This is a genomic window from Streptomyces yangpuensis (assembly GCF_001005295.1).
GTDB lineage: Bacteria > Actinomycetota > Actinomycetes > Streptomycetales > Streptomycetaceae > Streptomyces > Streptomyces yangpuensis.
The window spans coordinates 321,497-377,365 of the sequence record NZ_LBMK01000003.1; the positions used below are offsets into that span (position 1 = coordinate 321,497).

The 55,869-nt window shown below is 73.0% G+C and carries 53 protein-coding genes and 1 pseudogene (1 of these 54 running past the window's edge); 28 read left to right on the forward strand and 26 right to left on the reverse strand.

The window, feature by feature from the left end; genetic code table 11:
• Positions 1–32: 32 nt before the first annotated feature.
• From AAT21_RS16750 to AAT21_RS16760, 3 genes are all read left to right on the forward strand, one after another.
• Positions 33–1,541 carry a 3-hydroxyacyl-CoA dehydrogenase gene (locus AAT21_RS16750; protein WP_046778398.1) on the forward strand — a complete coding sequence of 503 codons (1,509 nt, stop codon included), beginning with the start codon at positions 33–35 and terminating at the stop codon, positions 1,539–1,541.
• Positions 1,538–2,125, forward strand: a complete 588-nt coding sequence (locus AAT21_RS16755) for a TetR/AcrR family transcriptional regulator (RefSeq protein WP_046777681.1) — start codon at positions 1,538–1,540, stop codon at positions 2,123–2,125. The genes AAT21_RS16750 and AAT21_RS16755 overlap by 4 nt, the downstream gene beginning before the upstream one ends.
• A 122-nt stretch (positions 2,126–2,247) precedes the next feature.
• The gene (locus AAT21_RS16760; RefSeq protein ID WP_046777682.1) at positions 2,248–3,930 is read left to right on the forward strand and encodes a PKD domain-containing protein; all 1,683 of its coding nucleotides are present in this window, start codon (positions 2,248–2,250) and stop codon (positions 3,928–3,930) included.
• 77 nt (positions 3,931–4,007) lie between these two features.
• Here the strand turns inward: AAT21_RS16760 and AAT21_RS16765 are convergent, their stop codons facing one another.
• A complete protein-coding gene (locus AAT21_RS16765) occupies positions 4,008–4,583 on the reverse strand; it encodes an Lrp/AsnC family transcriptional regulator (protein WP_079025755.1) in 576 nt (191 codons plus the stop codon).
• Between the two features lie 178 nt (positions 4,584–4,761).
• Between AAT21_RS16765 and pdhA (AAT21_RS16770) the strand changes: the two genes are divergently transcribed.
• From pdhA (AAT21_RS16770) to AAT21_RS16780, 3 genes are read left to right on the forward strand one after another with little or no spacing between them, the layout of a single operon-like run.
• On the forward strand, positions 4,762–5,898 hold the full coding sequence (gene pdhA, locus AAT21_RS16770; protein WP_046778399.1) for a pyruvate dehydrogenase (acetyl-transferring) E1 component subunit alpha: 1,137 nt from the start codon (positions 4,762–4,764) through the stop codon (positions 5,896–5,898).
• 47 nt (positions 5,899–5,945) lie between these two features.
• Positions 5,946–6,914 (forward strand): alpha-ketoacid dehydrogenase subunit beta, encoded by a 969-nt coding sequence (locus tag AAT21_RS16775; RefSeq protein ID WP_200904434.1) that lies wholly within the window; start codon positions 5,946–5,948, stop codon positions 6,912–6,914.
• Complete coding sequence (locus AAT21_RS16780; RefSeq protein ID WP_046777685.1) at positions 6,914–8,254, forward strand: dihydrolipoamide acetyltransferase family protein; 1,341 nt, start codon at positions 6,914–6,916, stop codon at positions 8,252–8,254. Before AAT21_RS16775 ends, AAT21_RS16780 begins: the two co-directional genes overlap by 1 nt.
• A 68-nt stretch (positions 8,255–8,322) precedes the next feature.
• On the opposite strand, the gene AAT21_RS16785 is transcribed toward AAT21_RS16780, so the two are convergent.
• The 10 genes from AAT21_RS16785 to AAT21_RS16830 all read right to left on the reverse strand — a co-directional run bounded on the left by AAT21_RS16785 (position 8,323) and on the right by AAT21_RS16830 (position 20,255).
• Positions 8,323–9,300 carry an NAD(P)H-quinone oxidoreductase gene (locus AAT21_RS16785; protein ID WP_046777686.1) on the reverse strand — a complete coding sequence of 326 codons (978 nt, stop codon included), beginning with the start codon at positions 9,298–9,300 and terminating at the stop codon, positions 8,323–8,325.
• Between the two features lie 26 nt (positions 9,301–9,326).
• The gene (locus AAT21_RS16790) at positions 9,327–10,427 is read right to left on the reverse strand and encodes a potassium channel family protein (protein WP_046778400.1); all 1,101 of its coding nucleotides are present in this window, start codon (positions 10,425–10,427) and stop codon (positions 9,327–9,329) included.
• Positions 10,415–11,710, reverse strand: coding sequence for a molybdopterin molybdotransferase MoeA (locus AAT21_RS16795; protein WP_046777687.1), 1,296 nt, complete (start codon positions 11,708–11,710; stop codon positions 10,415–10,417). The genes AAT21_RS16790 and AAT21_RS16795 overlap by 13 nt, the downstream gene beginning before the upstream one ends.
• Positions 11,707–12,582 (reverse strand): NTP transferase domain-containing protein, encoded by an 876-nt coding sequence (locus AAT21_RS16800; protein WP_046778401.1) that lies wholly within the window; start codon positions 12,580–12,582, stop codon positions 11,707–11,709. Before AAT21_RS16800 ends, AAT21_RS16795 begins: the two co-directional genes overlap by 4 nt.
• A 274-nt stretch (positions 12,583–12,856) precedes the next feature.
• Complete coding sequence (locus tag AAT21_RS16805) at positions 12,857–13,396, reverse strand: bacterial proteasome activator family protein (RefSeq protein ID WP_046777688.1); 540 nt, start codon at positions 13,394–13,396, stop codon at positions 12,857–12,859.
• Between the two features lie 89 nt (positions 13,397–13,485).
• Positions 13,486–16,245, reverse strand: coding sequence for an ABC transporter permease (locus AAT21_RS16810; RefSeq protein WP_235439015.1), 2,760 nt, complete (start codon positions 16,243–16,245; stop codon positions 13,486–13,488).
• Between the two features lie 101 nt (positions 16,246–16,346).
• On the reverse strand, positions 16,347–17,093 hold the full coding sequence (locus AAT21_RS16815) for an ABC transporter ATP-binding protein (RefSeq protein WP_046777690.1): 747 nt from the start codon (positions 17,091–17,093) through the stop codon (positions 16,347–16,349).
• 24 nt (positions 17,094–17,117) lie between these two features.
• Positions 17,118–17,771, reverse strand: a complete 654-nt coding sequence (locus tag AAT21_RS16820) for a PadR family transcriptional regulator (RefSeq protein ID WP_046777691.1) — start codon at positions 17,769–17,771, stop codon at positions 17,118–17,120.
• A 72-nt stretch (positions 17,772–17,843) separates the two neighbouring features.
• The gene (locus AAT21_RS34515) at positions 17,844–18,404 is read right to left on the reverse strand and encodes a hypothetical protein (protein WP_052757839.1); all 561 of its coding nucleotides are present in this window, start codon (positions 18,402–18,404) and stop codon (positions 17,844–17,846) included.
• 180 nt (positions 18,405–18,584) lie between these two features.
• A complete protein-coding gene (locus AAT21_RS16830) occupies positions 18,585–20,255 on the reverse strand; it encodes a protein kinase domain-containing protein (protein ID WP_046777692.1) in 1,671 nt (556 codons plus the stop codon).
• A 230-nt stretch (positions 20,256–20,485) separates the two neighbouring features.
• On the opposite strand from AAT21_RS16830, the gene AAT21_RS16835 reads away from it, so the two are divergent.
• Positions 20,486–22,087 (forward strand): protein kinase domain-containing protein, encoded by a 1,602-nt coding sequence (locus AAT21_RS16835; protein ID WP_046777693.1) that lies wholly within the window; start codon positions 20,486–20,488, stop codon positions 22,085–22,087.
• 173 nt (positions 22,088–22,260) lie between these two features.
• Here the strand turns inward: AAT21_RS16835 and AAT21_RS16840 are convergent, their stop codons facing one another.
• The gene (locus AAT21_RS16840; protein WP_046777694.1) at positions 22,261–22,920 is read right to left on the reverse strand and encodes a response regulator; all 660 of its coding nucleotides are present in this window, start codon (positions 22,918–22,920) and stop codon (positions 22,261–22,263) included.
• A gap of 326 nt (positions 22,921–23,246) precedes the next feature.
• Here AAT21_RS16840 and pdhA (AAT21_RS16845) point away from each other — a divergent pair, with 326 nt between their 5' ends.
• The 6 genes from pdhA (AAT21_RS16845) (at position 23,247) to AAT21_RS16865 (ending at position 28,964) form a co-directional block, all read left to right on the forward strand.
• A complete protein-coding gene (gene pdhA, locus AAT21_RS16845; RefSeq protein WP_030956672.1) occupies positions 23,247–24,446 on the forward strand; it encodes a pyruvate dehydrogenase (acetyl-transferring) E1 component subunit alpha in 1,200 nt (399 codons plus the stop codon).
• Between the two features lie 5 nt (positions 24,447–24,451).
• Positions 24,452–25,432, forward strand: coding sequence for an alpha-ketoacid dehydrogenase subunit beta (locus tag AAT21_RS16850; protein ID WP_046778403.1), 981 nt, complete (start codon positions 24,452–24,454; stop codon positions 25,430–25,432).
• Between the two features lie 13 nt (positions 25,433–25,445).
• Positions 25,446–26,885: a dihydrolipoamide acetyltransferase family protein gene (locus AAT21_RS16855; RefSeq protein WP_046777695.1), complete on the forward strand. Its 1,440-nt coding sequence runs from the start codon at positions 25,446–25,448 to the stop codon at positions 26,883–26,885.
• A 117-nt stretch (positions 26,886–27,002) separates the two neighbouring features.
• Positions 27,003–27,938 (forward strand): GNAT family N-acetyltransferase, encoded by a 936-nt coding sequence (locus AAT21_RS16860; RefSeq protein WP_079025756.1) that lies wholly within the window; start codon positions 27,003–27,005, stop codon positions 27,936–27,938.
• Positions 27,939–27,975: 37 nt separating this feature from the next.
• A complete protein-coding gene (locus AAT21_RS37600) occupies positions 27,976–28,146 on the forward strand; it encodes a hypothetical protein (RefSeq protein ID WP_157879727.1) in 171 nt (56 codons plus the stop codon).
• 53 nt (positions 28,147–28,199) lie between these two features.
• Complete coding sequence (locus tag AAT21_RS16865) at positions 28,200–28,964, forward strand: hypothetical protein (RefSeq protein WP_046777696.1); 765 nt, start codon at positions 28,200–28,202, stop codon at positions 28,962–28,964.
• 20 nt (positions 28,965–28,984) lie between these two features.
• Here AAT21_RS16865 and AAT21_RS16870 read toward each other — a convergent pair whose 3' ends face one another.
• Positions 28,985–29,401 (reverse strand): PPOX class F420-dependent oxidoreductase, encoded by a 417-nt coding sequence (locus AAT21_RS16870; RefSeq protein WP_046777697.1) that lies wholly within the window; start codon positions 29,399–29,401, stop codon positions 28,985–28,987.
• Between the two features lie 75 nt (positions 29,402–29,476).
• Positions 29,477–30,682 carry a DUF1266 domain-containing protein gene (locus AAT21_RS16875; RefSeq protein WP_046777698.1) on the reverse strand — a complete coding sequence of 402 codons (1,206 nt, stop codon included), beginning with the start codon at positions 30,680–30,682 and terminating at the stop codon, positions 29,477–29,479.
• Between the two features lie 218 nt (positions 30,683–30,900).
• Here AAT21_RS16875 and AAT21_RS16880 point away from each other — a divergent pair, with 218 nt between their 5' ends.
• Both AAT21_RS16880 and AAT21_RS16885 read left to right on the forward strand, forming a co-directional pair.
• A complete protein-coding gene (locus AAT21_RS16880; protein ID WP_235438895.1) occupies positions 30,901–32,772 on the forward strand; it encodes a C1 family peptidase in 1,872 nt (623 codons plus the stop codon).
• A 15-nt stretch (positions 32,773–32,787) separates the two neighbouring features.
• Entirely contained in the window at positions 32,788–33,147 is a 360-nt protein-coding gene (locus tag AAT21_RS16885; protein ID WP_046777700.1) for a protease inhibitor I42 family protein, read from the forward strand.
• Here the strand turns inward: AAT21_RS16885 and AAT21_RS16890 are convergent.
• On the reverse strand, positions 33,119–34,309 hold the full coding sequence (locus AAT21_RS16890) for a DUF418 domain-containing protein (RefSeq protein ID WP_107081336.1): 1,191 nt from the start codon (positions 34,307–34,309) through the stop codon (positions 33,119–33,121). The two genes, AAT21_RS16885 and AAT21_RS16890, sit on opposite strands and share 29 nt — an antisense overlap.
• A 244-nt stretch (positions 34,310–34,553) precedes the next feature.
• On the opposite strand from AAT21_RS16890, the gene AAT21_RS16895 reads away from it, so the two are divergent.
• Together AAT21_RS16895 and AAT21_RS16900 are read left to right on the forward strand one after the other, a co-directional pair.
• Complete coding sequence (locus tag AAT21_RS16895) at positions 34,554–35,204, forward strand: GntR family transcriptional regulator (RefSeq protein WP_046778406.1); 651 nt, start codon at positions 34,554–34,556, stop codon at positions 35,202–35,204.
• Between the two features lie 104 nt (positions 35,205–35,308).
• A complete protein-coding gene (locus AAT21_RS16900; RefSeq protein WP_235439018.1) occupies positions 35,309–36,643 on the forward strand; it encodes an MFS transporter in 1,335 nt (444 codons plus the stop codon).
• A gap of 134 nt (positions 36,644–36,777) precedes the next feature.
• Here AAT21_RS16900 and AAT21_RS16905 read toward each other — a convergent pair whose 3' ends face one another.
• Positions 36,778–37,608, reverse strand: a complete 831-nt coding sequence (locus tag AAT21_RS16905; RefSeq protein WP_046777701.1) for a maleylpyruvate isomerase family mycothiol-dependent enzyme — start codon at positions 37,606–37,608, stop codon at positions 36,778–36,780.
• Positions 37,609–37,771: 163 nt separating this feature from the next.
• Here AAT21_RS16905 and AAT21_RS16910 point away from each other — a divergent pair, with 163 nt between their 5' ends.
• A complete protein-coding gene (locus AAT21_RS16910; protein WP_046777702.1) occupies positions 37,772–38,551 on the forward strand; it encodes a carbon-nitrogen family hydrolase in 780 nt (259 codons plus the stop codon).
• 25 nt (positions 38,552–38,576) lie between these two features.
• Here the strand turns inward: AAT21_RS16910 and AAT21_RS16915 are convergent, their stop codons facing one another.
• Positions 38,577–38,948 (reverse strand): hypothetical protein, encoded by a 372-nt coding sequence (locus AAT21_RS16915; RefSeq protein ID WP_046777703.1) that lies wholly within the window; start codon positions 38,946–38,948, stop codon positions 38,577–38,579.
• 246 nt (positions 38,949–39,194) lie between these two features.
• On the opposite strand from AAT21_RS16915, the gene AAT21_RS16920 reads away from it, so the two are divergent.
• Entirely contained in the window at positions 39,195–39,995 is an 801-nt protein-coding gene (locus tag AAT21_RS16920; protein ID WP_046777704.1) for an ATP-grasp domain-containing protein, read from the forward strand.
• Positions 39,996–40,023: 28 nt separating this feature from the next.
• Positions 40,024–40,593, forward strand: coding sequence for a DUF4240 domain-containing protein (locus AAT21_RS16925; protein WP_046777705.1), 570 nt, complete (start codon positions 40,024–40,026; stop codon positions 40,591–40,593).
• Between the two features lie 58 nt (positions 40,594–40,651).
• Here the strand turns inward: AAT21_RS16925 and AAT21_RS16930 are convergent, their stop codons facing one another.
• Both AAT21_RS16930 and AAT21_RS16935 read right to left on the reverse strand, forming a co-directional pair.
• Positions 40,652–41,317: an MSMEG_1061 family FMN-dependent PPOX-type flavoprotein gene (locus AAT21_RS16930; RefSeq protein ID WP_046777706.1), complete on the reverse strand. Its 666-nt coding sequence runs from the start codon at positions 41,315–41,317 to the stop codon at positions 40,652–40,654.
• 28 nt (positions 41,318–41,345) lie between these two features.
• Positions 41,346–41,951 (reverse strand): TetR/AcrR family transcriptional regulator, encoded by a 606-nt coding sequence (locus tag AAT21_RS16935; RefSeq protein WP_046777707.1) that lies wholly within the window; start codon positions 41,949–41,951, stop codon positions 41,346–41,348.
• A gap of 87 nt (positions 41,952–42,038) precedes the next feature.
• Here AAT21_RS16935 and AAT21_RS16940 point away from each other — a divergent pair.
• The 3 genes and pseudogenes from AAT21_RS16940 to AAT21_RS16950 form a co-directional block, all read left to right on the forward strand.
• Positions 42,039–43,646 (forward strand): annotated as a pseudogene (locus tag AAT21_RS16940) (ABC-F family ATP-binding cassette domain-containing protein); the annotation flags it as partial.
• Complete coding sequence (locus AAT21_RS16945) at positions 43,643–44,545, forward strand: Vgb family protein (RefSeq protein WP_046777708.1); 903 nt, start codon at positions 43,643–43,645, stop codon at positions 44,543–44,545. The pseudogene AAT21_RS16940 and the gene AAT21_RS16945, both read left to right, overlap by 4 nt.
• Positions 44,546–44,649: 104 nt before the next feature.
• A complete protein-coding gene (locus tag AAT21_RS16950; protein ID WP_046777709.1) occupies positions 44,650–45,279 on the forward strand; it encodes a hypothetical protein in 630 nt (209 codons plus the stop codon).
• A 7-nt stretch (positions 45,280–45,286) separates the two neighbouring features.
• Here AAT21_RS16950 and AAT21_RS16955 read toward each other — a convergent pair whose 3' ends face one another.
• Positions 45,287–45,841 carry a Uma2 family endonuclease gene (locus tag AAT21_RS16955; protein ID WP_046777710.1) on the reverse strand — a complete coding sequence of 185 codons (555 nt, stop codon included), beginning with the start codon at positions 45,839–45,841 and terminating at the stop codon, positions 45,287–45,289.
• 35 nt (positions 45,842–45,876) lie between these two features.
• Positions 45,877–46,044 carry a hypothetical protein gene (locus tag AAT21_RS37605; protein ID WP_157879728.1) on the reverse strand — a complete coding sequence of 56 codons (168 nt, stop codon included), beginning with the start codon at positions 46,042–46,044 and terminating at the stop codon, positions 45,877–45,879.
• A 129-nt stretch (positions 46,045–46,173) separates the two neighbouring features.
• On the opposite strand from AAT21_RS37605, the gene AAT21_RS16960 reads away from it, so the two are divergent.
• Positions 46,174–48,015 (forward strand): NHL domain-containing thioredoxin family protein, encoded by a 1,842-nt coding sequence (locus AAT21_RS16960; RefSeq protein ID WP_046777711.1) that lies wholly within the window; start codon positions 46,174–46,176, stop codon positions 48,013–48,015.
• 48 nt (positions 48,016–48,063) lie between these two features.
• Here the strand turns inward: AAT21_RS16960 and AAT21_RS16965 are convergent, their stop codons facing one another.
• From AAT21_RS16965 to AAT21_RS16985, 5 genes are all read right to left on the reverse strand, one after another.
• Complete coding sequence (locus AAT21_RS16965; protein WP_046777712.1) at positions 48,064–49,356, reverse strand: M18 family aminopeptidase; 1,293 nt, start codon at positions 49,354–49,356, stop codon at positions 48,064–48,066.
• 590 nt (positions 49,357–49,946) lie between these two features.
• Entirely contained in the window at positions 49,947–50,681 is a 735-nt protein-coding gene (locus tag AAT21_RS16970) for a hypothetical protein (RefSeq protein ID WP_046777713.1), read from the reverse strand.
• 160 nt (positions 50,682–50,841) lie between these two features.
• The gene (locus AAT21_RS16975) at positions 50,842–52,668 is read right to left on the reverse strand and encodes an acyl-CoA dehydrogenase (protein ID WP_046777714.1); all 1,827 of its coding nucleotides are present in this window, start codon (positions 52,666–52,668) and stop codon (positions 50,842–50,844) included.
• 67 nt (positions 52,669–52,735) lie between these two features.
• On the reverse strand, positions 52,736–53,140 hold the full coding sequence (locus AAT21_RS16980) for an ATP-binding protein (protein WP_046777715.1): 405 nt from the start codon (positions 53,138–53,140) through the stop codon (positions 52,736–52,738).
• Complete coding sequence (locus tag AAT21_RS16985) at positions 53,137–53,343, reverse strand: hypothetical protein (protein WP_046777716.1); 207 nt, start codon at positions 53,341–53,343, stop codon at positions 53,137–53,139. Before AAT21_RS16985 ends, AAT21_RS16980 begins: the two co-directional genes overlap by 4 nt.
• 115 nt (positions 53,344–53,458) lie before the next feature.
• Here AAT21_RS16985 and AAT21_RS16990 point away from each other — a divergent pair, with 115 nt between their 5' ends.
• From AAT21_RS16990 to AAT21_RS17005, 4 genes are all read left to right on the forward strand, one after another.
• Entirely contained in the window at positions 53,459–54,310 is an 852-nt protein-coding gene (locus AAT21_RS16990; RefSeq protein ID WP_046777717.1) for a helix-turn-helix domain-containing protein, read from the forward strand.
• The gene (locus tag AAT21_RS16995; RefSeq protein WP_046777718.1) at positions 54,291–54,572 is read left to right on the forward strand and encodes a DUF397 domain-containing protein; all 282 of its coding nucleotides are present in this window, start codon (positions 54,291–54,293) and stop codon (positions 54,570–54,572) included. Before AAT21_RS16990 ends, AAT21_RS16995 begins: the two co-directional genes overlap by 20 nt.
• 70 nt (positions 54,573–54,642) lie before the next feature.
• Positions 54,643–55,101 (forward strand): SseB family protein, encoded by a 459-nt coding sequence (locus tag AAT21_RS17000; protein WP_046777719.1) that lies wholly within the window; start codon positions 54,643–54,645, stop codon positions 55,099–55,101.
• 37 nt (positions 55,102–55,138) lie between these two features.
• Positions 55,139–55,869: the 5' portion of an ArsR/SmtB family transcription factor gene (locus tag AAT21_RS17005; RefSeq protein WP_079025758.1), read on the forward strand. 220 nt of this gene lie beyond the right edge of the window; the window shows 731 of its 951 coding nt (coding positions 1–731); its start codon is at positions 55,139–55,141; its stop codon lies off the right edge, out of view.

The following is a 55,869-nucleotide window of genomic DNA, read 5'->3' on the forward strand; positions in this document are numbered from 1 at the left end:
CTGTGGACAAGTCGGTGCGGGAGGATCAGGACATGACAGCAATCGAGCGGTCCCGCACTGTGGCGGTCGTCGGCGCGGGCACCATGGGCCAGGGCATCGCCCAGGTCGCCCTTCTCGCAGGTCACCGGGTGCTGATCTACGACATCGACGCCGCCCTCGCTGCCGACGGCGTCGGCATCGTGCAGGACCGTGTCGAGCGGATGGCCGCGAAGGGCCGTCTGGACCGGGCCGAGGCCGAGGAGGCGATCGGCCGGATCGCCCCCGCCCGGGCCCTCGCGGACCTCGCGGGGGCCGCCCTCGTCATCGAGGCGGTCGTCGAGAACGTCCAGATCAAGCAGACCCTCTTCGCGGCCCTCGAAGAGGTGGTGGAGCCGGACGCGCTGCTCGCCACAAACACCTCCTCCCTCTCCGTCACCGAGCTCGCCGCCGGCCTCGCGCACCCCGGCCGCTTCCTCGGCCTGCACTTCTTCAACCCGGCCCCGCTGCTCCCGCTCGTCGAGGTGGTCAGCGGCTCCGCGAGCGACCCTGCCGCCGTCGAGCGCGCGTACCGCACGGTCCTGGGCTGGGGGAAGACGCCGGTCCGCTGCGCCGACACCCCCGGCTTCATCGTCAACCGGATCGCCCGCCCCTTCTACGCCGAGGCCTTCGCGGTGTACGAGGAGCAGGGCGCCGACCCGGCCACCATCGACGCCGTGCTCCGCGAGAGCGGTGGCTTCAAGATGGGCCCCTTCGCGCTGACCGACCTGATCGGCCAGGACGTCAACGAGGCCGTGACCCGCTCCGTGTGGGAGTCCTTCTTCCGCAGCCCCAAGTTCACCCCGTCCCTGGCGCAGCGCCGGCTGGTCCAGTCGGGCCGCCTGGGCCGCAAGTCGGGGCACGGCTGGTTCCCCTACGGCCCCGACGCGGCCGCCGAGCCGCACACCGCCGGACCCGAGGAGGCCCCGGCGAAGGTGACCGTCGTCGGTGACCTCGGCCCGGCCGCCGCTCTGGCCGACCTGCTGGAGGAGGCCGGGATCGCGGTCACGGCCACCGAGCACGGGGGCCCGTACATCCAGCTGCCCGGCGAGGGCCAGCTGGTCCTCGCGGACGGGAAGACCTCCGTCGAGTTCGCGGACGTCGTCTACTTCGACCTCGCGCTCGACTACCGGGGCGCCTCCCGCATCGCGCTCTCCGCCAGCGAGGACACCAGCGAGCGGACCCTGTCCGAGGCGATCGGCCTCTTCCAGAAGCTCGGCAAGCAGGTCTCCGTCATCGGCGACGTCCCCGGCATGATCGTCGCCCGGACCGTCGCGATGCTGATCGACCTCACCGCAGACGCCGTCGCCCGCGGCGTGGCCTCCGCCGAGGACATCGACACCGCGATGCGGCTCGGTGTCAACTACCCGCTGGGCCCCTCCGAATGGCACGACCGGCTCGGCCGGGACTGGGCCTACGACCTGCTGCACCACCTCGACGAGCGCTGCCCCGGCGGCCGTTACGCGCCGTCGCTGGCGCTGTTCAAGCTGGGTTACGCGGCGGGCGACGAGGAGGACGCCCGGTGACGACGGCCAAGCGCGACACCTACACCCCCGAGACGCTGTTGTCGGTGGCCGTCCAGGTCTTCAACGAGCGCGGCTACGACGGCACCTCGATGGAGCACCTCTCCAAGGCCGCCGGCATCTCGAAGTCCTCGATCTACCACCACGTCACGGGCAAGGAGGAGCTGCTGCGGCGGGCCGTCAGCCGCGCCCTCGACGGGCTCTTCTCCGTGCTGGAGGAGCCGGGCGCGGTCCGCGGCCGGGCCGTCGAGCGCGTCGAGTACGTCACCCGCCGCACCGTCGAGGTGCTGGTCGGCGAGCTGCCGTACGTGACGCTGCTGCTGCGGGTACGGGGCAACACCCGCACCGAGCGGTGGGCGCTGGAGCGCCGCCGCGAGTTCGACCACCAGGTCGCGGACCTGCTCAAGGCCGCCGCCGCGGACGGCGACCTGCGGGCGGACGTGGACATCCGCCTCGCCACCCGCCTCCTCTTCGGCATGGTGAACTCGCTCGTCGAGTGGTACCGCCCGCACCCGGGCACGGGCCCCGAGCAGCTCGCGGACGCCGTCGTCCACATGGCCTTCGACGGCCTGCGCACGGCCCGCTGACCAGCGGGGACCCGCTGCGGCGCACCGCTGGGAACTTCTGTAACCTGAGCGGGATTTCAGCCTTGAGCGCGTTCAAAACATCGCATTCAGGGCCATCGCACCGAACGAAAATGGGGGGAACGGTGCGCAGTCGCCGTCTCGTAGTCTCATCCGCCGCGCTCGTCGCGGCCGTCATCGGTTTCCTGCCGGGCACGGCCCAGGCCGCGGATCCGTCCGCGCCGGGCGCCCAGCGGGTCGCCAAGCCCGCCGACCCGAAGAAGATCGGCGCGTCCAACTTCAGGACCTTCACCAGCGGCGCTGACAGATCCGTCCGCAAGGGGCCCTCCGGCGTCGCCCGGGCGGCGGGCGCCGCCGCCGGGAACCCGGACCTGAAGGTCGCCCTGAGCGCCACCAACACCGGTGCGCACTCCCTCCAGCTGTGGGCGGAGGTCACGAGTGCCGATGCGGCACTCGAGGTCACCGTGTCCTGGGGCGACGGGAAGGTGGAAAAGCTCGCCGCCTCCGGCTCCGCCCAGCTGTTGCCGCTGCACACCTACGCCGAGGTCGGCGAGTACAAGATCACGGTCGGTGTGAACGACGCCGCCAACAACGTGTCCATCGAGAACGAGCTCGAGGTCGTGACCTCGGGTTCCGAGTTCACGCCGTACGAGCCGACGCGTCTGCTGGACACCCGTGAGGGGTTCCGCGCGCCGAAGGCCAAGGTCGCCCCGTACAGCTCCGCCCGGGTGAAGGTCGGCGGCTACGGCACGATCCCGGCCGGAGTGCGGGCCGTGGTCCTCAACGTCACCGTCACCAACACGACCAGTGGCGGGCACATCACGGCCTTCGACGCCGGCAACGAGCGGCCGAACGCGTCGAACATCAACTTCGAGCCCGGCCAGACCGTCCCGAATCTGGTCGTCGTGCCGGTCGGCAACGACGGCTCCGTGGACCTGTACAACGGCGGCTGGGAGTCGGTCGACCTGATCGCCGACATCACCGGCTACTTCATGCCGCAGGCGGCCAACGGTTACACGCCGATGGACCCGACCCGCTTCGTCGACACCCGCGAGGGCCTCGGCACGAGCAAGGGCCAGGTCCCCGGTCAGACGAGCTTCGGCACGCAGATCGCCGGCCTGCGCGGGGTTCCCCAGGGCGTCAAGGCCGTGGCGCTCAACGTGACGGTGACCGGCCCGAAGGAAGCCGGCCACCTGATCGTCCACCCGGGCGGAGGCAAGATCCCGCTCGCGTCCAACGTGAACTTCACCGCCGGTCAGACCGTCGCCAACTCGGTGATCGTGCCGGTCGGCGCCGACGGGTCCATCAACATCCGCAACAACGCCTGGGCCGGCGCCGACGTGATCGTGGACGTCCTCGGCTATTACAGCCCGGCCGGCCAGGGCGCCTTCATGCCGCTCTCGCCGATGCGCTTCGTCGACACGCGCAACCCCGACGCCGCGATCATCCCGCTCCGCGGACCGATCGCCGGCCGCGGCTACGCCGCCGTGCCGTTCTTCACCGAGGAGAACGCCGACTTCACCGCCTACGTGCTGAACACGACCGTCACCAACACGGCCGGCGGGGGCTTCCTCTCGGTCGCCCCGGACCCGAACTCGGCCGAGCAGTACGAGAAGGGCACCGCGGTCACGCCGGCGCGGCCCGGCGCCTCGACCCTGAACTGGACGAAGGGCAGGACCGTCCCGAACCTGGTCCAGGCGAGCGGGGGCAAGCACGGCATCGTCGACTTCTGGAACCAGGGCTGGGAGAAGGCCGACCTCGTGGTCGACATCTCCGGCTACTACGAGAACCCGGTGATCAACCCGTAGCACCCGCGGGTCGCTGCCGCACAGCGCCCCGGTAACGGCCCTCCAGGCCCTTACCGGGGCGCTGTCACTCGTTCGGCCTAGTCCGCCGTGATCGCGGGGCCGGGGCCGGGGCCGGGGCCCGGGCCGGGGTCCAGGAGGTCCGTCTCCTCGAAGACCAGCAGAGTGCGCGTCGAGAGGACCTCCGGGATGGCCTGGAGGCGGGTCAGGACCAGCTCGCGCAGAGTCCGGTTGTCCGGCGTGTGCACCAGGAGCAGGACGTCGAAGTCGCCGCTGACCAGGGCGATGTGCGCGGCGCCCGGGAGTTCGCGCAGCTGCTCGCGGACCGTGCGCCAGGAGTTCTGGACGATCTTCAGCGTGATGTAGGCGGAGGCCCCCTGGCCCGCCCGCTCGTGGTTGACGCGCGCCGTGAACCCGCGGATCACCCCGTCGTCGATGAGCCGGTTGATCCGCGCGTAGGCGTTCGCCCGTGAGACGTGCACCTGCTCGGCCACCGAGCGTATGGACGCCCGGCCGTCCGCCTGGAGCAGCCGCATGATCGACCGGTCGATCGGGTCCAGGGGGCGGGGTGCGACGGGCGGGACCGCAGGGGCTCCGGGTGCGGTCCCCGGCGGAACCGGTGCGGAACCGGCCGCGGCCATTTGTTCATCCGGCATTGCCCGATGCCTCCCTCTCCTGGACGTCCTGCGTCCATCCCAGGGCCCCGGCGCCCGTTTGTCCACAGCCTGGAGCCGCCTGTAGCCAAATTGCGCGGACAACCGAACAATCGGTAGGTGAGGGGCCTCACATCCGGGGCACCCCCTGCCCGCTTCCCACGAGGAGGTGTACGCCGCCATGACGGTCCAAGAGCTGCCCGGTGCCGGTGCGTCCCACCGTTCCACCCCGCCGCCCGCCTGGAGGCCCCGCACGGACGCCGCTCCGCTGCTTCCGGACGCCGAGCCCTACCGGGTGCTGGGCACCGAGGCGGCCGACCGGCTCGACCCCGCGCTGATGCGCCGCTGCTACGCCGAACTGGTGCGCGGCCGTCGCTACAACGCCCAGGCCACGGCGCTCACCAAGCAGGGCCGGCTCGCCGTGTACCCCTCGACCGTCGGCCAGGAGGCCTGCGAGATCGCCGCCGCGATGGTGCTGGAGGAGCAGGACTGGCTCTTCCCGAGCTACCGCGACACCCTGGCGGCCGTGGCGCGCGGACTGGACCCCGTACAGGCTCTGACCCTGCTGCGCGGCGACTGGCACACCGGCTACGACCCGCGTGAGCACCGCATAGCCCCGCTCTCGACCCCGCTCGCCACCCAGCTGCCGCACGCGGTGGGCCTGGCGCACGCGGCGCGGCTGCGCGGCGACGACGTCGTCGCCCTCGCCATGGTCGGCGACGGCGGCACCAGCGAGGGCGACTTCCACGAGGCGCTGAACTTCGCCGCCGTGTGGCAGGCCCCGGTGGTCTTCCTCGTGCAGAACAACGGCTTCGCGATCTCCGTCCCGCTCGCCAAGCAGACCGCCGCCCCGACGCTGGCCCACAAGGCCGTCGGCTACGGCATGCCGGGCCGGCTGGTCGACGGCAACGACATCGCGGCGATGCACGAGGTGCTGGCCGAGGCGGTCCGGCGGGCCCGGGCCGGCGGCGGACCGACCCTGATCGAGGCCGTCACGTACCGCATGGAGGCGCACACGAACGCCGACGACGCGACGCGTTACCGCGGTGACGCCGAGGTCGAGGCGTGGAAGGCACACGACCCGATCGACCTGCTGGAGCGGGAGCTGACCGCGCGCGGGATCCTCGACGAGGCGGGCATCACGGCCGCGCGCGACGAGGCCGAGGCGATGGCGGCGTCCCTGCGCGACGGGATGAACGCGGATCCGGCGGTGGACCCGATGGACCTGTTCGCGCATGTCTACGCGGAGCAGACCGACCGCCTGCGCGAGCAGGCGGCCATGCTCCGTGCCGAGCTGGAAGCCGAGGACCAGACGTGACGACGGTGGCGGCGAAGTCCGCGAAGACGGGGGCCAAGCCCGCGACGATGGCGCAGGCCCTGACGCGGGCGATGCGCGACGCGATGGCCGAGGACCCGACGGTCCACGTGATGGGCGAGGACGTCGGCACGCTCGGCGGCGTCTTCCGGATCACGGACGGCCTCGCGAAGGAGTTCGGCGAGGACCGCTGCACGGACACCCCCCTCGCGGAGGCCGGGATCCTCGGCGCGGCGGTCGGCATGGCCATGTACGGGCTGCGGCCCGTGGTGGAGATGCAGTTCGACGCCTTCGCCTACCCGGCCTTCGAGCAGCTGATCTCGCACGTGGCGAAGATGCGCAACCGCACCCGCGGTGCGATGCCGCTGCCGATCACCATCCGTGTGCCCTACGGCGGCGGGATCGGCGGTGTGGAGCACCACTGCGACTCCTCCGAGGCGTACTACGTGGCGACGCCCGGCCTGACCGTGGTCACCCCGGCGACCGTCGAGGACGCCTACGGGCTGCTGCGCGCGTCGATCGCGAGCGACGACCCGGTGGTCTTCCTGGAGCCGAAACGGCTGTACTGGTCGAAGGCCGACTGGTCGCCGCAGGCGCCGGCGGCCGTCCCGGGCATCGGGAAGGCGCTGGTCCGGCGGACGGGCACGAGCGCGACCCTGATCACCTACGGGCCCTCGCTTCCGGTGTGCCTGGAGGCGGCCGAGGCGGCCCGCGAGGAGGGCTGGGACCTGGAGGTCGTGGACCTGCGCTCCCTGGTCCCCTTCGACGAGGAAACGGTCGTGGCGTCCGTCCGCCGCACCGGGCGCGCGGTGGTGGTCCACGAGGCCGGCGGCTTCGGCGGACCGGGTGCGGAGATCGCCGCCCGCGTCACGGAGCGGTGCTTCCACCACCTCCAGGCCCCGGTGCTGCGGGTGACGGGCTTCGACATCCCGTACCCGCCGCCGATGCTGGAGAAGTACCACCTGCCCGGTGTCGAGCGGATCCTGGACGCCGTGGCCCGCCTGCAGTGGGAGAACTGATGCCGCAGGTCATGGAATTCAAGCTGCCGGACCTCGGTGAGGGCCTGACCGAGGCCGAGATCGTGCGGTGGCTGGTGGCGGTGGGCGACGTCGTCGCCATCGACCAGCCGGTCGTCGAGGTCGAGACGGCCAAGGCGATGGTGGAGGTGCCCTGTCCGTACGGCGGCGTGGTCACCGCCCGGTTCGGCGAGGAGGGCGAGGAGTTGCCGGTCGGCGCCCCGCTGATCACCGTCGCGGTGGGCGTGCAGTCGGTTCCGGAGGCCGGGACGGCCGCGGAGGACGAGGCCGAGGGCTCCGGCAACGCGCCCCGGCCCCTGATCGGTTACGGCTCGGACCACTCGCGCCCGGCGCGTCGGCGACGGGTGCGACCCGTCACCGCCGCGGTGTCGGCGCCCGTCGCGGCCCCGGTCGTCGCCCCGGCTCAGGTCGCCGTGGCCCCGGTGGCGCCGGCCGCTGCGGCTCCGGCCGGTCCGGTGCCCGTCATCTCACCGCTGGTGCGCAAGCTGGCCAAGGACGGCGGCGTGGACCTGCGTGCCCTGCACGGTTCCGGCCCGGAGGGCCTGATCCTGCGGGCCGACGTCGAGGCGGCCCTGGCCGCGCTGACGGCGCCCGCCCCGGCCCCGGCCGCAGCCCCGGCGGCGGTGGCGGCGCAGGGCGAGCGGATCCCGCTCAAGGGGCTGCGCGGTGCGGTCGCCGAGAAGCTGTCGCGCAGCCGCCGGGAGATCCCGGACGCGACCTGCTGGGTCGACGCCGACGCCACCGAGCTGATGGCGGCCCGGGCCGCGATGAACGCGGTCGGCGGGCCCAAGATCTCGGTGCTCGCGCTGCTGGCGCGGATCTGCACGGCCGCGCTGGCCAAGTACCCCGAGCTGAACTCCACCGTGGACCTCGCGGCCAAGGAGATCGTCCGGCTCCCGTCGGTGCACCTGGGCTTCGCCGCGCAGACCGAGCGGGGCCTGGTGGTCCCGGTGGTCCGGGACGCGCAGGGCCGCAACCCGGAGTCCCTGTCGGCGGAGTTCGCGCGGCTGACCGAGCTCGCCCGCGCGGGCAAGCTGGCCCCGGCCGACCTGACGGGCGGCACCTTCACCCTGAACAACTACGGGGTGTTCGGCGTCGACGGCTCCACGCCGATCATCAACCACCCGGAGGCGGCGATGCTGGGTGTGGGCCGGATCATCGACAAGCCGTGGGTGCACCAGGGGCAGCTGGCGGTCCGGAAGGTGGTCCAGCTGTCGCTGACCTTCGACCACCGGGTCTGCGACGGCGGTACGGCGGGCGGCTTCCTCCGCCACGTCGCGGACTGCGTGGAATCCCCGGCGGTCCTGCTGCGCAGCCTGTAGCGGTGCGGTGCGGGGCAGGGCGGGACCGCTGTGCGGACCTTCTCCCCGCCCCGCCCGTCCGCCCGCGCTCACACCGTGAGCAGCAGTTTGCCCACGTGGGTGCCGGCTTCCATGACCCGGTGGGCCTCGGCGGCCTGCGCCATAGGGAACGCCGCGTGCACCACCGGCCGGACCCGGCCCGCGGCCACCAGCGGCCACACGTGCTCCCGTACGGCGGCGACGATCGCGGCCTTCTCCTCCAGCGGCCGGGCCCGCAGTGAGGTGGCGGTGATCGCCGCCCGCTTCGCCAGCAGCGCACCGAGGTTCAGCTCGGCCTTCACCCCGCCCTGGAGGCCGATCACCGCGAGCCGGCCGTTCACGGCCAGGGCGTCCACGTTCCGGGCGAGGTACTTGGCGCCCATGATGTCCAGGATCACGTCGGCCCCGGCCCCGCCCGTCGCCGCCCGCAACTCGGCCACGAAGTCCTGCTCGCGGTAGTCGATGAGGATGTCCGCGCCCAGCTCCTTGCAGCGGGCCAGCTTCTCCGGGCCGCCTGCCGTCACGGCGACCGTCGCGCCGACCGCCTTGCCGAGCTGGATCGCCATCGTCCCGATGCCGCTGGACCCGCCGTGCACCAGCAGGGTCTCGCCGGGGCGCAGCCCGGCCACCATGAACACGTTGGACCACACCGTCGTGACGACCTCGGGCAGTGCGGCCGCCGTCACCAGGTCCACCCCTGCCGGGACGGGCAGCAGCTGCCCGGCCGGCACGGCCACCCGCTCCGCGTAGCCGCCGCCGGCGAGCAGGGCGCACACCTCGTCGCCCACCGACCAGCCGGCCACCCCCGCCCCGAGGGCGGCGATCCGCCCCGAGCACTCCAGGCCCGGATACCGCGAGGCGCCGGGCGGCGGATCGTAGAAGCCCTGCCGCTGGAGCACGTCGGCGCGGTTCACGGCGCTCGCCGCGACCTCGACGAGGACCTCGCCCTCGCCGGGCACCGGATCGGGAACGTCGGCCCGGACCAGGGCCTCGGGGCCGCCGGGCTGCTCGATGGTGATCGCATGCATGGCCCGGAGGCTACGCCACGGCGCGGCTACTCGGCAGGACCCAGCGTCGTCCTCGGGGCGGTCGGCGGTACCGCCCGCACGATGGAGATAAGACGGTCCGTCAGCTGCAGGGGGCTCGCGTGCGGGTCGTCGTACGGGAGCAGCCGGTGCCCTCGCAGCACGTTGACCACCAGGTCGTCGGCCTCGCGCACCGACTTGCCCACCTCGGCCTTGCGGACGGGCCGTTCGATGAGGTCCAGGCCGCTGCCCTGCTGGATCAGGTCTTCCATGACCGTGCCCGCGCTCGGGCTGAGCACCGACAGGCCCAGCAGGCGGCCGGCCGCGCTCGCGCTCGTGATGACCGCGTCCGCGCCGGACTGGCGCAGCAGGGGGGCGTTCTCCTCCTCGCGCACCGCGGCGACGATCTTCGCCCCGCGGTTGAGCTGCCGGGCCGTCAGGGTGACCAGTACCGCCGTGTCGTCGCGCTGCGTGGCGATGACGACCTGACGGGCCTTCTGGAGCTCGGCACGGAGCAGGACGTCGGAGCGGGTGGCGTCGCCGACCACGCCGGTGAAGCCCTCGGCGTTGGCCATGTCGATGACCTTGGCGCTGGGGTCGACGACCACGACCTGTTCCTTGGAGAGGCCGGTGGCCAGCAGCGTCTGAAGGGCCGAGCGGCCCTTCGTGCCGAAGCCGACGACGACCGTGTGCTCGCGCAAGTTCTTCCTCCAGCGCTTCAGCCGCCACTCTTCCCTCGTCCGTTCTGTCAGGACTTCGAGGGTGGTACCGACGAGGATGATCAGGAACAGCACGCGCAGCGGCGTGATCACCAGGATGTTGATCAGCCGTGCGCTGTCGCTGTACGGGACGATGTCGCCGTAGCCGGTCGTCGACAGGCTCACCGTGGCGTAGTAGAAGCAGTCGAGGAGATCGACCGTCTCGTTGGCGTTGTCGTGGTAGCCGTCGCGGTCCAGCCACACGATGAAGACCGTGAGGAAGAGCACGAACAACGCCATCAGGAGACGCTTGGCGACCTGTCGCAGCGGGTGCTCGACGATCCGCTTGGGCAGCTTGATGCGCCGGGAGACGAGCTTCTCGTCCGCCCCGCGTGCCATGGCGTCCTGTCCGGGCAGTTTCACGTGAAACATCCTCCCGAGGCCCACGGCAGATCGAGGACCTCGAGTTCCTGTCCGGACCGGGCGCCCTTGGGCGGTACGACGGCCAGCGCGTCCGCCGCCGCCACCCCGCGCAGCATCGCGGGGCCGTGGTAGCGCAGCGGCACGGCGTGTTCGTCGTCGAGGCGGACCGGGACCAGCCGGGTGTCGAACGGGTGGCCCGGGACGTCGCCCTGCACGGGCGCGGTGTAGCGCGGGCGCGGGCGTCGTCCGGCAAGGGCGCGCAGCAGCGGCTCGGCGAGGGTCAGCAGCCCCGAGACGGCCGCGAGGGGGTTGCCGGGGAGCCCGACCACGTGCCGTCCGTCCGCCGCGTCACCGATCCGTGCCAGCAGCATCGGGTGTCCGGGCCGGACCGCCACCCCGTCGACGAGGAGCCGGGCGCCGGCCTTCTCCAGTACGGGGTGGACGTGGTCGACGGGTCCGGAGGCGGTGCCGCCGGTGGTGACCAGGACATCGGCGGTGGAGGTGGTGACGGCCTCCAGCAGGGCGGCCGCGCCGGCCGGGTCGTCACCCAGCGTCCGGGTGGCGGTGACCTCGGCGCCCAGGCGCGTGAGCCAGGGCGCCAGCATGGGGCTGAGGGCGTCGCGGATCAGTCCGTCGTGCGGGCGGCCCTCGGTGAGCAGCTCGTCGCCGAGCACCAGGATCTCCACGCGCGGGCGGGGCCGGGTGGTCAGCTCGTCGTAGCCGGCGGCCGCGGCGAGCCCGAGCACGGCGGGGGTGACCAGGGAACCGGCGGGCAGCAGCAGGTCGCCCGCGCGGCACTCCTGGCCGCGCGGGCGGATGTCCTGGCCGGTGGCGACGGGCCGGTCGGCGAAGAGCTGCCCGCCCGCCTCCCGGCAGTGCTCGCTGCGGATGACGGCGGTGGTGTCGGCGGGGATCCGGGCGCCGGTGGCGATCCGTACGGCCTCGCCGTCGGCGATCGGCTCCGGGCGGCCGGAGCCGGCCAGGACGCCGCCCTCGCGGACGTGCCACGGCCCGGGGCCGGCCACGGCCCAGCCGTCCATGGCGGAGGTGTCAAAGGACGGCAGGTCGGTCAGCGCCTCCAGGGAGGCCGTCAGGACCTCGCCGAGCGCGTCCGAGAGGGGCACGTCATGGGTACGGGCCCGCACGCCGGCGCCCGCCCGGGCGGCGATGTCGCGGGCGCGCGGCCAGGCGACGGCCCGGTGGCCGCCGGTGTCGCCGCCGCTCCCGGGGGTACGGCTGACCAGGGCAAGGGCCTCTTCGAGGGCTTGCTCGGCGGAGTTCGTGGGGGTCATCCCGAGCCGTTCTCTTCGGCGGCCGCATCGGCCTCGGCCTCGGCGGCCCAGCGCAGCGCCAGGCCGGCGGCCTTGCGGGAGGCCTCCGCCACGGCCTGGGCCGGGTCGGCGCCGGTGGCGGCGGCGTGGGCGGCCGCGTAGCCGACCAGGAAGGTGGTCAGCGGTGCGGCGGGCCGGGCCACGCCGTGGGCGGCGTCCCGGGCGAGGTCGAGCAGGGTCTTGGTGTCGACGGCGAGGTCGATGCCGAGCTCGTTCTTGACGGCGGTGATCCATTGGTCCAGCACGGTTCCATGCTCTCTGATACGGGCGCGGGCGGCGGCCAGATCGTCCCAGGTGTCGCAGTCGAAGGAGGCGAGCGGCCCGGTCGCGACGGTGGTCAGCTCCAGTTCGGTGGTGAGTGCGCGCAGCGGCAGCCCGGTGAGGCTGCCGTGTTCGGTGGCGAGCAGCGCGATCTCCCTGCGCAGGGGTTCGGCCCGGTAGGCGGCGACCAGCGGCTGGTCCCGGCCGTCGGGGTCCCGCAGCATCGCACCGTCGGTGCGGTGCGCGTCGGGCGCGGCCAGCAGGGTCCGTACGGTGTCCCGGTCCAGGAACGGCAGGTCCGCGGAGAGTACGAGGACCAGCCCCGCGGTGGTCGCGCGCAGTCCGGCGTCCAGAGCGGCCACGGGGCCGCCGCCGGGCGGGTCCTCGCGCGTCCATCGGACGGGGCGCGCGGTGGCCCGTCGGCCGCCGACCACGACGGTGCGCAGGGCGTCCGGGCAGGCGTCGAGGACGCGGTCGAGGAGGGCCCGCCCGCCGACGCTCAGCGCGGGCTTGTCCACGCCGCCGAGGCGGCGCGCGGCGCCGCCGGCCAGCACGATCGCGTCGTAGCTCATGCCCATGAGTATGCGCGGACCATGTCCCCGGCGGGGAGCCGCACTTACCCGTTGCTTATCCGCCGGGCCCGGCGGCACCGCTGGAGCTTCGCCCCGCACCCCGCGCCTCAATCGCCGGCGGGGCTGGTTCGGTGCGGCGGGGCCGGACTTGATGCGGCGGGGCCGGGGTGGGGGCCGGCCGGAAAGGTGGTGGGTGCCGGCCGGAAAGATGTGCGGGTCCGGCCGCGCTCTCGGTGCGCGGGCCGGACCCGGTTGTTCTGCGGGCCGCCGGAGGCTAGAGGTAGGGGCCGGAGCGGACCGGGCCGTGGCTGCCGTCCTCGTCGTCGTCGTGCGGACCGCCGGGCGGGAGGGCGCGGCGCATCTGCTCCAACTGGGCCCGCGCGGCCATCTGCTGCGCGAACAGAGCGGTCTGGATGCCGTGGAAGAGGCCCTCCAGCCAGCCGACCAACTGTGCCTGTGCGATGCGCAGTTCGGCCTCGGAGGGGATGGCCTCCTCGGTGAACGGGAGGGACAGGCGCTCCAGTTCCTCCACGAGCTCCGGGGCCAGGCCGTCCTCCAGCTCCTTCACGGAAGCAGCGTGGATGTCCTTGAGCCTGACGCGGCTCGCCTCGTCGAGGGGCGCGGCGCGTACCTCTTCCAGGAGTTGCTTGATCATGCTGCCGATCCGCATGACCTTGGCGGGCTGTTCGACCATTTCCGTCACCGGGACCTCGCGCGACTCGTCATCGGCGTCGCCGACCGCCGTCCCGTCCTGTCCCACGATCAGGACGTGCGGGGGACTGTCCTGCGACCGTTCACTCCTCGGCATCTCCATGCCGTCATTCTCTCGCACACCTTCGTTCTCACTCGGTGTGCCCCCGTACAGCCGTGATCCACCCTGTACGGGGGCACCATCCCCGGTCCCTAGCCCGCGGCCCGGCGGGCCAGGGCGCCGCTGGAGCGGGTGACGAGCGCCGCCAGCAGGGCCGCGCCCAGCGGGACCACGACGAGCAGCTGGGCGAGGGTCTCCCACGGCACGGCTATCGGAACGAACGGCACGGACTCGCCCGCCAGGGCATGGCCGTCGGCGACGGCCCGCTGGGCGAGCGCCTCCAGTTCCCGTCGCTGCGTCAGACGCAGACCGATCGCGGGCAGGATGCCGGCCGCCGAGCCCAGGACGACGCCCATCAGGGCCACCACCCCGCACTGGAAGCCGCTCAGCGTCCGCCGCACCCGCGGCGGGGCGCCCACCGCTGCCAGCGTCTTCAGATCGGCCTCGGCGTCGGCCTGGGACAGCCCGGTGGCGATGCCGGCCGCGCCGATGGTGACCAGACCGGCGAAGACGGTCAGGGCGAGCAGGACCAGGCTGTCGTCGCCCTGGTAGCCCGCCTCGATCCGCAGGGAGGCCTCCACGCCCATCCGGTCGATGTCCCCGGCGATGCGCTGCCGCTGCTCGGAGGTGGCCGTCCCGTCGAGGGCGAAGTAGGAGCCGATCGGTGCCGTGGTCAGCCCGGTGGCCTGGACGGCCGCGGGCGGCAGCACCAGTTCGAGGCCCCAGCTCTCGGTGCCCTCCGGTGCCAGGTGGACGGGGAGGATCTTGTCCACGCCGACCGGTTCCTTGGCCGGACCGGTGAAGATCTCCTCCCTGTCCGAGCCGGCGACGATCCGCAGGGTGACCTTGCCGTCCTTGACCTGCCGCCGGTCGAAGGCGAGGGCCCGGCCCTGCTTCAGGGCGGACACGGAGCCCGGGTCGGTGACCGCGAGGATGCTCAGCAGCTTCTCGTCGGCGACGACCGTGGAGTACTGCGTGCCCCGCATGCCGCCCTTGCAGCGCCAGTCCTGGCGCAGCCGGCGGGCGTCCTCCGCGCTGAAGTCGTCGGGGCCGTCGGGGCTCTCGTAGAGTGGGCACCGCTGGTCCTTGGGCGTGATGATCTCGACGCGGCCGCAGGTGGGGTCCTCGGAGAACGTCTCGCAGCCCGGCCTGCCGACGACCAGCCGGTCCACGTCAGCGCGCTGGGCCACCGGGAGCTGCTTGGTGAGGGCCTCGCGCAGGGCGGGGACCTCCTGGTGGGCGCCGTTCTCCGAGGTCAGCAGCTGACCGGTGCCGTGCGGCAGATCGGCGACGTACTCGTGCCGGGCCTGGATGTCACTGCTGTGCTGGTACGTGGCCACCGCCACGGTGCCGGCGACGGCGGCCAGGACCGCGGCGACGGCGGGCGCCGTACGGCCCCGGTTGCGCACGGCGTCGCGCAGCGCGAGCCGCGGGGACAGCGGCAGCCAGCGCCCGAGCCGCCCGAAGGCGCCGACCAGGACCGGGGTGAGGGCGACGATGCCGAGCTCGGCCAGTGCGCTGCCGCCCGCGACGACGGCGGCGCCCATGTCCGACACGCTGCCGTACAGGGCGACCCCGGCGCCGACGGCGACGGCGACCAGGCCGGCGACCGGCAGCACCCGGTTGGAGCGGCGCACACCGCGGCGGCCGGTCAGCGAGGCCAGGACCGTCTGCCGGGAGGCGGTCACCGCGGGGACGATCGCGGACAGCAGTCCGGTCACCACGGCGAGCAGGGCGATGCCGGCCAGTTCCAGCGGACGGAAGTCGAGGCCGCCGAAGCGGTTGCCGAGTTGCTCTTCCAGGACCGGCTGGAGGACGACGGTCAGGGTGATGCCGATCGTGGTGCCGCAGACGGCGGCCGCGGCGCCGATGACCAGGCCGCCGGAGAGCACGATGGAACGGATGTGGCGGCGGTCGCCGCCGTTGGCGCCGACCAGGCCGAGCTGGCGACGTGAGCGGCGGGCGCCGACCGCGAAGGCCGGTCCGGCGAGCAGGCAGATCTCCAGCATGGCGAGGCCCACGATCGTGGCCAGGATGGCCATTTCGGTGGCGCCGCCGGCGCTGCGCTCGAACTGTGCCTTGGGTTCCTGCCGGTAGAGGGGGACGTCGGCGTCGGCGGGCGGATGGTTGGCGACGGCACGGGAGACGACGACCAGGGACTTGGCGTTGGCCGCCTGGACCATGTTCCACGTGAAACCGTCACCGCCCACCGTGACCAGGTAGGAGTCCTCCGGGAGCACTCCGACGCCCCGGGAGGCCCGGAGCGCCTTGTCGAGCGGGGCGATCAGGCTGCCGGGCGGGGCGGCGATCTGGTCCCTCTTGAGGTCGTTCGGCAGCTCGTACGCGCCGACGATCTTGTAGGCGGAGGCGGCGCCGCGCGGGGTGACGGACGAGCCGACGTACAGGCCGGAGTTCTCCAGGAAGGCGTTGGTCGCGACGATCTCGCCCGCCCGCTCGGGCAGTCGGCCCCGGTCGAGTGTGAACAGGCCCTTCGCCAGCGGGTCGTGCAGGTCGATCTCGCGCAGATCAGTGTCGAGCAGGCCGTGCTTGGTGCGGACCTTGCCGTAGCCGCCGGTGTCCTTCAGGATCCGGGTCCCGGGCGGGAGCGCGGCGGCCACCTGGTCCAGGGACTCCTCCGGCGGTTTCGACGGGGTGTTTGCGTCGTCGAAGCCGCCGACGGGCACGTAGTGCGATCCGTCGGGCACCTGGTAGACCGGCCTGCCCGCGTGCGAGGTGCTGATCCGGGCGTCGGAGGCGCCGACCTGGCGGCTGACGGCCTGGTCGGGGGAGAGTTCGGCGCTGCGCAGGGTGAGGTCGGCGGCGCTCACGCCGACGATCGGCAGGGCGATCATCGCGAGGACCAGGGAGCTGCGGCCCTTGGCGCGCCAGGCGTCCCGGCGCGCGATGCGCACGGCGGCGACCCAGGAGTGGTACCAGCCCTGGAGTGAGGAGGTCACTGGATGCCCGCCTGCCCGGAGAGGAGGGAGTCGGCGTGGCTGCGCAGGGTCTCGTCGACCACGCTGCCGTCGCGGAGGAACACCACGCGGTCTGCCCACGCGGCGAACCGCGGCTCGTGGGTGACGAGGACCCCGGCCGCGCCCGCGTCGCAGCGGGAGCGCAGCAGACCGAGGACGGATTCGCCGGTCTCGGAGTCGAGGGCGCCCGTCGGCTCGTCGGCGAGGACGAGGCGCCGGTCGCCGACCAGGGCGCGGGCGATGGCGACGCGCTGCTGCTGACCGCCGGACATCTCGTCGGGGAAGCGGTCGGCGAGGACGCCCAGGTTCATCTCCGCCAGCGCCGCGAGGGCCGCGACGCGGGCCTTGCGGGCCGAGGTGCCGTCCAGTTCGAGCGGCAGGGCCACGTTCTCGGCGGCGGTGAGGGCCGGGATGAGGTTGTAGTCCTGGAAGACGTAGCCGATGCTGCGGCGGCGCAGCGAGGCGAGCTGCTTGCGGCTCGCGGTGGTGATGTCGGTGCCCTCGACCAGCACCCGGCCGCTGCTGGGGGTGTCGAGGCCGCCGGCGAGGGTCAGCAGCGTGGACTTGCCGGAGCCGGAAGGGCCCATGACGGCGACGAGTTCGCCGGGGTGGACGGCGAGGTCGATGCCGCGCAGGGCGTGCACTTCGGTGGCACCGCTGCCGTGGGTGCGGACGAGCCGCTCCAACTGCAGGACGGGTTGCCGGGTCTGGTGCCGGTCGGACATGAGGGTTCCCCCCTGGAACGTGGTTCAGGCGCGCCGCGTACGGGCGGTGCGGGGCCGGTCGGTGGTGGTCGGGGCCGGGGCGTCGTCGGCGGCGGCCTGGGGCGGTTCGGGCGCGGCGGCTCTCCGGTCGGCCGTCAGGGAGAGCCGGACGAGCCGGGCTTCGCAGTGGTCGAGCCAGCGCGCCTCGGCCTCGGTCTGGAAGATCAGCTGTTCCAGGACGAGCAGCCAGGCGACGTCGTCGCGTTCGCGGGCCTGCCCGCTCTCCAGCGCGGCGAGCGCGGTGGCCTTGAGCCGGGTGTAGTCCTGCATCGCGCGGATCGTGGCGTGCCGCTGGGACTGGATGACGGCGCGGATGTCCACGCCCGTGGATCCCACGGCCATGGCGAGTTTGATGGCCAGCTCGTCCCGGGGCGGATTCGCCCGGTCGACGGGGCGCTCGTACCACTCGCGCAGTTCGGCGCGCCCGGTGTCGGTGATGGCGTAGAGCGTGTGTCCCGCGGCGTCCTCGCCGTCGGGTGCGACGAGGCCGTCGCGTTCGAGCCGGGCGAGGGTCGTGTAGACCTGCCCGACGTTGAGGGGCCAGGTGGAGCCGGTCCGGGATTCGAACTCGGTGCGCAGCTGGGAGCCGTACCGAGGACCCCGTTCCAGGAGGGCGAGCAGCCCATGACGGATCGACATACTCGGTATGTATACCGAGTATGTTCACGCTCGGCAACCATCGCCGGGCCGGTTCCGGGAAGCGGGACGGGCCTACGCGCTCCGCCGCAGCCGTACGCCCAGATAGCCCAGACCCAGCCCCATCAGGGCGAATCCGGTGCCCAGCGGCAGTATGTGCGCGGCCAGGTCCGCGGCGCGGTCGTTCGGCTCGGTACCGAGCGCGCTGACGGCGTCACGCACTGTCGGGTCGGCGGCCGGGGGCTGCGACACCGTCGGCGGGGGCGCGGAGGGCGGCGCCGGCGGCGGCACGGGTTCGGTGCGCGGGCGCACCGGCAGTGGCCGGGAGGCGATGAGCAGCTCGGGGTCGGCGGGCTCACCGGCCGGCCGGCCGGGCCGCTCGCGGCCCACCCCGGCGGCGCTCCCCGCCAGCTCCTCGCGGGGACCGCCGTCCTCGTCGGCCTCCTCGGCGGTGGTGCGCGCCGCGGCCGACGGGGCCGACGGGACGTACCCCGGCCGGGCGGCGTGCGCCGCGCCCCCGCCGGTCCGGTGGGCGGGGGTGAGCGGTCCGGCGTACGCGGAGGCGGCGGGCGTGAGGGCGGCCGCGGTCAGCGCGGCGCAGGCCAGCCAGCGCGACGGGCGGAAGCCTTGGATCACGGGGAGCCCCTCCCGTCCCGAGCGGCCGGCGTGCTCGCCGGAGCCGGCGAGATGCGCTCAGATTTACATAGTGGGGCAAAACCGGCATCCCGGACGCCCTGTCGGGTGCCCGGGATGCCGGTGTGTTGTGAAGGCCGGTGTGTCGTGCCGGCCGCGCCGTAAATCCTTCGGCCGCTCCGGCTACTCCGGATTGCCGGTGGACACGGTGAGCGTGTACTCCGTGCCCTCCTTGTTGATCTTCTCGCCGGCGGCCGGGGACTGGACCAGCACCGTGTCCTTGCCGTACACGGCCTCGTCCTTGGGGATGATCGTGTACTTGCCGCCCGAGGCCTGGATGCAGGCCTTCACCGACAGCAGGTTCTTGTACTTGAGGTCCGGCGCCGAGTACTTGCCGGCCTCGCTGTAGTGCTTCACCGGCTCCGAGCACTTCTTCGGGTCGATCGTGCGCGAGACGTCGGGCCCCTTGAACCCGGCCTTCGCGGACGCGGACGCCGAGGTGCCCGGATCAGCCGTGGTGCCGGTGCCGCCCTTCTCCTTGTCGTCCCCGTTCATCGAGATCGCCGCGATCAGGCCGCCCACGGCCAGCAGCGCCACCACGACCGCGCCCACGACCACCGGCGTGTTCCGCCTGCCGCCGCCGGAGCCGGACGGGCTCGCCGTGCCCGACGGGGAGATGACGTACGGGGGCGGGGTCTGCGGGGCGTACTGCTGCGGCGGCGGGGGCGTGTGCGGGTAGGCGTAGCCGCCGCCCTGCGCCGCGTGCGGCTGCGGGGCCGGCGCGGGCGCGTACGGGGTCGGCGTGGGGGTGTGCGGCGCCTGGTAGGGCTGCTGCACCGACGGCGGCGGGGCCTGGAGACCGGAGTCCACCGGCGGGAACACGGCCGAGGACACCCCCGCCCCGCTGCTCAGGGGCCCCTGGCCCTGCACGATGACCGGCGCGCCCGTCTGCCCGGAGCCCAGCACGCGCGCGACCTCGTCGCCCATCGCCGCGGCCGTGGGGAAACGCTCGTTCGGGTTCTTCTTCAGCGCGCGCGCCACCAGCGCGTCCATCGCCGGGGTCACCGACCGGTTGATGGAGGACGGCGCGACCGGCTCCTCCTGGACATGCGCGTAGGCGATGGCCAGCGGCGAGTCCGCGTCGAACGGGAGCCGCCCCGTCAGCAGCTGGAACAGCATGATGCCGACCGAGTACAGGTCGGACCGGGCGTCGACGCCGCGGCCCAGGGCCTGTTCGGGCGAGAGGTACTGCGGGGTGCCGACGACCATGCCGGTCTGCGTCATCGAGGTGACCCCCGACTGCATGGCGCGGGCGATGCCGAAGTCCATCACCTTCACCACGCCGCGCTTGTTCACCATCACGTTGCCGGGCTTGATGTCGCGGTGGACGAGCCCCATCTCGTGGCTGGTCTCCAAGGCGGCCAGCACGTCGGCCGTCACCTTCAGCGCCTTGTCCGCCGGCATGGCGCCGTACTGCCGGATGTCCGCGTCGAGCACCGAGCCGAGCGGCTTGCCCTCCACGTACTCCATGACGATGTACGGCATCACGGCGCCGTCGTCCGGGCGGCCGCCGCCGAACGTCACTTCGCCCTCGCCGGTGTCGAAGACCGAGACGATGTTCGTGTGCGACAGTTTCGCTACAGCCTGGGCCTCGCGGCGGAAGCGCTCGCGGAAGGACTGCTCCCGGCCGAGGTCGCTGTGCAGGGTCTTGATGGCGACCTGCCGGTCGAGCGCCGAGTCGTACGCCAGGTACACGGAGGCCATGCCGCCCGCCCCCAGCAAGTCCCTTAGCTGGTAACGGCCACCGGCCAGAGAGCCGCCCGCGTACTGGCCCTGAGTGCCGTCCTGGCTCATGACTGTTGCTTCCCCTCGGGACGTGTCCCCGTGCCTCCGGCCGGGCACGGCTGGCGCCCAGTCTGCCCCAGGGCAAGCACACGTCAAGCCAGGTGCCCGTTCCGTGACCACACGTGCACAGGGTGGCCTTGTCCGAACGGCGACCGGTTCGGAGGCTGTAGCGTTCACCGGAGAACCACAGAAGAGGACTACCGCGCAGCGGCGGCCGAGAGAGACGACGGCGAGGACTGATGGCACCCGAACCCGAGGGAAACGGCGCCGGGATGACCGACGGTCCTGAGCACTGGGGCGACGGCGGCCTGGTAGGCGACGGCCGTTACCGGATGACGCACCGGCTGGGCCGCGGCGGTATGGCGGAGGTCTTCGCAGCCGAGGACGTGCGCCTGGGCCGCACCGTCGCCGTGAAGCTGCTGCGCGCCGACCTGGCCGAGGACCCGGTGTCCAAGGCCCGCTTCACGCGCGAGGCGCAGTCCGTCGCCGGACTCAACCACCACGCCGTCGTCGCCGTGTACGACTCGGGCGAGGACCGCGTCGGTCCGAACACCGTCCCGTACATCGTCATGGAGCTGGTCGAGGGCCGCACCATCCGCGATCTGCTGATCAGCGCCGAGGCCCCGGGGCCGGAGCAGGCGCTCATCATCGTCTCGGGCGTGCTCGAGGCCCTCGCCTACTCGCACCAGCACGGCATCGTCCACCGCGACATCAAGCCCGCGAACGTGATCATCACCGATGCCGGCGCCGTGAAGGTGATGGACTTCGGCATCGCCCGCGCCCTGCACGGCGGGCAGGCGACGATGACCCAGACCGGCATGGTCATGGGCACCCCGCAGTACCTGTCGCCCGAACAGGCCCTCGGCAAGGCCGTGGACCACCGCAGCGACCTGTACGCGACCGGCTGCCTGCTCTACGAACTCCTCGCGCTGCGCCCCCCGTTCACCGGCGAGACCCCGCTCTCCGTGGTCTACCAGCACGTCCAGGACGCGCCGGTGCCGCCCTCGCAGCTGCCGGAGGGCCACCACATCCCGCAGGAGCTCGACGGCCTCGTCATGCGCTCCCTCGCCAAGGACCCGGACGACCGGTTCCAGAGCGCCGAGGAGATGCGCGGGCTGGTCCAGTACGCGCTCCAGATGCTGCACGACCAGGGGGCGAACACCGGTACCTGGAACACCGGCCCGGTCACCATGTCGCTGCCGCACGGGCGCGGCGGCGTCGCCGCCACCACGGCCATGCCGCCCGTGGGCGGGGGCGGCGGCGGGCAGCGGTACGTCTCGAACGCCTCGACCTCGCAGTTCCAGCAGCCGATGGTGCCGCCGCTGAACCCGGACGACGGCACGGCCTTCCCCGGCGCACCCGGAGGCCAGGGCGGGCACAGCGGCGGGTACGAGGTCTACGACGACCGGGGCGGCAGCGGCGGCCGCTGGAAGATGTGGCTGTTCGCGGTGCTCGCGATCGTCGCGATCGCGGGCGGCGTGGCCTACGCCGTCAACGGCGTGGGCGGCGGTGGTGGAAAGGGCGGCGAGAAGCAGGATCCGGGGACGAGCCAGACCACGCCCAGCGTCAAGCCGAGCGCGTCGGACTCGCCGAACAACCCCACGCAATCGCGCCAGCCCACGGACAACACGCCGACGAACAACGACAACGTGCCGGCGCCGACCCGCAGCCGGACGCAGACCGTCAGCCAGTCGCCGTCGGCGACCGCGACGCAGTCGCCGACCGCGACGGCGACCAGGACGGCCACGGCGACGGCGACCGCCACGCCGACCAAGAGCGCTCCCGTCACCACGCAGCCGACCAAGACCCCGCCGCCGCCGGGACCCGAGAGCGCTGAGTGAGTACGGGGACGGGCCCGGCGGAATCGGATTCCGCCGGGCCCGTTCTCATGGGCGCCCCGTCAGAAGGCGCTCCCGCACAGCCGTTCGGGATTCCCGTTCCGGTGAACCGCACCGACCGGAGCGGAGCGTCCGGGAATTGGAATTGTCGGCTCCGTACGCCCCTGGTAGGCCTTCTAGCGCTTCTCGGCCTGCAGGCGGGCCACATAGGCGGCGGCCTGGGAGCGGCGCTCCATGCCCAGCTTGGAGAGCAGGCTGGAGACGTAGTTCTTGATCGTCTTCTCCGCCAGGTGCAGGCGCTCGCCGATCACGCGGTTGGTCAGGCCTTCCCCGATCAGGTCGAGGATTTTCCGCTCCTGCTCGGTGAGGTTGGCGAGCCGGTCGTCGCCCTGGCCGCTCTTGCCGTCCCGCAGCCGCTCCAGTACGCGGGCGGTGGCGACCGGGTCCAGCAGCGACTTGCCGGCGGCGACGTCACGCACGGCACTGAGCAGCTCGTTCCCCCGGATCGCCTTGAGCACATAGCCCGAGGCGCCGGCCATGATCGCGTCGAAGAGCGCCTCGTCGTCGGCGAACGAGGTCAGCATCAGGCACTTGACGTCCTCGTCCTGGGAGCGCACCTCGCGGCACACCTCCACGCCGCTGCCGTCCGGCAGCCTGACGTCGAGAACGGCCACGTCGGGGCGGGTGGCGGGAATACGGACCAGGGCATCGGCGGCCGTACCGGCCTCTCCGACGATCTCGATGTCCTCCTCGACCGAGAGCAGCTCGTGGACGCCCCGACGGACCACTTCGTGGTCGTCCAGGAGGAATACCTTGATTTTTCCGTCTTCGCGCACGAAGTCAGTTTCACACACTCACCCCTTCCCTGCCGGAGTTACCCGGGATAACGTGCCGTTGTTCCCGGCCCCTGCAAGGCTGTGACCAGTGGTTGTTCCCGCCGCTGCGGATTTACTTGGAAATCCAAGCAAAAACGCAGGTCAAACGGGGTTTCGCAGTTATGCGGCGCACTGGGTAACGTGCATTGCGCAGGGCACTCGCCGGGACGCCTGTCACGCCTGAATCCCGTACGCGACGCGCACCCACCCCGTGCGCTCGTTACGGATGCAGGTGAGCCGCACTGGACCCCGGAGAACCCGGGTGCCGGACCGACGGAGGAGCACAAGTGACCGTGGAGAGCACTGCCGCGCGCAAGCCGCGACGCAGCAGCGGCACCAAGCGGGCGGCAGGTGCGGCGAGCGCCGCCAAGCCCGCCGCTGCCACCGCGCAGACGCAGGACGCTGAACCTCAGCTCGTACAGCTGCTGACGCCCGAAGGGGACCGCGTCGACAACGCGGAGAACGCCGAGTTCGCCCCCTTCGTCGCAGACATCACCACCGAGGACCTGCGCGGCCTGTACCGCGACATGGTCATGACCCGCCGCTTCGACGGTGAGGCGACCGCCCTGCAGCGTCAGGGCGAGCTGGGCCTGTGGGCCTCGCTCCTCGGCCAGGAGGCCGCGCAGATCGGCTCCGGCCGGGCGCTGAACGACGCGGACTACGTGTTCCCGACCTACCGTGAGCACGGTGTGGCCTGGTGCCGCGGGGTCGACCCGACCAACCTGCTCGGCATGTTCCGCGGTGTGAACCACGGCGGCTGGGACCCGAACCTGAACAACTTCCACCTCTACACGATCGTCATCGGCTCGCAGACGCTCCACGCGACCGGTTACGCGATGGGCGTGGCCAAGGACGGCGCCGACGCGGCCGTGATCGCCTACTTCGGCGACGGCGCGTCCAGCCAGGGCGACGTGATGGAGGCCTTCAACTTCTCCGCCGTCTACAACTCCCCCGTGGTGTTCTTCTGCCAGAACAACCAGTGGGCGATCTCCGAGCCGACCGAGCGCCAGATGCGCGTGCCGCTCTACCAGCGCGCGCAGGGCTTCGGCTTCCCCGGCGTCCGCGTCGACGGCAACGACGTGCTGGCCTGCCTGGCCGTGACCCGCTGGGCGCTGGACCGGGCGCGCCGCGGCGAGGGCCCGACCCTGGTCGAGGCGTTCACGTACCGCATGGGCGCGCACACCACCTCCGACGACCCGACGAAGTACCGGCGGGACGAGGAGCGGGCGGCCTGGGAGTCCAAGGACCCCATCCAGCGCCTGAAGGCCCACCTGCTGGCCACCGGGGGCGCCGACGAGGCGTTCTTCGAGGAGCTGGAGGCCGAGAGCGAGGCCATGGGCAAGCGCGTGCGCGAGGCCGTGCGCGCCATGCCCGACCCGGACACCATGGCGATCTTCGAGAACGTCTACGCGGACGGGCACGCGCTCGTCGACGAGGAGCGCGCCCAGTTCGCCGCCTACCTCGCGTCCTTCGAGGGTGGGGAGTGACCACCATGGCCATCGAGAAGATGTCGATCGCGAAGGCGCTCAACGAGTCGCTGCGCAAGGCCCTGGAGCAGGACCCGAAGGTCCTGATCATGGGTGAGGACGTCGGCAAGCTGGGCGGTGTCTTCCGGATCACCGACGGTCTGCAGAAGGACTTCGGCGAGGAGCGGGTCATCGACACCCCGCTCGCCGAGTCGGGCATCGTCGGTACCGCCATCGGCCTGGCCCTGCGCGGCTACCGGCCGGTCGTGGAGATCCAGTTCGACGGTTTCGTCTTCCCCGCGTACGACCAGATCGTCACGCAGCTCGCGAAGATGCACGCGCGCGCCCTGGGCAAGATCAAGATGCCGGTCGTCGTGCGCATCCCGTACGGCGGCGCCATCGGCGCGGTCGAGCACCACTCGGAGTCCCCGGAGGCGCTCTTCGCGCACGTCGCGGGCCTGAAGGTGGTCTCCCCGTCGAACGCCTCCGACGCCTACTGGATGCTCCAGCAGGCGATCCTCAGCGACGACCCGGTGATCTTCTTCGAGCCGAAGCGCCGCTACTGGGACAAGGGCGAGGTCGACACCGAGGCCATCCCCGGCGAGCTGCACAAGTCGCGTGTGGTGCGCGAGGGCGCCGACCTCACCCTGGCCGCCTACGGCCCGATGGTGAAGGTCTGCCTGGAGGCGGCGGCCGCGGCCGCCGAGGAGGGGAAGTCGGTCGAGGTCCTGGACCTGCGCTCGATGTCCCCGGTCGACTTCGACGGGATCCAGGCGTCGGTGGAGAGGACCCGCCGGCTCGTGGTCGTCCACGAGGCGCCGGTCTTCCTCGGCGTGGGTTCGGAGATCGCCGCCCGCATCACCGAGCGGTGCTTCTACCACCTGGAGGCGCCGGTGCTGCGCGTGGGCGGTTTCCACGCCCCGTACCCGCCGGCCCGCCTGGAGGACGAGTACCTGCCGGGCCTGGACCGGGTGCTCGACGCCGTCGACCGTTCGCTGGCGTACTGAGGAGCCACGTTCCATGACCATCCGCGAATTCAAGATGCCCGACGTGGGCGAGGGCCTCACCGAGGCCGAGATCCTCAAGTGGTACGTCCAGCCCGGTGACACGGTCACCGACGGCCAGGTCGTCTGCGAGGTCGAGACGGCCAAGGCCGCCGTCGAGCTGCCGATCCCGTTCGACGGCACCGTGCACGCGCTCCTCTTCGAGGAGGGCACCACGGTCGACGTCGGCCAGGTGATCATCTCGGTGCAGACCGCAGGCGCCGCCGCCGACGCCCCGGTCCAGGAGGCCGCCGCGCCCGTCGCCGACGCCGCCCCGGCGGCTCCGGCTCCGGCCGCCGAGGAGCCCGTCGCCGAGGCCCGCCAGCCCGTGCTGGTCGGCTACGGCGTCTCCACCGCCTCCACCAAGCGCCGCCCGCGCAAGGCCCCGGCGGGCACGGCCGCGCAGAACGGCACGGCGGCCCCCGCCGCCGCTCCGGCCGCCGCTCCGGTGCTCCCCGCGGTCCCGGCGCAGCCGGGCGGTGAGCGCCCGCTGGCCAAGCCGCCGGTGCGCAAGCTCGCCAAGGACCTCGGCATCGACCTGGCCTCGGTGGTACCCACCGGTGACGGCGGGGTCGTGACCCGGGAGGACGTCCACGCGGCGGCCGCCGCGGCGATCGCCCCGCAGGCCGCGCCCGCGGCGGCGCCCGTCGCGCCGCAGGCCCAGGTCCCGGCCCCGGTGGCCGAGGCCGCCGCCGCCCCGGCGGTCGAGCCGTCGGCGCGGGAGACCCGTATCCCCGTCAAGGGCGTCCGCAAGGTCACCGCCCAGGCCATGGTCGGCTCGGCCTTCACCGCGCCGCACGTCACCGAGTTCATCACCCTCGACGTGACCCGCACGATGAAGCTGGTCCAGGAGCTCAAGGACGACCCGGACCTCGCGGGCTTGCGGATCAACCCGCTGCTCCTGATCGCGAAGGCCGTCCTGGTCGCCATCCGCCGCAACCCGGACGTCAACGCGTCCTGGGACGAGGCGGCCCAGGAGATCGTGCTCAAGCACTACGTCAACCTGGGTATCGCGGCGGCCACCCCCCGCGGGCTGATCGTCCCGAACATCAAGGACGCGCACGCCAAGACCCTGGGCGAGCTGTCGGAGTCCCTGTCCTCGCTGGTCGCCACGGCCCGCGACGGCAAGACCTCCCCGGCGGACATGCAGAACGGCACGATCACCATCACCAACGTCGGCGTCTTCGGCGTCGACACCGGTACGCCCATCCTGAACCCGGGCGAGTCCGCGATCCTCGCGGTCGGTGCGATCAAGCTCCAGCCGTGGGTCCACAAGGGCAAGGTCAAGCCCCGCCAGGTCACCACGCTGGCGCTGTCCTTCGACCACCGTCTCATCGACGGCGAGCTCGGCTCCAAGTTCCTCGCCGACATCGCGGCGGTCCTGGAACACCCGCGCCGGCTGATCACCTGGTCGTAGCGGACACGAGCACGCAGCACGACACCGATGGCCGGTCTCCCCCGAGGAGACCGGCCATCGGCCGTTCCCGCGGGGAAAGCCCTGGCCGGCGCCGCAGGGTCGTGTGATCATCTGCGGATGATCTTCCGTGCCGCCACCGCAGGCCCCGCAGACCTGGACCGCGCCGTCGCCCATCCGGCCGACGGCCCCGTCCCCGCCCTGACCGCCGGGAGGATCCGCGAGGAGCTCGCCGCGAACCGGATCCGCCCCGAGTGGATCCGGACCGCCGAGGACGAGGACGGGCGGATCCTGGCCCGTGCCGTCTGGTGGGGCCGGGCCGACAGCGAGCAGCCGATCGCGCTGGACTGCCTCCAGGTCGCGGCCGGGGTGGCCGACCCGGCCGCGGTCGCCGCCGGCCTGCTGGACACCGGCCACTGCGCCTTCGGCGGGATACCCGGCTACAACATCTCCCTGCCCCGCGGCTGGCGGGACGACCCGGAGCTGGCCGCGGCGGTCGCCTGGCGCCGGGAGGCAGCGCACCGGACCGGGCTGACGCGCGAGATCGAGCGGCTGCGCTACGAGTGGACCCCGGCCGCCGGGACGGCGGAGCCCACCGGCCGGCTGGTCTTCCGCGAGGGCACCGACGAGGAGATGCTGGACGCGTTCGCCCGGCTCTCCCGCGGCAGCCTCGACCTGGCCACGCAGCACGAGCTGGAGCTGATGGACGCCGAGCAACTGGCCCGCGAGGACTTCGACTTCTACCTCGGCTGCCCCGGCGAGCGCTCCTGGTGGCGCCTGGCCCACCTGCCCGACGGCCGCCTCGCCGGTCTGGCCGTGCCCTCGGCGACGCCGTACCACCGCAACGTCGGCTACCTGGGCGTCGTACCGGAGCAGCGCGGCCGGGGCCTGATCGACGAGGTCCTCGCCGAGATCACCCGCTTCCACGCGGCGGCGGGCGCCGAGCGCATCACCGCGACCACGGACACCGTGAACCTGCCGATGGCCGCCGCCTTCGACCGGGCCGGCTACGAGGTCACCGAGATCCGCCTCGTACTGGAAGCGCCCGAGCGGTGAACCGAGCCGGCCTCGTCCCCGGCCCCCGGCCCTGCGCATGACGGGTCTCGCCGCCGGCCACCCCGATGGCGGCGACCTCGTACGCCCGGGCGCGGGCGGCGGCGGGCGCCTGCGGGTCACGGTGACCGGCCCCAGCCGCAGCCTGGGCTTCTCGGCCGCCGCCTCCGCCGTCACCCGCACGCGTATCCACCTCCAGGGCTCCTTGTGAGCACGGCCCGAACCTCCGGGAGGTAACCTGCCGCCCGGGGAAGGGGGCCGGGGTTGTCCATCGCCGAACTGCAGGTCTACTCGGTCGAGGAGGCCGACGTCACGGGTGGCGTGTGCGTGGTCCGCTGCATCGGCGGGACGGCCCGCACCGGGCAGGTCTACGCCGTCGGCGAGTCGCGGATGGGCCTGCGCCGCATCGAGCGGTACGGACGGGCCGTCGGCTCCTTCGACGCCGGACACACCGCGAAGGTCCACTTCACGGGCGCCATGGTCGCGCTGCTCTCCCGCGGGCAGGTGCTGACCTCGGTGCCGCCCGACGGGCACTCGCTGGAGGACCTGGAGGCCTGGCTGTCCACCGCCCCGCCGCTGGACGACGAACCCCACCCGCGGACCCTGCGGGTCCTGGCCGGCGTGCGGATGCGCGACGAGCGGCTGCCGGACGAGGTCCGGCTGCGCTGGGGCCGGGTCGCCCTGGCGGCCACCCACCGCTGCGCGGCGGCCGAAGCCATGCCGGAACTGGTCAAGGCGCCCGAAGTGGCCTGTGTACGGGGCTACTTGATCCAGCAGTTCGGCCCGGACCGCGGCGGCGACCCGGCGGCCCTGTGCCGGGAGCTGCTCGCGCTGATCGACCTGGCCCCGGCGCAGGCGGCGGCGCAGGGCCGCGTCTGGCGCGACCTCCCGCACCACCGCATCCGGCACCTGCGCCGCATCAAGTCCCTGATCCCCTGGCTGACGGCCGTCCGCCCCCACCTCGCGGACGGCGACCCGCTGTCGGCCTCGGTCGACGCCTGGACACAGGTCAGACCCCTCCTGCCGTAGGTGCGCGGGCCGGGGGTGCCTCAGTCCTGGCGGGCGGCGTTGCCGAGGACCTTGGCCGGGGTGATGCGGACGACCACGCGGACGTTCTCGGGCGGGGCGTCCTGGTACTCCTTGCCGGCGCCCGGGCCCATGTACTCCTCGGCGATCCGGACGGCCACCACCCGGCCGACGTCCTCGGTGACCGTGGCCGTGCCGCGGATCTCGGCGTAGAGGAAGGGGTTGGCCAGGTCGAAGACGGTCAGGCCGACCCGGCCGTCGCGGACGATGTTGCGCTCCTTGCGGCGGCCCTGCTCGGTGGAGATCAGCAGGTCGCCGCCGTCGCGGGTCACCCAGATCACCGAACTCTGCGGGCTCCCGTCGGGGTTGATGGTCGACAGGACGGCGGGGTGCGGCGCGTCGAGCAGGCCCCGCACGGTTTCGTTCAGCTCAACAGTCATGAAGCAGAGGCTAGTTGCGGGGCGGTGCGGGCCGCGGGCGGATTCCGGCCCGGGCCGCCGACTACCCGAGGTCGGTCATTTCCAGGGGATGTTGCGCCACGGGCTGGCGGGGTCGGTGGTCAGCGTGACGTGGGCGGCGAGGGCGCCCGTGTACCAGGTGCCGAACTCCTCCTCGTCGAAGTGCAGGCACCGGCCGAGCACATACCCGGCGGAGAACTCCTCCCACGAGCGGTACGTGCTGCGGGCCGACTCCCCGGCGCGCAGCACGGCCTTCTCCGCCTCGTGCAGGGTGCCGTAGCGGCATCCGATGCCCCAGCGGGCCATCTGGGAGGCGCGGCCGAGGTCCCAGGCCTCGACGGAGCGGACCCAGCCGTCCTCGGGGAGCAGTCCGTCGGCCCGGAAACGCTGTTCGTAGCGGGCTATCCGGCCGATGAGCCGCTTGACGCCGGCTATCTCCCCCTCGACCTCGGCGGCCGGGCGGGGCCGGGCGACGGTGACCCCCTCGGGGGTGAGCCGGGGCTCGGCGGCGCGTTCGGCGTTGCGGCGCATGCTCGCCTCGGCGGCGTGCCGCCAGTGCTCGACGTCCACGGGTCCCGCGAAGTCGGAGGCGAGGACGCGGCGCACGCGCAGCGCGAACTCCCAGACGGGGCTGACCACCGTGGTGTTCAGGAGCTCTTCGAGGGTGGCGAGCCAGTCGGCCCGGTCGGTGATGCCCCAGCTCTTCGCGACCCGGTGGCGCTCATGCTGGTAGCCGCTGCCGTGGTAGGCGAGGGCGTTCCAGAACTCGCCGTTCGTGACGGCGAGATGCGCGCCGACGGCGAGGCCGTGGGCGATGTCCCCGTGCAGGGGGCCGCCGGTGAAGAGGGCGTGGATCTTGCCGTCGGGCAGGCCGTAGCACGGCGCGGCGTCCGCGTGCGCGCGCCAGCGGGCCAGGTCGGCGGGGGTGGTGGTGAGGTAGGCCTCGGCGGGGGAGCCCGGATTCACGGCGAGGAAGGCGGGATCGCCGGCGGCCCACACCGTGGAGAACCATCCCAGGCTGCGGGACTCGAAGACCGTCTCGGGGGTGGGCGCGGGCAGCATGCCGGCGGTGCGGACGACGATCATGCGGTCCGGGGTGGGGTGGAAGAAGACCGACCCGGGGTGGGCGTCGGACTGCACCCGGGGCTGCACCAGGTAGAGCTGGGCGCGGGCGAGCACATCGAAGTACGCGGCCCAGTCGCCTGCGTTCTTGGCCTCGTACAGCTCTCTCTCGATGACGCTCGGCGCGATCCAGGTGCCCATACGGGGACCTTATACGGCCACCTCCGCGGGGAGACCGGCCCGTTCCGGCTCCCCCGGCGGGCGGGGCCGGGCGGGGGTGGGGGCACGCTCCCCTTGTGCCACCGCGCGACCGTGCGGACCCCCTTGACGGCCTTCGGCGGCGGAGGGACGCTCCCCGGATCTCTGATCCGAACGGTTGCAGCCGGGGGGCCGTCATGCCGCAGGAGTCTGTTCAATCGGTGGGGGAGTTGCGTGCGCAGCTGATCGCGCGGGGGGCGCGCTGGTCGGTGCTGGAGCACCTGGCCGACGAGGAGCCGGTACCGCGGCCCTCGCTCGGTCTGGAGCCCGGGGCGAACCTGACGCCCGCCGGGGCCGTGGGCCCGGTCGACCTGGCGGGGCTCATCGGGCACGCCAGCGGCAACCCGCACCTGACCCGGCGCCGGGCCGCCCACGGCCTGCTGGGCGCCGCGCCGCGGACGGCGGCGGGGGCCCGGCCGGCCGCCGTGGACTGGCGCAACCGCTGGGGCTGGCCGTGGATCACCAAGGTGAAGGACCAGAACCCGTGCGGTTCCTGCTGGGCCTTCGGCGCCGCCGGCCTGGTGGAGTCCATGGCCCGCATCGAGCACGACGTGTGGGCTAAGCGCTCCGAGGGGGACGTCCACGACGGTCTGCGCTTCAGCTGCGGCCAGGGCAGCAACCCGGAGACCGCCCTCGACTGGATCACGGCGAACGGCGGTCTCGCCGACCCGGACTGCTGGCCGTACAGCATCCCGCCGGCCGGGCTGCCGGCCGCCCGCCGCGACGCCTGGCGCGCCGAGTACACGCCCAGTTGGGACCGTTCCGGCCGGACCGTCCGGGTCACCGACTACGTCCGGCTCGGCGATGTCGAGCAGCAGAAAGTGTGGCTGGACACGGTCGGCCCGCTGACGGCCTGTTTCGACGTCTACGACGACTTCTTCGGCCTCGGCTCCGGCGTCTACCACCGTACGAGCGACCGTCTCGCGGGCGGCCACTGCGTCCTGGTCGTCGGCTACGACGACGCGGCGGGCTGCTGGCTGTTCAAGAACTCCTGGGGCACCGGCTACCACGTCGGCGGCTACGGCCGGATCGCCTACGGCGAGGTCAACATCGACTACTGGGCCAAGTGCGGCCTGCGCGGCACCAACCCCGACCCGTGGACCAAGCGCCGCCTGCACACCGGCAACGTCTACGAGAGCGGCAACGGCCGTGCCCACCGCAACTTCGAGCTCCTCGCCACCACCACGGGCGCCCGCCTCCAGCACTGGTGGCGCGAGGGCGACGCGCCCTTCGCGTGGGCCCGCGCGCGCACCTTCGCCCACGACGCCTCCGGCCAGCCGGCCTTCACCGGGACCACCTACAACCGCAACATGGAGTCCCTGCACGTGACCACGGGCGGCCGGCTGCGCCACTGGTACTACGAGCAGTCCGCCGGAGTGTGGCGCGACGGCGGTGCCTTCGGCCCGGGGGACGCCGCGATCGGATCCACCCCGGCGTTCATCCAGAGCGACTACGGCAAGCCCGGCAACTTCGAGGTGGTGGTCCGCACCGCCGACGGCCGCCTGAACCACTGGTGGCGGATCAACGGCGCCCCCTGGACCTGGAACGACGGCGGCCGCTTCGCCTCCGGCATCGCCCACTACGGCCCCGCGCTCGTCCAGACCCGCGCGCGCCACCTCGACCTCGTCGCCGCCCGGACCGACGGCCGCATGCAGCTGTGGTGGCGCGACGACCCGAACGGCTTCGTCTGGCGCGCCGGGGAGGTCTTCGGCAGCGGTACGCCCGCGATCTGCGCGCCCTGCCTGATCGAGGGGCAGTACGGGGCCGCCGACGAGGACACCGCCGGGAACTACGAGCTGTGTGTGGCGGTGGCCGGAGGGCAGGTGGAGCACTGGTGGCGCGGCAACGCGGGCGGCTCCCCGTGGCGGCGCAGCGCGGTCTTCGGCCACGACGTCGCCGCGGTCACCGGGATGCTCCAGGGCAGCTTCGGGTTCAACCTGGAAGTCGTCGTCCTGCGCACCGACCGCCGCCTCCAGCACTACTGGCGCGACGGCGCGGGCTGGCACGAAGGGCCGGTGATCGGCCCCGTCTGAGAGGACCGGGCGGCCGTGGAGGTACGCAGGGTCGTGCTGCGCCCCGGTGAGACGTACGCGGTACGGCTCACCGGGCGGGGCGCGCGCGGGTACGTGTGGACCTGGCGGGTCACGGGGGACGCGGACGTGGTGTCGGTGGCGCCGGGGCCGCGGCCGGCCTCCCCCGGCGCCGCCCCGGGCGCCGCGGTGGAGCTGAGCTACGTCGTCAGAGCCCGGCCTCCGGGCGGGGGCCGGGCCAGGATCCGCTTCGCGCAGGTACGGCCGCCCTACCCGGACGAGGCGCCGTACGACGAGTACGTGCTCGACGTCGAGGTCACACCGGGCGAGGTCACGCCGGGCGGCGGGGTCACGCCGGGGAGCGGCGGCGCGGGCTGAGGACCTTGTGCTGCAGGGCCTCCAGGGGGCCGCGGTCGAAGCGGCGCAGCCACAGCCGGGACCCGGCGGTCAGCACCAGGCTCACGCCCGCCCACAGGCCCATCACCCACCAGGGGCCGCTGCCGCCGAGCCGGTCGGCGAGGCCCAGCCCGATGCCGTAGCAGAGCAGCATGCACAGCAGGTTCTGGGCGACGTAGCAGGACAGCGCGGTGCGGCCGACGGAGCCGAGGGCGCGGGTCGCGGTCGCCGGGATCCACAGCCGGTCCAGGGCGATGCCGATCAGGCCCACGTAGCCGAGGGCGAGCAGCGGCGCGGCGCCGTAGCGGCCCAGGAGGAAGAAGTCGTCGCCGCCGAGGGTGGCCGCGGCGTTCAGCGGGAGCCCGAGGCCCAGGCCCCAGGCGGCCAGCCGGGTGCGGATGCTGCGGCCTTCGGCGGTGTCGGTGAAGGCGCCGGCGCGGTGCAGCCGTACGCCGAGGAGGAAGAGGAAGACCAGCAGCGCGAAGGAGAAGACGGGCTCGATGCGCAGGGCGACGGCGTTCTCCAGGCGGAAGGCGACCTGGGCCGGGTAACCGCCGTGGGCGTACAGCTCGGCGGCGGCCGCCTCGGGCCCGTCCGGCGCGGAGCCGGCCGTGGCCGTCGAGGCCAGGGTCGCCAGGGCGACCAGCGACAGGTGCACGCCGGCGGCCGTCCACAGGGCCACGCGGCGCACCTTCTCCGAGCGGGCCAGCAGCCAGGCCACGAGCAGGGCGGTCACGGCGTACCCCATCAGCACGTCCCAGGCGAAGACGAGGACGAAGTGGACGGTGCCCTCGACGAAGAGGAAGGCGGCGCGCTTCGGGTAGCGGCCGGGCCACCGTTCGCCGCGGCGGGCGGCGGAGTCGTACTGGATGGCCAGGCCGACCCCGAAGAGCACCGTGAGCAGGGCGAGGAACTTGCCGTCGGCGAGGAAACGGAAGACGGCTTCGGCGACGTTCGCCGCGGAGGGGTCCGCGATCGGGTCGGGTGCCCCCAGCCCGCCCTGGAGCACGCTCCACTCCGAGCCGGGGGAGGCGAAGATCCAGACGTTGGTCATGAGGGTGCCGAGGATGGCGGCGCCGCGCAGGACGTCCAGGAGGGGGAGCCGGGTGGTCGTACGGACCACCGGGGCGAGTGTGTCGGCCATGACTTCAGGCTCCCGGCGCACCGGGCCGGGTACGTCGTGCGGGCGGACGAAGGCGCGGTACATCCTTCGGTGCAGGCGGGCGCGGGCGAGGTCGGAGAAGCCCCCGGAGCGCCTCCTGCCACGGGACGACGCGAGGTGGCGGGAGTCCTGCCGCGGGGCGGGGACGTGCCGGTCCCGGGGGCCGGCCCGGTCCACATCCCGGACCGGCCCCGGGTTGCACCCCTGTTGTATCTATGCTGTGCGCATGCCTGCCGCCACCAGCCCCGCGACCGCCGCCGACCGCGTCTACAGCCACGTCAAGCACGGGGTGCTCGACCGGCGCTACGAGGGCGGCATCCTCCTCACCGAGGGCGAACTCGCCGAAGCGGTGGGGGTGTCGCGCACTCCGGTCCGCGAGGCGCTGCTGCGCCTGGAGACCGAGGGGCTGCTGAAGCTGTACCCGAAGAAGGGCGCCCTGGTCCTGCCGGTCTCCGCGCAGGAGATCAACGACGTCCTCGAAACCAGGCTGCTGGTCGAGGAGTTCACCGTACGCAGGGCCGTGCCCGCGCCGCCCGGTCTGCTGGACCGGCTCGAAGAGCTGCTCGGCGAACAGCGCCGGCACGCCGCCGCGGGCGACCTCGCCGCGATGATGGCGGCGGACCGCGGCTTCCACGCCGAGATCGTGCGCAGCGCCGGGAACCAGATCCTGTGCCGCCTCTACGACCAACTCCGCGACCGGCAGCTGCGGATGGGCGTGGCCCTGCTGCACGCCCACCCCGACCGGCTGGAGCGGACCCTGGCCGAGCACGCCGAGATCCTGGACGCGCTGCGGGCCGGGGACGCCGTCGCGGCCGCCGCCGCGGTCCGCGGGCACATCGGCCGGGTCGAGTCGCTGGTGCGGGGGCCGGGCCTGTGAGCGCCGGGCCGACGGGCGCCGCGCCGGCGGGCGGCACCGCGGCGGCTAGGGGCGCCGGGCCGGAGGATCCGCCGGGCGGCGGGAAGGCCGTCGTCGTCTGGTGCATCGGCGTCGCCGTCTACTTCGTGGCGGTGATCTTCCGTACCAGCCTGGGGGTCGCCGGTCTCGAAGCGGCGGACCGCTTCCACGTGGGTGCCTCCGCCCTCGCCTCCTTCTCCCTGCTCCAGCTCCTCGTCTACGCGGGCATGCAGGTCCCCGTCGGCCTGATGGTGGACCGGCTCGGCACCAGGAGGGTGCTGACGCTGGGCGCGGTGCTCTTCACCACCGGTCAGCTCGGCTTCGCGCTCTCCCCCTCCTACGAGATGGCGCTCGCCGCCCGCGCGCTGCTGGGCTGCGGCGACGCGATGACCTTCATCTCCGTGCTGCGGCTCGGCACCCGCTGGTTCCCGGCCCGGCGCGGGCCGCTGATGGCGCAGCTGGCCGGGCTGGTCGGCATGGCGGGCAACCTCGTCTCCACGCTCGTCCTCGCGCCCGTGCTGCACGGGATCGGCTGGACCGCGGCCTTCGCCGGCAGCGCGGCGGCCGGGCTGGTGGTGCTGGTGCCGCTGGTGCTGTTCCTGCGCGACCACCCGGAGGGACACGAGCCGGCGCCGCGGGCGCGGACCGGCGGTGCGGGCTTCGTGCGCCGCCAGATCAAGGAGTCCTGGAGCGAACCCGGTACCCGGCTCGGGCTGTGGGTGCACTTCACCACGCAGTTCCCCGCGATGGTGTTCCTGCTGCTGTGGGGCATGCCCTTCCTGATCGAGGCGCAGGGACTGACCCGGAGCACCGCGGGCGGGCTGCTGACGCTGGTCGTCGCCTCGAACATGGCGCTCGGGCTGGTCTACGGCCAGATCATCGGCCGCCGGCAGGCCGCGCGGATACCCCTCGCCCTGGGGACGGTCGGCCTCACGGCCCTGCTGTGGGGTGCGGTCCTCGCGTACCCGGGCGGACACGCCCCGATGTGGCTGCTGGTCACCCTGTGCCTGGTGCTGGGCGGCTGCGGCCCCGCGTCGATGATCGGCTTCGACTTCGCCCGCCCGGCCAACCCTCCCGAACGTCAGGGGACCGCCTCCGGGATCACCAACATGGGCGGTTTCATCGCCTCCATGACCACCCTGCTGACGGTGGGCCTCCTGCTGGACGCCACCGGCGACGACTACCGCATCGCCTTCTCGACGGTCTTCGTGCTCCAAGCGCTCGGCGTCAGCCGGATCCTCGGCCTGCGGCGGCGCGCACTGGCCCGCGAGGCGGACCGCAGCCGCGCCACGGCCCCGGCCCGGCCGACCGCACCGGTGACCGGTGCGGCGGCCTCGCGGGTGCCCGGCCCGGGGACGCAGCCGCAGCCGCGCCCCACCGCATGTCCCCTGCCGGAAACAGCTGGGCGCGAGACGCCGTAGGCCGCCGCCCACCGGAGCGGCGGCGGCGCGGCGGGGCGGGAGCGCCGGATCCGCCGCGCCGCCGCCGGGACCGCGGTGCTGCGCACCGCCTGACCGGCCCGCGCACGGCGTCACGGGGTCACGGCGTCACAGGGTTACGGGGTCACGGAGAACTGCGTCAGGATCGCCTCCGCCAGCTGTGCGTCACCCTCCACCTTCACCCGGTCGGCGACCGTGTGCGCCCGTACCCGGCCCGCCGCGAGCCGGACGTACGTCTCCCAGTCCAGGGTCAGCGTCACCGCCGGGCCCAGCGACGGGGACTTGTCCACCGTGCCGCGGCCGTCCGCGTCCACCCGTACCGTCCGCATGAACTCCAGCTGGCCGTGCACGTCGATCACCACCGCCGAGTTCGCCGGGGCCCCCGCGCGCTTCGCCACCACCTTCGGCAGCCCGGCCAGCAGGATGTCCTGCGCCACGTACGCGCCCGGGGAGTCCCAGTTCCCCGGCGCCCCGAGCGCCCACCGCAGGTCCTGCTCGTGGATCCACACGTCGAACGCCCTCAGCCGCAGCGCGTGTTCCAGGGTCACCTGGTCGCCCAGCGGCCCCCGCACCATGGTGTCCGGATCCCGCTTCTCGTTGCGCAGCTGCCGCGCGCGGCGGATGACGGTGTACTCCAGCTCCGAGGTCATCTCCGGTGCGGTGTGGTGGCGCCGCACGTCGACCTGCACCTCCATGTACCGGCTGAACTCGTCCACCACGTGGCGCAGGTCCCGGGCCACGGTGTGGATCGGCCGGGGGTCCCCGAGCTGCTCGCACTCGATGCCGATGATGTGGGAGACGACGTCACGGACCGACCAGCCCGGGCACGGCGTCGCCCGGTTCCACTCGCCCTCCGTCAGGGGGAGGACCAGCTCGGATATCGCCTCGATCGAGTGCGTCCACGCGTCGGCATAGGGCTGAAGACTGGGATGCGGATGGACGGTCAACGGGACCCCTCGCGGTGCTGTTCAGTGGCGTCGTTCAGTGGCGCGTTTCGGAAGCGGTGGACTCAGTTTCCAAAACTACGCTGCCTGTGAGCACCCCGGCAGTGCTTTCGTGTGACGATTCGTAGGCCCGAGTTGACGGCTTGAACGCCAGGACGGTGGTAGTGTGCGCGCCTCGCTGATCCAAATCGCGGTGAACGAGGGCGAGTCGGTATCTTCCCGACGCGCCCGCGTGGCCGATCTCGTACGGGAACAGGACGATTCCGATCTCGTCGTGCTGCCCGAGCTGTGGACGGTCGGCGCCTTCGCCTACGAGCAGTTCGAGACGGAGGCCGAGCCGCTGGACGGGCCGACCTACGAGGTCATGTCGAAGGCGGCGGCCGACGCCGGGGTCTGGCTGCACGCGGGCTCGGTCGTGGAGCGCGCGGGCGACGGCTCCCTCTACAACACCGCCCTGGTCCTCTCCCCGGCCGGCGAGCTGGCCGCCACCTACCGCAAGATCCACCGCTTCGGCTTCGACCAGGGCGAGGCGGTCCTCATGTCCGCCGGTGATTCGCTGACCACGGTGGAGCTGCCGGAGCAGACCCTCGGCATCGCCACCTGCTACGACCTGCGCTTCCCGGAGCTGTTCCGCGGCCTGGTCGACGCCGGGGCCACCACGATGATCGTCGCCGCCGGCTGGCCCGCGCGCCGCCGCGCGCACTGGACGCTGCTGAGCCGGGCGCGCGCCGTGGAGGACCAGTCGTACGTCCTGGCGTGCGGGCTGGCCGGTACCCACGCGGGCGTCGAACAGGCCGGGCACAGTCTGGTCGTGGACCCCTGGGGCGAGATCCTGGCGGAGGCGGGTCCCGGCGAGGAGGTCCTCACGGTGGACCTGGACCCGGCCAGGGTCGCCGAGACGCGCGCGCAGTTCCCGGCCCTCAAGGACCGCCGCCTGGGCCGCTGACGCCGACCCGATCGCGGGCAGCCGGTCAGCCGGACAGGGTCCAGAACCAGACCGCGAGAGCGGTCGGAACCGGGCACGCCACCGCGCCCAGGAGCAGCATCCGGGTGGACGCGGCCAGGTCACGGACCCGGGGTGCGCGGGCCAGGGCGGTGATCCCGGCGGCGCCCGCCGGGATCAGCAGGACCGGCAGGACCAGCCCGGCGGCGGGCTCCCCGGCCGCGGCGGTCCAGAGCAGCGCGATGCAGGCGAGGCCGCCGACCAGGCAGACCGAGAGGGCGGTGACCGTCCACAGCAGGGCGGCGAGCACGACGACGGCGGGCCGTTCCCTGCGGACGGGCCGCGCGGGCTGCGCGGGCTGCCACGGACCGTACAGGGCCGCGTGGGTGCTGGGGTTCACCGTGGGTTCCTTCCGTCGTGCCGTGGTCTTGTGCTGCCGCGGTCTCGTGGTCCCGCCGACGTCCACGATCCTCGCCGCCGGCCCGCCGCCGCGGCATGAGCGCGGATGCTCACTTCCCCCGGGCCGCGTACTCAGTCGCCCTCGATCCAGCCGTCGTCCCCGATGGTCAGTCGTCCCGGATGGCCAGCATTTTGTCCCGAACGAGGTATTTCATGCGGTCATCAGTGCCCGCGATAGGTTGCCCTCATGCCCCTGCTCTACGTGACCGACCTGGCGTACCCCGCTCGCGGCCGCCGCTACTGCGACGAGGACATATTCCTCACCTCGCGCCTGCGCGAGCACTTCGCTCTGGCCCTGTGCCACCCCGCCGACGCCCGCGCCCTGATGTCCGGCTTCGACGCCGTGATCGTCCGCAACAGCGGCCCGGTCCTGCACTACCAGGAGGAGTACGACGCCTTCCGTGCCGCCGCCCTGGCCGCCGGCACGCCCGTCTACAACCCCCTCACCGGCCGCGCCGACATGGCCGGCAAGCAGTACCTGCTCGACCTCACGGCCGCCGGCTACCCGGTCATCCCGACCGTCGACGACCCGGTCCGGCTCGGCGAGCTGCCGCAGGTGCCCGAGTACGTGGTCAAGCCGAAGCGGGGCGCCGACTCCATCGGCCTCACCTTCACCGCCACGCCCGACGGCCCGGCCGGGGACGTGCTGATCCAGCCGCGCATCGACTTCGCGTACGAGGTGTCCTTCTACTTCGTCGACGACACCTTCCAGTACGCGCTCCACGCCCCGGACCCGGCCCGCCGCTGGGAGCTGCGCCCGTACGAGCCGACGGGCGAGGACCTGGCCTTCGCCCGCTCCTTCGTCGAGTGGAACACCCTCTCCCACGGCATCCAGCGGGTGGACGCCTGCCGGGCCCCCTCCGGTGAACTGCTCCTCGTCGAGCTGGAGGACCTCAATCCGTACCTGTCCCTCGCCCTCGTCCCCGCAGGGGTCCAGGACGCCTTCGTCGCCTCGCTCGCCGGATCCCTGCGCTCCTTCCTCGGCTGATGTCAGTGCCGGGTGCCAGGCTCTGCGCATGGACACGCAGACGTTCTGGCAGTTGATCGAGACGGCGCGCGCGGACACGGCGGCGGACCCGGTGGCGGAGGGGGAAGCGGGCCAGGACGCGGAGCGGGACGCGGTGGCGCGGCGGGCCGCGGAGCTGCTCGCGGCCCGCCCGGAGGCGGAGATGCTCGCGGCCCAGCAGGTGCTGTGGGACCTGCTCGCCGAGTCCTACCGCAGCCCGCTCTGGGCCGCCGCCTACATGATCAACGGCGGCTGCTCGGACGACGGCTTCGACTACTTCCGCGGCTGGCTCCTCACCCAGGGCCGGGAGGTCTTCGACGCCGCCCTGGCAGCCCCGGACTCCCTCGCGGAGCACCCCGCGGTCCGCGAAGCGGCGGCGGAGGGCCTGGATCTGGAGGACGAGGAGGCGCTCTCGATCGCGTGGACCGCGTACGAGACCGCCACCGGCCGTGAACTCCCCTCGGACTCCTTCACGATCAGCTACCCGCCCCTGGACCCGGCCTGGGACTTCGACTTCGACGACGAGGCCGAGCTGGCCGCCCGGCTGCCGCGCCTGAGCGCCCTGTTCGGCGACGCGTAGTCCGGCTGCCGGCTGCCGAGCCGTGGGGCCGGCGGCCTGTCGGCCGCGGGCCGCCCGGCTACTCGTAGCGGTACAGCAGCGACTCGCGTTCCTGCCGGCGGACGTCCTCGATCGTCAGCCCGGGCATGTCCAGGTGGGAGAGCGTGACCTCGGCGGAGCTCGGGGCGGCGTCCTCGGCGAGCCACTGTCCGGGCTGCCACGCGCCGCTGCGCAGGAACGCCTTCGGGCAGTGCTGGTACGCCTCCTCGACGCCGACGACGATCGCGCTGCGCGGCGGTCTGCCGACGGCGGTCAGCTGCTCCAGCAGCCGCGGATCGGCGCTGATGCAGGCCCGGCCGTTCACGCGCAGCGTGGTGGCCCGGCCCGGGATGACGAAGATCAGCCCGGCCCGGCCCGTCTCCACGATGTTGTGGGCGGTGTCGAGCCGCTTGTTGCCGGTGGCGTCGGGGATCGCCAGGGTGAACTCGTCGAGGACGGCGACGAATCCGGGCGGCCCGCCCCGGGGCGTCACGTCGCATGTCCCCTCGGCCCCGGCGCTCGCGACGAACACCAGCGACGACCGTCCGATGACCGCGCGGGCGGCGTCGTGGATCCGGTCGACGCTCTTGCGGCGGGCCATCTCCCCCGGATCCTCGTACAGTTCGCGCAACTGCCCGGTGCTGCTTACGGCGTCGGCGTTCAGGGCCTCGAATGTCCGCCCGCTCGGCGGAGTGCTGTCCGTCACGCCCCCGCACGCTACCGGCTGGGGCGCGTCAAGGCCCGGTGAAGGCGCCGGCCCGGGCCGCCAGGGCGGCGGTGCGGGCGGCGGTGGCCGGGAGGTGCGGGTCCGGCGGCGTGCCCAGCAGGACCAGCTCGTGGTACACCGGCGCGGTCGCCGCGACCAGCAGCTCCCGGGACCGGGTGCCCGGCGGTAGTTCGCCCCGCTCCTCGGCGCGTACCGCGACCACCGCGCAGCGGGCGTACCGGTCCTCCCAGAAGGCCCGCAGTGCCCGCGCGGCCTGCGCCGAGCGGAACGACGCGGCGATCAGCGCCGTGGTCAGCGGGGGATCGGCGGCGACCCCGGCCAGGATCTCCTCGTTCAGCGCCGTCAGATCGCCCTCCAGCGTCCCGGTGTCGGCCGGCTCCCAGCCGTCGTCGCCCGCCGCGTCCAGGAGGTCGGCCAGCAGCCCGCCGATGTCCCGCCAGCGGCGGTAGACGGTGGTGCGGTGCACTCCGGCCCGTTCGGCCACGGCGTCGACGGTCAGTCCGTCGTACCCGTGCTCGACCAGCTGCGCTCCGGTGGCTTCGAGGACCTGGGCGCGGACCCGGGCGCTGCGTCCTCCCGGACGAGAACCGCTTGCGGAGGTGGTGGTTGGCATGTCAGCATTCTAACGCAACAGTCGTCGCTTTAGGGAGTCGTCTCGCACACCACCACCGGAACCACCCGGCCCGCCCGCCTCGCCCAGCTCACCCAGCTCAGCCTCCGCACCGTCACCAAGGCCTACGACGGCCGCCTCGTCCTCGACGCCGTCACCTGCTCCCTCACCCCCGGCGAGCGCACCGGGATCATCGGCGAGAACGGCTCGGGCAAGTCCACCCTGCTCCGCCTCCTGGCCGGCCTCGAAACCCCCGACCAGGGCACCGTCACCGTCCGGGCCCCCGGCGGCCTCGGCCACCTGGCCCAGGAGGAACACCTCCCCGGCCACCTCACCGTCCAGGACGTCATCGACCGCGGCCTTGACGACCTGCGCACCATCGAGGCCCGCATGCGCGTACTGGAACGGACCATGACCGAGGGCGACGAGAGCGGCCTGCCGGAGTACGGCGACCTCCTCACCGCCTTCGAACTGCGCGGTGGCTACGACGCCGACGCCCGGCTGGAGCGCGCCCTGCACGGCCTCGGCCTGGTCACGCTGGACCGCGACCGCCGCGTCGGCGGCCTCTCCGGCGGCGAACGGGTCCGGCTGCGCCTCGCCGCCCTGCTGGCGGCCTCCCCCGAGGTCCTGCTGCTCGACGAGCCCACCAACCACCTCGACGACACCGCCCTGACCTGGCTGGAGGAGCACCTGCGCGGCCGGGCCGGCACCACCGTCGCCGTCTCTCACGACCGGACCTTCCTCGACCGCGTGACCACCACCCTCGTCGAGGCCGACGCCGACACCCGCACCCTCACCCGCTACGGCGGCGGCTACACCGGCTACCTCGCGGAGAAGGCCGCCGAACGCGCCCGCCGCGTCCAGGCCCACGACGACTGGCGCGCCGAGACCGAGCGGCTGCGCGAGACCGCCGCCACCACCGCACGGCGCGTGGCCCCCGGCCGGGCCATGAAGGACGGCAACAAGATGGCGTACGACCGGGCCGCCGGACGCGTCCAGCAGTCCCTGGCCGGCCGGGTCCGCAACGCCGAGGAACGGCTGCGCCGTCTGCTGGCCGCGCCGGTCCCCGCCCCCGCGGCCCCGCTGCGCTTCACCACGGTGCCGCGTACCACCGGGACGGCGCCCGGAGCCGCCGGCCCGCTGCTCGACGCCCGGGGCATCGCCGTCCACGGCCGCCTGCACCCGCTCGACCTCGCCCTCTCCGCGGGCGACCGGCTCCTGGTCACGGGACCGAACGGGGCCGGCAAGAGCACCCTGTTACGCGTCCTCGCCGGTGAACTCTCCCCCGACAGCGGCCGGATCACCCGCCGCGGCCGCACCGGCCACCTGCCCCAGCAGCCCGACCCCGGCCCGGCCGGCCGCACCGTCCGCGAGGCCTTCGGCCCGGACGGCACCGAACGGCTGCTCTCACTGGGGCTGTTCGCGGCCGACCGGCTCGACACCCCCGTCGGGAAGCTCTCCACCGGCCAGCGCCAACGCCTCGCGCTGGCCCGCCTCGTGGCCCGGCCGGCCGACGTACTGCTGCTCGACGAGCCGACGAACCACCTGTCCCTCGCGCTGGCGGAGGACATGGAAGCCGCCCTCGACCACTACCCGGGAGCCCTGGTCGTCGTCAGCCACGACCGGCGCCTGCTCGACCGCTGGCGCGGCGCCCGCCTCGACCTCACCGCCCCCGCACCCCTCCGAGGAGCCCGGTGACGAACACCCCCACCGCCACCGCCCTCCCTGTGGCCGCTGCCGGCGAAGGCCCCTACTCGCTCACCGCCGGCCCCGACGGCGCCCTGTGGACCACCCTCGTGCACGCGGGCGCGCTCGCCCGGGTCACCACCGCCGGCGAGGTCACCCGGTACGACACGGGAGCCGCCGACTGCGGGCCCTGCGTCATCACCGCGGGCCCCGACGGCGCACTGTGGTTCACCCGCTCCCGGGACCACCGCATCGGCCGCGTCACGGTGTCGGGGGAGCTCGGCGCGTACGACCTGCCCACCCCCGGCAGCGGCCCGTTCGGCATCGCCGCGGGCCCCGACGGCGCGCTCTGGTACACCGCCCTGCACGCCGACCGCATCGGCCGCATCACCCCGGCCGGCGAGGTCACCGAATACCCGCTGCCGGTGCGGGACGCCTTCGCCTCCTTCATCACACCCGGCCCGGACGGGGCGCTGTGGTTCACCCTCAACCGGGCCAACGCCGTCGGCCGCATCACCACCGACGGCCGGATCACCCTCCACCCGCTGCCCACCCCCGACGCCGGCCCCGTCGGCATCACGGCGGGCGCCGACGGCGCGCTGTGGTGCGCGGAGATCGGCGTCGGGCGGATCGCCCGGATCACCACCGCGGGCGAGGTCACCGAGTACCCGCTGCCCGACCCGGCCTGCCGGCCGCACGCCATCACGGCGGGCCCGGACGGCCGGTGCTGGTTCACCGCGTGGGGCACGAACCGGGTGGGCGCGATCACCCCCGACGGCCGCATCGAGGAACACCCCCTCCCGGCCCCCGGCGCGGAACCCCACGGCCTCGCCTTCGCCCCGGACGGTGCCCTGTACGTCGCCCAGGAATCGGGCCACCTGGCCCGCCTGCCCCTGCCTCAACCAAGGTGATCACTGTGCGGAGGGCCAGTCCCTCCACGGCTGCAACTCCGTGATATGCAGGGGCAGCTGACAAATAATCACTGACGGGGGGACGTGTGATGACGCTTCGAACGATGCGGGCCGCGACCATGGGGTTGACGCTCACACTGGCACTGGTGGGCTGCTCGGACGGAAGCAGCGGTGGTGCCGGAGGAGGTGCCGGCGGTGGTGCCGGTGGCAACCGTGCCGCAGAGGCCCCGTTCGACCCAACTCGGCTGGCCCAGGCCGTCCCGAGCAAGCTGGCCGCCCCGAAGGGCTGGAAAGGGGAAGAGCCGCTGGTCCGGAGCGGGGGCCAGGCTCAGAAGGTCTGCGAGCAGGCGGCCCGATTCAGCTGTGTCGGGCTCACCGCGATGGGCGGCAGCCGGTACAGGCCGGAGAAGACCGATCAGACCGAATCGTTCGTGGACTTCCAACTCCTCGCCTACGACTCGGTCGACAACGCCAGGGTGGGCATGAAGGCGCTGGCCGCCGACGTCCGCAAGGGCAAGTCCGACGGCCTCAAGCCGCTGACCGTCGATGCGGGCGCCGACGAGACGGATGCCTACGCGTATGAGACCCGCCCGGGCGTGGTGCTGCGTGTCGGGACCGTGGTGGCGTTCGTGTTCGGCGAATCCCTGCCCCAGGACCATGACCTGCAGTCCTTCGCCACCTTCCAGGTCCAGCGCATCAACACCACTGCGACAGGCAAGAACCCCGACGCATAGGGGCCGTTTAGAGGCCACCGGTGTCGAGGTCGACGTCGAACGGCTCCGGCAGCCGCACGACCGTCCCGAACGGATGCGGCCCGTCCACCTTGGTGTACCCCAGGCTCCCGGGCTCGGCGAACAGGGTGACGGACCGCTCCAGCCGGTCGACGAGCAGATAGAGCGGCGCGCCGTACTCGGCGTACCGCCTCCGCTTCACGATGCGATCCGTCTCGGCACTCGACTCCGAGGCGACCTCGGCCACGAGGAGGGTCTGCCCGGGTACGAGGGCGCCCGCTCCGCGCGTCAGGGACTCGGGTACGACGGCAAGGTCGGGGACGTACCAGTTCGGCGAGCCCGGCAGGTCCAGATCCCCGGAGCCGGCGACGCACCTCAGCCGCTCCGCGGCCCCGGACAGCTGCGCCCGCAGGACGTCCCGTGTCCGCTCGTGGTCCCAGCCGTACGACAGAGGGTCGATGACGCCTTCGACCACCTCCGCCCGCCCTCCGCGAACCCGCTGTACCGCGTACTTCAGAGCCCGCTCGGCGTCGACCCCGTCGCCGTACTCCCGTGGGGAGACCATCCCGCCAGACTCCCACGGGCTCCCGCCTGCCGTCGTCACCCCTGCGGGTGCTCGTCCTCGTCCTCGTACGGGGGGATGGTCCAGCGCAGCACCGCCAGGCCTGAGGCGTCGCCGGTCAGCGTGACGGGGTAGACCTGCCCGTACTCCCGTGCGCCGCCCGGCCGGACAGCGGCCGCCCGGTCTCCTGCCAGACGTCGATCCACCCGCCCATGCCGAGCACGAGCACCCCGGACGGCGCGGTGACGAACCCCAGATCGACGGCTGATTGCCCCATGGGCGCATTGTCGTACGGGCGGGACGGGACCTTCACGGGCGGATGGCAAGCTTGAAGGATGAACGATGCTGCCCCGGCGCCCACCCCCGCGCCCGCGCCCCGCCGTGCCCGTCTCCGTGCCCCCGAGCTGATCGGCAAGGGCGGCTGGATCAATACCGGCGGGAAGGATCTGAAGCTCGCCGACTTCCGAGGTCGCACATTGATCTTGGATTTTTGGACCTTCTGCTGCATTAACTGCCTGCATGTCCTCGACGAGCTGCGCGAGCTGGAGGAGAAGCACCGCGACACCGTCGTGATCGTCGGGGTGCACTCGCCGAAGTTCGTGCACGAGGCCGAGCACGCGGCCGTCGTGGACGCCGTCGAGCGCTACGAGGTGCACCACCCCGTCCTCGACGACCCCGAGCTCGCCACCTGGAAGCAGTACGCCGTGCGTGCGTGGCCCACGCTCGTCGTGATCGACCCCGAGGGGTACGTCGTCGCCCAGCACGCCGGCGAGGGGCACGCGCACGCCATCGCGAAGCTCGTCGAGGAGCTGGAGGCCGAGCACGAGGCCAAGGGCACCCTGCGGCGCGGCGACGGCCCGTACGTGGCGCCCGAGCCCGTCGCGAGCGACCTGCGCTTCCCCGGCAAGGCGCTGCTCCTGCCCAGCGGGAACTTCCTCGTCTCGGACTCCACCCGGCACCAGCTGGTGGAGCTGGCCGCCGACGGGGAGAGCGTCGTACGCCGCATCGGCAGCGGCGAGCGCGGTTTCGGCGGCGACAGCTTCAGCGAGCCGCAGGGGCTGGCGCTGCTCCCGGACGGCCGGGTGGTCGTCGCCGACACCGTCAACCACGCGCTGCGCGTCCTCGACCTGGAGAGCGGGGCCGTGGAGACGGTCGCCGGGACCGGGCGGCAGTGGTGGCAGGGCTCGCCGACCTCCGGCCCGGCCCTGGAGGTGGACCTGTCGTCGCCGTGGGACGTGGCCTGGTGGCAGGGCAAGGTGTGGATCGCCATGGCCGGCGTCCACCAGCTGTGGACCTGGGACCCGGAGGCGGGGACCGTCGAGGTCGCCGCCGGCACCACCAACGAGGGGCTGCACGACGGGCCGGCCGCCGAGGCCTGGTTCGCGCAGCCGTCCGGGCTCGCCGCCGCCGGGGACCGGCTGTGGGTCGCCGACTCCGAGACCAGTGCCCTGCGGTACGTCCACCCCACCGACACCGGGTACGCGGTCACCTCCGCCGTCGGCACCGGCCTGTTCGACTTCGGGCACCGGGACGGGGACGCGGCCCAGGCCCTGCTCCAGCACCCGCTCGGGGTGACCGCCCTGCCCGACGGCTCGGTCGCGGTGTGCGACACGTACAACCACGCGCTGCGCCGCTACGACCCCGCCACCGGGCAGGTCTCGACCCTGGCGACCGACCTGCGCGAGCCCAGCGACGCCGTGCTGGCCGGCGAGGACATCGTGGTCGTCGAGTCCGCCCGGCACCGCCTGACGCGGCTGCGGCTCCCGGAGGAGGCGGTAAGGGTGGACGCGGTCGCCCACCGTACCCAGCGGGCCGCCACCGAGGTGGCGCCCGGCACGCTGCGCCTGGACGTGGTCTTCCGGGCCCCGAGCGGGCAGAAGCTCGACACCCGCTACGGTCCCTCCACCCGCCTGCTGGTCTCCTCGACCCCGCCGGAGCTGCTGACGGGCGGCGAGGGCGCCGGGACCGACCTGTTCCGGGAGCTGGAGCTGAACCCGGCCGTCACCGAGGGCGTGCTGCACGTCTCGGCGATGGCCGCGTCCTGCGACGACGACCCGGCCAACGAGTACCCGGCCTGCCATGTCCACCAGCAGGACTGGGGCGTACCGGTCCGGGTCACCGCCGACGGCGCCGCCCGGCTGCCCCTCGTCCTGGCCGGGATGGACGACCAGCACTGACGACCAGCACTGGCGACCAGGACCGAGGCGGTCCGCCTTCCTGGGGGGTCAGCCCTCCAGGAAGGCCACCAGGGAGTTGGCGAGGAGGTACGGGTCCTCCGCGCCGCACAGTTCGCGCGCACTGTGCATGGAGAGGATCGCGACGCCGATGTCCACGGTCTGGATGCCGTGGCGGGCGGCCGTGATCGGGCCGATCGTCGTGCCGCACGGCATCGAGTTGTTGGAGACGAACGTCTGCCACGGGACGCCGGCCCGCTCGCACGCGGCGGCGAACACCGCGCGGCCGCTGCCGTCGGTGGCGTACCGCTGGTTGACGTTGACCTTCAGGATCGGGCCGGCGTTGACCCGCGGGTGGTGCGTGGGGTCGTGGCGCTCGCCGTAGTTGGGGTGGACGGCGTGCCCGGTGTCGGAGGACAGGCAGATGGTGCCGGCGAAGGCCCGCGCCCGGTCCTCGTAGGAACCGCCGCGCGCGAAGACTGAACGTTCCAGCACGTTTCCCAGCAGCGGGCCGTCGGCGCCGGTGTCCGACTGCGAGCCGTTCTCCTCGTGGTCGAAGGCGGCCAGCACCGGGATGTGGTCGAGCTTCTCGGCGCCGGACACGGCGGCCAGCGCCGCGACCCCGGCGTGCACGGACAGCAGGTTGTCCATCCGGGGGCCCGCCACGAGCTCGCGGTCGCGGCCCAGGTAGGAGGGCGGCTCGATCGAGTGGACCATCAGGTCCCAGCCGGCCACCGAGCCGTGTTCCAGGCCCTCTTCCTCCTCCAGGAACGCGATGAGGTCGCCCTCGTGCGCCTCGCCCAGGCCCCAGATCGGCTGCATGTGCCGCTGCTTGTCGAGCTTGAGGCCGTCGGTGTTCACCGACCGGTCGAGGTGCACGGCCAGTTGGGGCACGCGCAGCAGCGCCCGGTCGATGTTGACGAGGCGTTCGGTGCCGTCGCGCAGGGTCAGCCGCCCGGCCAGGCCCAGGTCCCGGTCCAGCCAGGTGTTGAGCAGGGTGCCGCCGTAGATCTCGACCGCGATCTGCCGCCAGCCCTGCGAGCCGGTGTCGGGGAGCGGCTTGACCCGCAGGTTCGGCGAGTCGGTGTGGGCGCCGATGATGCGGAACGGGGTGTGTGCCGAGGCGCCTTCGGGGACGTACCAGGCGATGAGCGCGCCGCCGCGGAGCACGAACCTGCCCCCGGTGCCCGCGTCCCAGGCGTCCGTCTCCGACAACTGCCGGAAGCCTGCCTTCTCCAGCCGCTCGGCCGCGTTGGCCACGGCGTGGTACGGCGACGGACTGGCCGTCAGGAAGGTCATCAGATCGTCGGTGTGGCCGCGATCGAAGCGGGCGGGAGAGCTCATCGTATTTCCCTTGTGTGGAAGCCCCCGGCTGCAGCCGGGTGAGGAAACGCATTTCCGGCTCGGAGCCTCGCTGCGGCGGTGTGCCGCGGCGTGAGGCTGTGACCTGTGCTGGTGTGCGGATCGTGAACGATCGCGGCGGCGGTGTGGGTGTTCCTGCCGCGCAGCGGTCGTTCACATACCGTTTCTATCCGACGGACGCGCGGGCCGTGGAACGGTCGCGGACCTTCGGACGGCCGCGGTCGGTGCGCTCGGCCCGGAGGGCCGCCGACGGCCGGGACCAGAACGCCGCGGTCGGTCCGCCGGCCGCCGGGCCGGATGCTGCTGCGGGTGGAGCGGGTGCGAGATCTCATCGGGAGTCCTCCTCTCGGTCGGGGGCGGTCCGTGGCGGAACGGGACCCTCATGCGTGAGTGTGGGAATCCCTCCCGCTCGGGAGGGGCGGAAGCCGAGTGGTTCACCTTAACGAGCGTCGGGTTCGTGTTCGTCATGGCCGGACCGGGCGCGTTGCGGGCAGCTCGGCCCGGATCGGTTCATCCCGGACCGGCGCATCGCGGATCGGTCGGGATCGGTCGGGATCGGGGCTCGGCCCGGCTCAGCCCGGCGGGCGCTCGAACCTGCGCTGCAGTTGCCTGCGCTCGCCCCGGCGGATGCGCGGGAGCATCTCCGGGGTCTGGGGGGAGCGCTGCGCGCGCCGTCTGCGTCCGGCGCAGAAGATGCAGGCCTCGCCGGGGGGCGCGTCGGGGTCGATGGGGGCGCCGGGGTGCTCGGAGCAGCCCGAGGCGTTGCGCGGGCGGGACAGCTCACGGGCCACGATGAAGGCGCGGTGCAGGTCGTCGGCGATGCGGACGAAGTCCTCGGCGGGGGAGGACAGGCCCAGGTGGAACCGCTGGTCCTCGACGGTGCGCAGATGGGTGCGCAGGGCGTGGAGGGTGTACGGGCCGTCCGGGACCGGGTAGCCCAGGCGCCGCTGCTCGCCGGCGGGTGCGGGGGCGGTGGCGGGGCGGCCTTGTCGGCGCTGTCCGAGGCGTCGGCGGTCGTTGCAGATGAGGCAGCGGCCCCAGCCGTCGGGCGCCTCGGGGTCGAGGGCGCCGTTGGGGTGTTCGGGGCAGCCGGTGTAGCTCTTGGCGGGGGCCAGTCCGGCGGCCGTCTGGAAGGCCACGTACAGCGCGTCGGCGATGGTGTCGTACTCGGCGGGGTGGGCGCCGTCGTAGAGCTCGCGCAGGTGGTCACCGAGGCTGCCCAGGCTCGCCTGCAGCTCCTTGAGGGCGTACGGCCGCCCGGTGGGGACGGAGTACCCCCTGCTGCCGTGCTGATCCTGTGGACTCATGCGTACGAGCGTCCCATGAACGACTGACATCGGGGGAAAGTCGCAGTACAGGGCCCTGGTGGGGGGTCCGGGTACGCGGCAGCGGCCGGGTCCCTGTGCGGGGGACCCGGCCGCTGTGCGGGTGCGGGCGCAGCGTTTGCTGCGGGTGGGGCGGGGCGCCTTAGAAGGCGGCCTCGTCGAGCTCCATGAGGGAGTTGTCGACGGCCTCGGCCAGCTGGCGCTGGACCGAGACGCCCGGGAGGACCTCCGCGGCGAAGAACTTCGCGGCGGCGATCTTGCCGGTGTAGAAGGGGACGTCCTTGGCGGAGGCCGTGGCCAGCTTCTCGGCGGCCACGGCGGCGCCCTTGAGCAGCAGGTATCCGACGACCACGTCGCCGGAGGCCATCAGCAGGCGGGTGGTGTTCTGGCCGACCTTGTAGATGTTCTTGACGTCCTCGCCGGTGGCGGTGAGGTCGACGATCATCTGGCCGACGATGGCCTCCAGGTCCACGGCGGCCTTGGCGAGCGCGTCGCGGGCGCCGGCCAGCTCCTCGCCGCCGACACCCTCGGCCAGGAACTTCTTGATCGTCTCGGAGACGATGTTCAGCGAGGCACCCTGGTCGCGGACGATCTTCCGGAAGAAGAAGTCCTGGCCCTGGATGGCCGTGGTGCCCTCGTAGAGGGTGTCGATCTTGGCGTCGCGGATGTACTGCTCGATCGGGTACTCCTGCAGGTAGCCGGAGCCGCCGAAGGTCTGCAGGGACTGCGCGAGCTGCTCGTAGGACTTCTCCGAGCCGTAGCCCTTCACGATCGGCAGGAGCAGGTCGTTCAGGCCGATGAGGGAGGAGGCGTCCTCGCCCGCGGCCTGCTTGACCTGGATCTCGTCCTGGACGGTCGCGGTGTACAGGACGAGGGCGCGCATGCCCTCGGCGTACGCCTTCTGCGTCATGAGCGAGCGGCGTACGTCGGGGTGGTGCGTGATGGTGACCTTGGGCGCGGTCTTGTCCATGAAGTTCGCCAGGTCCGGGCCCTGCACGCGCTCCTTGGCGTACTCCAGCGCGTTCAGGTAGCCCGTCGAGAGCGTCGCGATGGCCTTCGTGCCGACCATCATGCGGGCGAACTCGATGATCATGAACATCTGGCGGATGCCGTCGTGCTTGTCGCCGATCAGCCAGCCCTTGGCAGGGTGCTGGTCGCCGAAGGTCATCTCGCACGTGTTGGAGGCCTTGAGGCCCATCTTGTGCTCGACGTTCGTGGCGTACACGCCGTTGCGCTCGCCCAGCTCGCCGGTCTCCCAGTCGAAGTGGAACTTCGGGACGAGGAAGAGGGACAGGCCCTTGGTGCCCGGGCCGTGGCCCTCGGGGCGGGCGAGGACGTAGTGGAGGATGTTCTCCTCCATGTCGTGCTCACCGGAGGTGATGAAGCGCTTCACGCCCTCGATGTGCCAGGAGCCGTCCTCCTGCTGGATGGCCTTGGTACGGCCGGCGCCCACGTCCGAGCCGGCGTCCGGCTCGGTGAGGACCATGGTGGAGCCCCAGCGCTTCTCGACGGCGATCTGCGCGATCTTCTTCTGCGCCTCGTTGCCCTCCTCGTGGAGGACGCCGGCGAAGGCCGGGCCGGAGGAGTACATCCACACGGCCGGGTTCGAGCCGAGCAGGAGCTCCGCGTAGGCCCAGACGAGGGAGCGCGGGGAGACGGTGCCGCCGATCTCCTCGGGGATGCCGAGGCGCCAGTACTCGGAGTCCATGAAGGCCTTGTAGCTCTTCTTGAAGGAGGCCGGGACCGGCGCCGTGTTGGTCTCCGGGTCGAAGACGGGCGGGTTGCGGTCGGCGTCCGCGAAGGACTCGGCCAGCTCGTTCTCGGCGAGGCGGGCTATCTCGGACAGAACGCTCTTGGCGGTCTCGGTGTCCATCTCCTCGAACGGACCGGTGCCGTACTGCTGGTCGCGGCCGAGCACCTCGAAGAGGTTGAACTCGATGTCGCGGAGATTCGACTTGTAGTGCCCCATGGCGACGGCTCCGTTAAGGCTCGGGGAGACAGGTTCCTCGTACATACCAATCGGTAACAACATGATGCTACCCGCCGGTAATAACGGCAACCCTTCCGCGCCGACTGTGACCAGGGTCAAGCTCGCACCACACCGTCTTGGTGCCGTGCCTCTGCGTGACCCCCCACCGCGCGGCCAGGGCGTCGAGCAGGGCGAGCCCGCGCCCGGACTCGTCGGCCGCGCCCGCCTCCCGCCGTACGGGCCGGGCCGCCGGTGCGGGGTCGGTGAGCTCGACCCGCGTACGGGTTGCCCTTCCGCTGATCCGCAGGGTGACGGGCGTGCCCTCGCCGAGGTGGCGGACGACGTTGGCCAGCAGCTCGGTGACGCACAGCTCGGCGTCGCCGGACTCCGGGCCGAGGTGCTCGCGCACGGCGTGCCGCAGCGTCCGGGCCGCCCGGGCGGTGGCGTTCAGCCGGATCACGAGCTCGTTCACGGCTTCGCCAGCGCGGAGGCGATCCGCTGCGCGGTGGCGGCGCTGCAGTTGCCGAGGGTGATCAGCGGCGGCGTGCCGTAGCGCCCGGCGTAGGAGGGCAGGTGCAGGTCCAGCGAGGGCAGGGTGATCCCGTGCGCGGCGAGCGCGCCGCGCAGCGCGTCGAGGGCCGCGGCGGCCTCGCGGTCGTGGGTGTGGTCGCTCATGGCAGACCCTTCCGTGGCGGAGTGTGACGAAGTCCTCACAGGCTGGCGCCCCGCCGCGTACCTTGGGAAGGGTTTCCGGTTGCGCTGGACAAGTGGCAAATGGCGGTGGTGGGTTGTGCCGGCTCGCAAGGACCCGGACGCGTCGGCGAATGTGCCGTCGTTCTACGGCGCGGAGCTGCGCTACAAGCGGGAAGCGGCCGGGCTCACGCTCGACCAGCTGGCCGAGGGCAGCTTCCGGGGCGTGCCGTTCCTGAGCCAGATCGAGCGCGGGGAACGGCGGATGCCGCTGGACCTGGCCCGGCACGTGGACGCACGGCTGGGGACGGACGGCTTTTTCGAGCGGCGTTGTGAAGATGCACGGCGGGCGAGGCAGTCCGGGTATGCCGAATACTTCGCGGATGTCGCGGAGATGGAGCCGTTCGCCGAGACCATCGAGGAGTGGGCCCCGATGCTCGTCCCGGGGCTGCTCCAGACCCCCGCGTACGCGCGGGCGATCAGCCGAGCCGCGATGCCCCGGGCGACCGACGAGACGATCGAGAAGCTGGTGGCCGCCCGGATGGGCCGGGCGAAGCTCTTCGACGCGGAATGCCCGCCCGCCTTCTGGGCCGTCCTGGACGAGTCGGTGATCCGCCGCCCGGCTCTGCCGGCACCGCAGATGGCGGAGCTGCTGGAGCACATCGCGGCCGTGGTCCGCCGGACCAGGTCCATTCTGCAAGTCGTGCCGGAAACGACCGCCGCGCACGCCCTCATGATGGGCATGGCGAAGCTGATGACCTTCCCGGACGCGCCGCCCGTGGTCTACGTGGAGAGCTTGCACAGCGGGCAACTCATCGACTTTCCGGCCCTCGTGAAGGAGTACCGCAGGTCTTACGATCTGCTGAGGGCCGCCGCCTTGCCGCCGGAGGCGTCCCTGGCCCTCCTCGACGCCGCGGCAGAGGGCTACCGAGATGGCAAGCAGCGGAATTGACCTGAGCGCCGCGACCTGGCGCAAGAGCAGCTTCAGCAACGGCACGGGCGGCGACTGCGTCGAGGTGGCCGAAGGCTTCCTCGGCGCGGCCCAGTGGCGCAAGAGCAGCTTCAGCAATGGCACCGGCGGGGAGTGCGTCGAGGTGGCTGACGGGCTGAGCGGGGTGGTCCCCGTTCGGGATTCCAAGAGGCCGGACGGCGGGGTGGTCATGATCGGCGCCGCGGCCTGGGTGCCGTTCGTGGCCTCACTCAAGGCCCCCTGACCGCACCCCGGAGGGGATCGGTGGCCGGTACCGGCCGGTATGGGCGCGGCCGCTCGGTAGGGTGGGCCGCATGTACGGCTATGACCAGAACCCGGGTGCCCAGCAGCAGTACGCCCCTCAGCAGCCCCAGCAGGGCTACGGGCAGGCGCCGCCGTTGTACCCGGAGCCGTCCCCGCCCTCCCTCGCGGACGCCGTGCGGGCCTTCACCACCGGGTCGCTGTCCGCCGAGGACTTCCAGCAGATCTTCGCGACCTCGAAGGTCTACTGCCCGCGCGGCGAGACCCCGGGATTCCTGGCGCTGCACAACACGCAACACCCGGTCATCCCCATGTTCACCACGCTCAAGGAACTGCGCCAATACGCCGGCAAGGAGTCCAAGTACTTCGTGATCACCGGCGCCGAGGTGATCGACCTGCTGCCGACCGGGTACGGCTTCGTCCTCGACATGGAGGGCGACCACCGCATGGTCTTCGACGCGAAGGCGGTCGAGCAGATGGTCGACTTCGCCATGCGCCGCATGTATGGCTAGACGCCGGACCTGACGGGGGGCGGGTGTATTGCTGAGGGTGCACTTCACCGCCGAGGACCTGTTCAACGTCACGTTCGCGAGCGAGCCGCTGCCGATGGTGGAGCTGGCCATGGCGCTGGTCGCCGCGCAGCGCACCGACGAGGCGGCCGTTTTCGGCCGCTGGCGGTCCCGTGCCACGCAGGGGCTGCCGGGCAGGGTGCGCCCCGTGCTGGACCTGCTGCGCCCGGACGGCGACAACCCGCAGTTCGTCGAGCCGTACGCGCGCACCCTGGAGGAAGGCCTCGCCGCCGTACGGGAGGCGGGCGCGCGGCTCGCCCCCGAGGAGCTGGGCCGCGTCACCGCCCGGGCCCCCGGCGGCGGGTCCTGGCTGCGTGCGCTGTGGGGCCAGGACCGCGAGGCGTGGGACCAGCTCGACAGCGCGCTGCGGTCCGCCTACGAGGTGCTCGTCGCCCCGCACTGGCCGCGCATCCGGCAGTCCTTCCAGGCGGACGTGGCCTGGCGCACCCGCCTGCTGGCCGGCCACGGCATCAGGGCGGCGCTGGCGAGCACGCACCCGGCGGCGGGCTGGACGGGTACGGCCTTCGAGGTCGACCGGGACCCGGCGTACGAGATCCGGCTGGCGGGCCGGGGCCTGCTGCTGATGCCCTCGCCGTTCTGGACGGGGCGCCCGTTGCTCGCCGAGCACCCCTCGGGGCGCCCTGTGCTGCTGTACCCCGCGATGACCCCGCTGCCACTGGTCGGCCCCGGCCCGGCGGAGGGCGCGCTGGA

Bases quoted from the DNA above. Each gene is read 5' to 3' on its own strand.
- AAT21_RS16750 (WP_046778398.1), top strand. From the start codon at position 33: ATGACAGCAATCGAGCGGTCCCGCACTGTGGCGGTCGTCGGCGCGGGC.
- AAT21_RS16765 (WP_079025755.1), bottom strand. From the start codon at position 4,583: ATGCCGGATGAACAAATGGCCGCGGCCGGTTCCGCACCGGTTCCGCCG.
- pdhA (WP_046778399.1), top strand. From the start codon at position 4,762: ATGACGGTCCAAGAGCTGCCCGGTGCCGGTGCGTCCCACCGTTCCACC.
- AAT21_RS16775 (WP_200904434.1), top strand. From the start codon at position 5,946: ATGGCGCAGGCCCTGACGCGGGCGATGCGCGACGCGATGGCCGAGGAC.
- AAT21_RS16780 (WP_046777685.1), top strand. From the start codon at position 6,914: ATGCCGCAGGTCATGGAATTCAAGCTGCCGGACCTCGGTGAGGGCCTG.
- AAT21_RS16785 (WP_046777686.1), bottom strand. From the start codon at position 9,300: ATGCATGCGATCACCATCGAGCAGCCCGGCGGCCCCGAGGCCCTGGTC.
- AAT21_RS16790 (WP_046778400.1), bottom strand. From the start codon at position 10,427: ATGTTTCACGTGAAACTGCCCGGACAGGACGCCATGGCACGCGGGGCG.
- AAT21_RS16795 (WP_046777687.1), bottom strand. From the start codon at position 11,710: ATGACCCCCACGAACTCCGCCGAGCAAGCCCTCGAAGAGGCCCTTGCC.
- AAT21_RS16800 (WP_046778401.1), bottom strand. From the start codon at position 12,582: ATGAGCTACGACGCGATCGTGCTGGCCGGCGGCGCCGCGCGCCGCCTC.
- AAT21_RS16805 (WP_046777688.1), bottom strand. From the start codon at position 13,396: ATGGAGATGCCGAGGAGTGAACGGTCGCAGGACAGTCCCCCGCACGTC.
- AAT21_RS16810 (WP_235439015.1), bottom strand. From the start codon at position 16,245: ATGATCGCCCTGCCGATCGTCGGCGTGAGCGCCGCCGACCTCACCCTG.
- AAT21_RS16815 (WP_046777690.1), bottom strand. From the start codon at position 17,093: ATGTCCGACCGGCACCAGACCCGGCAACCCGTCCTGCAGTTGGAGCGG.
- AAT21_RS16820 (WP_046777691.1), bottom strand. From the start codon at position 17,771: ATGTCGATCCGTCATGGGCTGCTCGCCCTCCTGGAACGGGGTCCTCGG.
- AAT21_RS16830 (WP_046777692.1), bottom strand. From the start codon at position 20,255: ATGAGCCAGGACGGCACTCAGGGCCAGTACGCGGGCGGCTCTCTGGCC.
- AAT21_RS16835 (WP_046777693.1), top strand. From the start codon at position 20,486: ATGGCACCCGAACCCGAGGGAAACGGCGCCGGGATGACCGACGGTCCT.
- AAT21_RS16850 (WP_046778403.1), top strand. From the start codon at position 24,452: ATGGCCATCGAGAAGATGTCGATCGCGAAGGCGCTCAACGAGTCGCTG.
- AAT21_RS16855 (WP_046777695.1), top strand. From the start codon at position 25,446: ATGACCATCCGCGAATTCAAGATGCCCGACGTGGGCGAGGGCCTCACC.
- AAT21_RS16860 (WP_079025756.1), top strand. From the start codon at position 27,003: ATGATCTTCCGTGCCGCCACCGCAGGCCCCGCAGACCTGGACCGCGCC.
- AAT21_RS37600 (WP_157879727.1), top strand. From the start codon at position 27,976: ATGACGGGTCTCGCCGCCGGCCACCCCGATGGCGGCGACCTCGTACGC.
- AAT21_RS16870 (WP_046777697.1), bottom strand. From the start codon at position 29,401: ATGACTGTTGAGCTGAACGAAACCGTGCGGGGCCTGCTCGACGCGCCG.
- AAT21_RS16875 (WP_046777698.1), bottom strand. From the start codon at position 30,682: ATGGGCACCTGGATCGCGCCGAGCGTCATCGAGAGAGAGCTGTACGAG.
- AAT21_RS16890 (WP_107081336.1), bottom strand. From the start codon at position 34,309: ATGGCCGACACACTCGCCCCGGTGGTCCGTACGACCACCCGGCTCCCC.
- AAT21_RS16895 (WP_046778406.1), top strand. From the start codon at position 34,554: ATGCCTGCCGCCACCAGCCCCGCGACCGCCGCCGACCGCGTCTACAGC.
- AAT21_RS16920 (WP_046777704.1), top strand. From the start codon at position 39,195: ATGCCCCTGCTCTACGTGACCGACCTGGCGTACCCCGCTCGCGGCCGC.
- AAT21_RS16925 (WP_046777705.1), top strand. From the start codon at position 40,024: ATGGACACGCAGACGTTCTGGCAGTTGATCGAGACGGCGCGCGCGGAC.
- AAT21_RS16935 (WP_046777707.1), bottom strand. From the start codon at position 41,951: ATGCCAACCACCACCTCCGCAAGCGGTTCTCGTCCGGGAGGACGCAGC.
- AAT21_RS16950 (WP_046777709.1), top strand. From the start codon at position 44,650: ATGCGGGCCGCGACCATGGGGTTGACGCTCACACTGGCACTGGTGGGC.
- AAT21_RS16955 (WP_046777710.1), bottom strand. From the start codon at position 45,841: ATGGTCTCCCCACGGGAGTACGGCGACGGGGTCGACGCCGAGCGGGCT.
- AAT21_RS16960 (WP_046777711.1), top strand. From the start codon at position 46,174: ATGAACGATGCTGCCCCGGCGCCCACCCCCGCGCCCGCGCCCCGCCGT.
- AAT21_RS16965 (WP_046777712.1), bottom strand. From the start codon at position 49,356: ATGAGCTCTCCCGCCCGCTTCGATCGCGGCCACACCGACGATCTGATG.
- AAT21_RS16970 (WP_046777713.1), bottom strand. From the start codon at position 50,681: ATGAGTCCACAGGATCAGCACGGCAGCAGGGGGTACTCCGTCCCCACC.
- AAT21_RS16975 (WP_046777714.1), bottom strand. From the start codon at position 52,668: ATGGGGCACTACAAGTCGAATCTCCGCGACATCGAGTTCAACCTCTTC.
- AAT21_RS16985 (WP_046777716.1), bottom strand. From the start codon at position 53,343: ATGAGCGACCACACCCACGACCGCGAGGCCGCCGCGGCCCTCGACGCG.
- AAT21_RS16995 (WP_046777718.1), top strand. From the start codon at position 54,291: ATGGCAAGCAGCGGAATTGACCTGAGCGCCGCGACCTGGCGCAAGAGC.
- AAT21_RS17000 (WP_046777719.1), top strand. From the start codon at position 54,643: ATGTACGGCTATGACCAGAACCCGGGTGCCCAGCAGCAGTACGCCCCT.